Origin of the sequence: Cryobacterium sp. M96 (assembly GCF_002929845.1) — a bacterium.
GTDB classification, from domain to species: Bacteria; Actinomycetota; Actinomycetes; order Actinomycetales; family Microbacteriaceae; genus Cryobacterium; species Cryobacterium sandaracinum.
This window is the reverse complement of the sequence record NZ_PJJS01000041.1, coordinates 55,663-97,660: the sequence shown is the minus strand read 5'-3', so window position 1 is coordinate 97,660 and position 41,998 is coordinate 55,663. Positions and strand designations below refer to the sequence as shown.

The following is a 41,998-nucleotide window of genomic DNA, read 5'->3' as shown; positions in this document are numbered from 1 at the left end:
GCCCGCGGTAGCCGCCCCGGGCGGCTCCCCGGTCGCCTCGCCGGCGCTGCGCGCGTGCTGCGCCGCTCCGCGCACGGCACGCCACGCGCGGAGCGGCGCATGACCGGCGCGCCGAATCCGAGCCACCCATCTCCGACTTCGAGAAGCTCGAGGGCTGCGTCACCTGCCTGAGCGTACGGGTGCGCTGAATCCCGATCCCCGAATTCGGCGCTTGCGCCCGAGGCCCCGGAACCGTAGTCTGAAAAGCTGCCTGATCAGGGGGGCACAGCTCAGACACCACGCGCTCAGGAGGCCGACATGACCAAGACAGCACCGTTCACGATCGCAACGTGTGCGAACGACGGCGCGCGCCTTGGCGCAGCCACCTCGTTCCCGCGCGCCGCTTAGCCTGCCCCCTCCCGCGATCTCCCGCCCCGCCTCGGGCCTGACTCCGGGCCGCTGACACCCAGCGACCGGCTCCGCCCCGCAGGCCGGCAGCCATGCTGCCCCCGGAAGCTACGGCTTCCACCCCCGCCGACCGACGTGCTCGTCGTCGGCCTCCCGGCGCCGCGCGCCGCCGTTCACTGGAACCAGACTCGTTCAGGACTCACTCGTGACCACGCTCACCGACCACAGCCATCCGCCCGACCCCGACCCCGCAGCGGGAACCGACCCCGTTGCCCTGCCCCGGAGGAACACCCTCCAGGTGCTGCTGCGCCTCTACCCCTTCGCCCGGCCGGCCCTGCCGCGGCTGGCCCTCGGCATGCTCGCCGCCCTGCTGGCGGCGCTTGTGGCGCTCACCATCCCGCAGGTGCTGCAGCGCCTCGTCGACGGTGCCCTGACTCAGCAGGACGCCGCCCAGATCTGGCCGGCCGTCATCGTGGTACTCGCCCTCGGCGTGATCGAGGCGGTGCTGATCGCACTGCGCCGCTGGTTCGTTCTCGGCCCCGGCACCCACATCGAGGCGCGGATGCGCAACGCGCTCTACGCCCGGCTGCAGGACCTCCCGGTCACATTCCACGACAAGTGGCCGAGCGGCCAACTGCTCTCCCGCGCCGTCAGCGACCTCAACCTGATCCGCCGCTGGATCTCGTTCGGCCTCGTGCTGCTCATCGTGAACGTCGTCACCGTTGTGATCGGCGCCGCCATCCTGGTGTCGATGAACTGGATCCTCGGCCTCATCTTCCTCGTCTGCTCCGTGCCGCTGTGGATCGTCGGCTACCTGTTCGAGGAGAAATACTCCGTCGTTGCGCGGCGCAGCCAGGACCAGGCCGGCGACCTCGCGACGGCCGTCGAGGAGTCGGTGCACGGCATCCGGGTGCTCAAGGCCTTCGGGCGCGGCAAGTTCGCGTTGAAGAATTTCTCCGACCAGGCCGAGAGCCTGCGCGGCACCGAGATTGAGAAGGCGCGCGCCATCGCCGGCATCTGGCTGTGGCTGCTGATGATCCCGGATGTGGCCTTCGCCCTCTGCCTCGTCGCCGGTGTCTGGCTGGCCGGCCAGGGCGAGTTCAGCGTGGGCGGGCTCGTGGCCTTCTTCGCCACGGCCACCGTGCTGCGCTGGCCGATCGAGTCGGTCGGGTTCCTGCTGTCGATGACCTTCGATGCCCGCACCGCGACCGACCGGTTCTTCGACGTGCTCGACGCGCCGAACGCCATCACCGACCCCGAGCATCCCGTCACCGTCGACCGGCCCCGCGGCCGCCTCGCGTTCGAGAACGTGCACTTCCGCTACCCCGACTCGCCGAGCCGCTTCCCGGACCTGCTCGACGGCGTGGACCTGGTGCTCGAACCGGGGGAGACCATGGCGCTCGTTGGTCTGACCGGCTCCGGCAAGTCCACCCTGACGGCGCTCACCACCCGCCTCTACGACGTGACGGAGGGGGCGGTGACCCTCGACGGGGTCGACGTGCGCTCCCTCGGCCGCGAGGAACTGCGTCGCCACCTGTCGATGGCGTTCGAGGATGCGACGCTGTTCTCGGCATCCGTGCGCGACAACGTGCTGCTCGGCCGTCCGGAGTGGGCCGAGCGCTCGCCCGAAGCGGATGCCGCACTCGAGGAGGCGCTCATGGTTGCCCAGGCCGGCTTCGCCCACGACCTCCCGGAGGGCGTGGACACGCTCGTCGGAGAGGAAGGGATGAGCCTCTCCGGCGGCCAGCGGCAGCGGATCGCGCTCGCGCGGGCGGTGGCGGCGAAACCCGCCGTGCTCGTGCTCGACGACCCGTTGTCGGCGCTCGACGTGAACACCGAGTCCCTTGTCGAAGCCGCGCTGCGCGAGGTGCTCTCCGCGACCACGGCGCTGATCGTGGCGCACCGGCCGTCCACCGTGATGCTCGCCGACCGGGTGGCGCTGCTCCAGAACGGGCGTGTCACCGCGATCGGACGGCACTCCGATCTACTCCGCGAGAGCGAACACTACAAGTTCGTCATCTCGAGCCTGGAAGACGAAGAACGACGAGAGTCCGCACGAGAGGAGGCGGCGCGATGACCGTCACCGGTGTCGAGGGCGAAGACCGCAGCAACTTCACCGCCGCGGAGAGCAAGCAGATCCGGGGCCGGTCGCTGCGCCTGCTCGGGTCGCTGCTGCACCCGGTGCGCTTTTCGGTCCTCGCGGCAATGCTGATCGTGGTCGTGTCCACGGCCGCGCAGGTGGCCGGCCCGGCCCTGATCGCGTTCGGGATCGACCGCGGTCTGCCCGCGCTGATGGAGCAGGACTGGGTGCCGCTGGCCGCCACGGGGGTGGTCTACCTCGCCACGGGTGTGGTCGGGGCCATCCTGATCGCCTGGTACACGATCATGTCGGCGCGGATCAGCCAGGCCGTGCTGATCGACCTGCGCAAGAGGGTCTTCCTGCACACGCAGCGGCTGAGCCTCGAATTCCACGAGTCGTACACCTCGGGGCGCATCATCTCCCGGCAGACCAGCGACCTCGACGCCATCCGGGAACTGCTGGATTCGGGCATCAACCAGCTCGTGCAGGGGCTGCTGTACATGGTGTTCACGGCGATCGCCCTGTTCCTGCTCGACGGTACGAGCGGGCTTGTCCTGCTCGCGTCGATCGTGCCGTTGGCGCTGCTCACCCGCTGGTTCCAGGTGCGCTCGCAAACGCTCTTCCGCCGGTCGAGAACGGCGTCGGCGAGCCTGATCGTGCAGTTCGTGGAGACCATGACCGGCATCCGTGCGGTCAAAGCCTTCCGGGCGGAGAAACGCAACGAGAAGGTGTTCGGCGAACTGGTCGAGGACTACCGCAAGGTGAATGAGCGGGTCATCCAGCTGTTCGGCATCTTCGATCCGGGTCTCGTGTTGATCGGGAACGTGGCCGTCGCGGTCGTTCTCCTGGTCGGCGGGTTCCGCGTCGTCGACGGCCAGCTCTATATCGGCGCGCTGCTCGCGGCCCTGCTCTACACCCGCCGGTTCTTCGACCCGATGGAGGAGATGGCGATGTTCTACAACTCCTACCAGTCGGCCGCCGCGGCGCTGGAGAAGATCTCCGGGGTGCTCGAGGAGCATCCCGGAGTGCCGGACCCGGTGACGCCGGTCGACCTCTGGGCGGCAAAGGGTGCGGTCTCGTTCGAGAACGTGCAATTCGAATACCAGAGCGACCGGGTCATCCTGCCGCAGTTCGACCTGACGATCCCGGCCGGGCAGACCATCGCCCTGGTTGGGTCGACCGGGGCCGGCAAGTCCACCCTGGCCAAGCTGATGGCGCGTTTCTACGACCCGTCGGTGGGTCAGGTGACCCTCGACGGCGTCGACCTGCGCGACCTGCACCCCAAGGACCTGCGCCGAGCGATCGTCATGGTCACCCAGGAGGCCTACCTGTTCAGCGGTTCGGTCGCCGACAACATTTCGATCGGCAAACCGGATGCGACGCCCGCCGAGATCGTGGCGGCGGCCCGAGCGGTCGGCGCGCACGACTTCATCGCGGGGCTGCCGAACGGGTACGACACCGACGTGAACAAGCGCGGCGGGCGCGTCTCCGCCGGGCAGAGGCAGCTGATCTCGTTCGCTCGGGCGTTCCTGGCCGACCCGGCGGTGCTCATCCTCGACGAGGCCACCTCGAGTCTGGACATCCCGAGTGAACGCCTCGTGCAGCAGGCGCTGCAGACACTGCTCGGGGGACGCACCGCCGTGATCATCGCGCATCGCCTATCGACTGTGGCGATCGCCGACCGGGTGCTCGTGATGGAGCACGGGCGCATCGTGGAGGACGGCACGCCCGACCACTTGATCGCCGGCACCGGCCGGTTCGCGCAGCTGCACGCCGCCTGGCGCGACTCGCTGGTGTGATCGGCGACGCGACTCGCGGCGCGAGCGGTTAGGCGAACCCCCAGGCCTTCTCCTCGTCGCTCGAGTCGTCGGAGAGCGGCGTGCCCGTCAGGGGGCGGTTGGAGGCGACCGGTCCGAGCGGGTGGTAGCTGGGATCCCGCGGGATCGCGGGCGATTCCTTGAGTTCGACGAAGATCGCGTGCGTCGGCGTGCGGCCGATGTTCACGCCGGCGTGCTCCTGGGCCGGCAGCCAGCGGGTCTCGCCGGCGGGCAGCTCGACGTCGATTTCGCGGCCCTCCGACGACAGGCGCCGGGCGTAGGCGCTGAGCGTGATCATGACGCTGTCGGGATGCTCGTGGGGATTGGTCTCATCGCCGGGAGCGTCGAGGAACTCGAGCACGCGAACGCGGTCGTTCTCAAGCAGTACTCGGTAGGCGCCCGGGTCGGTGACGACGGGATCGAGGGCGGTGTGTGCGGCTGTGCTTTCGCTGTCCATGAAAAACGGTAGCATCCGGCGCAGCCTCGAACCAAGCATTGCGGGCAACCCCGGGCGGTGATCGCTATGCGGGGCTCCAGCGCGCCGCCGCGTAATCGATGCGGTAGCCGTATGCCCCGGCCTTCAACGGGGTGCCCTCCGCGGTGTAGTGGGGGAGCGCGCGCTCCTCGTGCCCGATCGGCGGGCGTCCGCCGGCCCGGATCACACGCCACCAGGGCAGCGCGGTGCCGTGGCGCGCCATGATCTGCCCGACCAGGCGGGCCCCACGGGAGCCGAGCACGGCCGCGACATCACCGTAGGTCATCACGCGACCGGCCGGGATCGACTCCACGATTCCGAGAACGTGCGTGACGAAGGCAGGTTCCCGGGTGCCGGCATCCGTCATCGGCTGCGAGTCAGAGCTGCAATGCGCCGATAATCTCGCCGTAGACGGTTTGGCCGATGTCGCTGAAGCCCAGGCGGTGGAAGAACGACTCCGGCCCCTCTTCGCCGGGTTCCCAGATCACGGTGATGTGGTCGAAGCCGCGCTTGCGGGCCTCGGCGGCGAGTGCGTCTGCGGCGAACTTGCCGACACCCTTGCCCTGGGCCTCCGCGTCCACGTTGATGCGCCAGATGCAGGCACGGAATTCTTCGTGCGGTGAGTCGGGGTCAAAGTTTCCGTGAATGAAGCCGGCAACCTCGCCGTCCAGCAGAACGACGCGCTGCCAGGCGGTAGCAGGGTTGATGACGGACGCCGCGACCGCGTAGGAGACGGGGGCGATGAACTGCTCCTGACCCGGTTTCAGGCTCAGGCTGTTCGCCGCGACGATGTTGCGCGCGGACAGTTCTTCCAGTCGTAGTTCACCCATGCGAACAGGCTAACGTGCACCGGAGCCGGCCGGTAGTCGGGTTTTCGGACGACAGGGCGTGGGGGGTGGCCCCATCCGGAAGATCCGGAAACTGTCTCGATGTCAAGATAGTTACGTCGCTCCACTAGAATCGGTGTGGCTATTCTTGCCCCCCGATATTCTGAGGAGATTTCCATTGGCGAAGATCAAGGTTGAAGGCACTGTCGTCGAGCTCGACGGGGACGAGATGACCCGCATCATCTGGCACGCGATCAAGGAGACCTTGATCCACCCGTACCTCGACATCGACCTCGAGTATTACGACCTGTCGATCCAAAAGCGCGACGAGACCGACGACCAGATCACGATCGACTCGGCCCGCGCCATCCAGAAGCACGGCGTCGGCGTCAAGTGCGCGACCATCACGCCCGACGAGGCGCGCGTCGAGGAATTCGGCCTGAAGAAGATGTGGGCGTCGCCCAACGGCACCATCCGCAACATCCTCGGCGGCACCATCTTCCGCGAACCCATCATCATCTCGAACATCCCGCGCCTCGTGCCGGGCTGGAATAAGCCGATCATCATCGGCCGCCACGCGTTCGGCGACCAGTACAAGGCCACCAACTTCCGCTTCGAGGGCGAGGGCACGCTCAGCATGACCTTCACCCCGAAGGACGGCTCGGCCCCGCAAGAGTTCGAGGTATTCCAGGCCCCCGGCAGCGGCGTCGCGATGGGGATGTACAACCTCGACGACTCCATCCGCGACTTCGCCCGCGCGTCGTTGAACTACGGCCTCGAGCGCAAGTACCCGGTCTACCTGTCGACGAAGAACACGATCCTCAAGGCTTATGACGGCCGCTTCAAGGACATCTTCCAGGAAATCTTCGACGCCGAGTTCAAGGCCCGCTACGACGCGGCCGGCCTCAGCTACGAGCACCGCCTGATCGACGACATGGTCGCCTCTGCCATGAAGTGGGAGGGCGGTTACGTCTGGGCCTGCAAGAACTACGACGGCGACGTGCAGTCGGACACCGTCGCGCAGGGCTTCGGCTCGCTCGGCCTGATGACCAGCGTGCTCTCCACGCCTGACGGCAAGGTCGTCGAGGCCGAGGCCGCGCACGGCACCGTGACGCGCCACTACCGCCAGCACCAGCAGGGCAAGGCCACCTCGACCAACCCGATCGCCTCGATCTATGCCTGGACCCGCGGCCTCGCGCACCGCGCCAAGCTTGACGGGAACCCGGCGCTCGCCGAGTTCGCCAACACGCTCGAAGACGTGGTCATCAAGACCGTCGAGAGCGGCAAGATGACCAAGGACCTCGCGCTTCTCGTGGGCCCGGAGCAGGCCTTCCAGACGACCGAGGAGTTCCTCGCGGCCATCGCGGAGAACCTCCAGGCCCGCATGGCCTAACCCGCAGCGACAGGGCGGCAGTCTCACCCCCGGGGTGAGGCTGCCGCCCTTTTTTGGCGTTTTTCCGGGTTTTCCCGGCCCTGAGGGGAGGCTTTCCTTGCTGGCGGTGGCCGGCGAGTGAGGCAAGAATATGACCATGTCGTCTCTGGTCGCCGCCGTTCGTCGTTACCCGCTCGTCGCCACGACCGTGCTGCTCGGGCTCATCGGCGCGGTGCTCGCCCTGGGCGGTCAGACGGATGCCGTGCGCTGGCTGTTCAGTGGATTCGGCCTGCTGGTCGCCGGTTACGAAACGATCGGCATGGTACGACGGCTGCTGCGCGGCACCCTCGGTGTCGACGTGCTCGCTATCACGGCCATCGTCGCCACGGTGCTGGTGGGCGAATACGTGGCCACCCTGATCATCGTGCTGATGCTCACCGGAGGCGCGGCCCTCGAAGACTTCGCCGTGAACCGGGCCAAGCGGGAGCTCGACGCCCTGCTCCGGCGGGCCCCGCAGATCGCGCACCGGCTCGGCGCCGGCGCCGGCACCGATACCGACACCGGCACCGATACCGATACCGATACCGATACCGACACCGGAAACGGCGAGGTCGAGGACGTGCCGGCCACCGACGTGCGGCCGGGCGACCTGCTTCTCGTTCGCCCTGCCGAGATCGTGCCGGTCGACGGCGCTCTGGTCTCAGTCAGCGCAGTCTTCGACGAGTCCTCGCTCACCGGGGAGAGCCTCCCGGTCGAGCGCGAAGCCGGCGACGCCGTGCTCAGCGGGTCGATCAACGGCCAGGCTGCCGCCACCATCCGAGCCACCGCGACCGCCGCGGACAGCCAGTACCAGCAGATCATCGCGCTGGTCGAAGAGGCATCGGCCAGCAAGGCCCCCGTGGTGCGCCTGGCGGACCGCTACGCCGTGCCGTTCACTGCGGTCTCGCTCTCGATCGCCGCCCTGGCCTGGATCGTCAGCGGCGACCCGGCCCGGTTTGCCGAGGTGCTGGTGGTGGCGACCCCCTGCCCACTCCTGATCTCCGCACCGGTCGCCTTCATGGGCGGCATGAGCCGGGCCGCCCGCAACGGCATCATCGTTAAGGGCGGTGGGGTGCTCGAAATGCTCTCTCGGGCCAAAACCGTGGTCTTCGACAAGACCGGCACGCTCACCCACGGCAGCCCCACCATCGCCCGCGTGCTTCCCGAGCCCGGCTTCGACGAGGACGAGTTGCTCGTACTCGCCGCGTCCGCGGAGCAGTACTCGTCGCACGTGCTCGCGGCATCCGTGATCGCGGCGGCCCGGACCCGCGGGCTGGAGCTGATCGGGTCGGAGACCGCGAACGAGGTTCCCGCGCACGGCGTCGTGGCCCGGCTGGGCGCCCGCGAGGTCACCGTGGGCAAGCTGTCGTTCATCCGGGAACGGGCGACGGATGCCGTGGCCGCCCCGATCGAGGGCGGCGAACTGGCCATCTACATCGCCGTCGACGGGCGCTTCGCCGGCAGCATCGTCGCCAGTGACACGCTGCGGGAGAACGCACCGCAGACTCTGGCGGATCTGCGGGCGCTCGGCCTGCGGGACACCGTGATGCTCACCGGCGACGCTCGGCCCACCGCCGAGCACATCGCGGCGCTGGTGGGGATCGAGCAGGTGCAGGCGGACTGCCTGCCCGCCGACAAGGTCAACGCCGTGCGTGGCCTGGCCCACCGCCCGGTGATCATGGTCGGCGACGGGGTGAACGACGCACCCGTGCTGGCCGTCGCCGACGTCGGTATCGCCATGGGAGCCCGCGGGGCCACGGCCGCGAGCGAATCGGCCGACGTCGTCATCCTGATCGACGACCTGACCCGCGCGGCCCGCGCGGTCGCGATCGGCCAGGACACCATCCGGATCGCGCTGCAGAGCATCTGGCTCGGCATCGCTCTGAGCCTCGGCCTGATGGTCCTGGCCGCGTTCGGCTTCATTCCCGCCACCGCGGGAGCACTATTGCAGGAATTCGTCGACCTGGCCACGATCCTGAACGCGTTGCGGGCGATCGGCGGCCGCCGGGACGCCTCGGTGCAGGCCCAGATCGCCGCTCGCAAGCCGGCGGCGGCCGGCGCGCTGAGTCGCTGAGTCGCGTCACCCTACTGTGCTGGATGCCCCCAGTTCAGGTGTCAACGCGTGCAAGTTGCACAGTCTGAGGTCGAATTCAGCTAGCTTCAAGTTCATGTGCCTCCGTTGGGGGTCAACCTTTCGTCGTTGAACGGATTGGATGATGCACGTGAACTCACGAAATCGGCATTTCTCACCCTGGGACCTCGACCCCCGGCCGCCGCGCGCACTGTGCAGGGCCACCGCGGTGGCCCTGACCGTCGGGCTGGTGGCTACCGCGGCCCTCGTCGGCGGCACCGTCGCAGCCGGCGCCGCACCGCAGCAGGCTCCGCGGTTGGCCATTGAAAAACCGGCCACCGCCTTCGAGGCCGGCCGCTACGTCGTCACGCTGGCCGCCAGCGCGGTCGCCGCCTACTCCGGCGGCGTCGCCGGTTTCGACGCCACCAAGCCGGCCCCGGGCCGGCAGCTCGACGCGAGCTCGAAGAACGCGACCGCTTACGCCGCGCACCTCGCAACCGAGCAGAGAAGGGTCGCCGCGGCCGCCGGGGTGAGCGTCAGCGTCTCCTACACGACCGCACTCAACGGATTCGCCGCCGAACTCACCGCGGTCCAGGCCGCCGCGCTCTCCGCGAACCGAGAGGTTCTCGCCGTCGAGAAGGACGCGATCCGCCGGGTCACGGCGCAGTCCTCGACCGACTTCCTCGGGCTCGGTGACGCCGCCGGCGTCGGCGGGGTCTGGGACGCGGTCGGCGGCATTGACGCGGCCGGCGCCGGCGTCGTCGTCGGTATCATCGACACCGGCATCGCCCCGGAGAACGGGTCCTTCGCCGGCGACCCCCTCGGCACCGATCTCGGCGACGCTCCGTTTCGCACGGCCGACGGCGGCATCCGCTTCGGCAAGTCCGACGGCGGCACCTTCACCGGCGCCTGCGTCGTGGGTGTGCAGTTCACCGCAGACGACTGCAGCACCAAAATCGTCGGTGCCCGGTACTACGTCGACGGGTTCGGCGCCTCCCGGATCGGTGCCGAAAGCGTCGGCGAGTACCTTTCGCCGCGCGACGGCGACGGCCACGGCTCACACACCGGCGGCACCGCAGCCGGCAACCACGCCGTCGGCGCGTCGGTCGGTGGCATCGACTTCGGCACCATCTCGGGCGTTGCGCCCGCGGCGAAGATCGCCGCGTACAAGGTCTGCTGGTCCGGCCCCGACCCGGTCGGCCAGGACGACGACGGATGCGCCACCAGCGACCTCCTCTCGGCGATCGACCAGGCCACGGCCGACGGTGTCGACGTGATCAACTTCTCGATCGGCGGCGGTGCGGCCCAGACCACGGTCTCCGCCACCGACGTCGCCTTCCTGGGCGCGGCATCCGCCGGCATCTTCGTGGCGGCGTCGGCCGGTAACGCCGGTCCCGACGCCTCCACGCTCGATAACGCGTCGCCGTGGATCACCACCGTGGCGGCCAGCACCATTCCGAGCTACGAGGCCACCGCCACCCTCGGCAGCGGCCCTGCCTATGGCGGCGGCTCGATCACGGTCCCCGCCGTCGGCGTGACCGGTGCGCTGGTGCGCGGTGACCTCGTCGCCGCCCGGCGCGGAACAGACCCCTTGCTCTGCGGGCCTAACTCGCTCGACCCGGCCAAGGTGACCGGCACGATCGTGTTCTGTCAGCGCGGCGTCTATGACCGGGTCGCCAAGTCCGTCGAGGTGAAGCGTGCCGGGGGTATCGGCATGGTGCTGGTGAACAAGACGGCCAGCTCGCTCGACCTCGACCAGCACGCGGTGCCGACGGTGCACCTCAACGCCGAAGCGTTCGCCACGGCCTTCGCCTACGCAGGCACCACCGGGGCGACCGTGACCCTCACGCCGGGCAATGCGCTCGGGACCACTCCGCCCACCCCGCAGGTCGCCGGATTCTCCTCGCGCGGACCGGTACTTGCCGACGGCAGTGACATCATCAAGCCGGACGTCTCGGCGCCCGGGGTTGCGATTCTCGCCGGCGGTGCCAACGCTGCGGGCGCGGCAGGCACGTACCAGTTCCTGTCCGGAACGTCTATGTCGTCGCCGCACGTGGCGGGCCTTGCCGCCCTCTACCTGGGCCAGACGCCGAGCGCGAGCCCGGCCGAGGTGAAATCGGCCTTCATGACCACCGCCTACGACACGGTCACCGGCTCCGGCGCTGCCGTGACCGACCCGTTTCTGCAGGGCGCCGGCCACGTCGACCCGACGAAGTTCTTCAGGCCGGGACTCGTCTACCTGAACGGGGAGAGCGACTGGATGTCCTACATCAAGGGCGCCGGCTACACCGGAGGCGGCCTGGACGCCGTCACCGCGGTCGACCCGTCGAACCTCAACCTGGCCTCGATCGGCATCGGTTCGCTCACCCGGCCGGAAACGATCACCCGCACGGTGACGTCGACCCAGGCGGGCACCTTCGACGCCTCGGTGTCCGGCCTCGCCGGCATCGACGTGACGATCGAGCCGTCCACGCTGACCTTCGGCGCGGCAGGGGAGACTCAGTCCTACACGGCGACGTTCTCCCGAACGGATGCGCCCGTCGACACGTTCGCGACCGGCTCGCTCAGCTGGACCAGCGGCGCGACCGTCGTGCACAGCCCGGTGGCGGTCAAGCCCGTCACCCTCGAGTCGCCGATCACCGCCGACGGAACCGGTCTGGCCGGCTCCGTCGGCATCCGCGTGACGCCCGGCACGACCGCCGACATCCCCCTGGCGACCGACGGCCTCGCGGCCGGCGTGCTGCTCAGAGAGAAGAAGGGCGGCCCGGGCAAGGCCTACACCGGAACGGGGCTCCCCGGAACGGAGATCGTCTTCACCGTGCAGGTTCCGGCGGGAACGGTGTTGCAGCGCTTCGACCTTGATTCACTAACCGACGCTGCCGACCTTGACCTGGTGGTCAACCGATTGAGCGGCAAGGGCGGCACGCCGATCGAAGGCTGGCAGTCGGCCACGGCGGCGACGGACGAACACGTCGACCTGCTGAACCCGACGGCCGGGTACTACCAGGTTGTCGCGTCGGTCTTCAGTGGCACCGACCGGTACGACCTGACCACCTTCACGGTCGCACCGGGTGCCGGCGCCGGAGCGTTCACCGTTGCCCCGAACCCTCTCCCGGGAGTGCAGGGCGTTGAAGCGACCTACACGGCCTCGTGGAGTGGTCTGGCCGCGGGCACGGATTACCTCGGGCTGGTGCGCTACGGCGACACTGGCTTCTCGACGGTCGTGGCGGTGGAGAACTAGCGGCCGCCAGGTTCGTCAGCGGGGTCGGACTCGCCCGCTGCGTCCGGCGTCGAACCAATTCGACGGAGATTTTGCGACACGAGGCCGCTTGCGAGCTGTTTCGAACCCGTTTTGGGCAAAATCTCCGTCGAATTCGTCAGGGTTCGGTTCTGGGCGGGCGGCGGACGGATACCGAGCGACGGCTTACCCTGAGGTAATGCGATTCGCACGAATGCGCCGAGGCGGCGAGAACCTCGGCGTGAGCCGGCCGCGGCTGTCCCGAGAGGTCTACGTGCTCGGCGTGATCGCGTTCTTCGTGATGGTGGGCTTCGGCGTCGTCGTGCCGGTGCTGCCCGTCTACGTGCGCAGCTTCGGGGTCGGCTACCTGGAAATCGGCGCCGTCGTCTCCGCGTTCGCGCTGATGCGCTTCGTCTCCAGCCCGTTCACCGGGCGCCTGATCGACTGGGCCGGCGAACGCGTGATCCTGGCCTCCGGCATCGGGATCGTCGCCGTTTCCAGCGGGCTGGTCGGCGTGGCCCAGAACTATCCGCAGCTGCTGCTCCTGCGCGGAGCCGGCGGCGTCGGTTCGGCCCTGTTCACGGTGGCGGCCATGACTCTCCTGCTCGGCTCCACGGCACCGGGATTCCGGGCCAGGGCCATCGGGTTCTACCAGGGTGGGTTCCTGCTCGGCGGGATGGCCGGCCCCGCGCTCGGCGGGCTCCTCGCCACGATCTCGCTCACCGCGCCGTTCTTCTTCTACGCCGCGACGCTCGCCGTTGCCGGCATCCTCGGGCTCGTGCTGCTGCGTCCGGTGCGGGGTGGGGTCGTCGCCGCGGCCGGCCCGGCGCCCGAGCGCATCCCGTTCCGAACGGTGCTGCGGGACACCCGGTTCCGCGCGGCGTGCATCGCCAACTTCTCCACCGGCTGGAACTCGTTCGGCGTGCGCAACGCGCTGATCCCCGTGCTGGTCGTCGAGGTGCTGCGGGGTCCGACCGCCTGGACCGGCATCGCCTTCGCCTTCGCGGCCGTCGCCCAGACGGTGGCACTCGCGCCGGCCGCGCGGTTCGTCGACACTGTGGGCCGTCGCCCGGCCATCATCGGAGCGTTCCTGGTTGCCGGGCTCACCATCCTCGCGGTCCCGTTCGCGCCGAACATCATCGTGCTCACGGCCCTGCTTTGCCTCTACGGCGTGGCCTCGGCGTTCATGGGCACCGCCCCGGCCGCATCCGTCGGCGACGCGGCCGGCGCCGGTGGCGGTCGACCCGTGTCGGTCTTCTCGATGTTCTCCGACCTGGGTGCCATCGTCGGCCCGCTCGCGGCCGGGTTTCTCGTTGACAGCGCCTCCTATCCGGTAGCCTTCGGCGTCGGCGCCTTGCTGTTCTTCGCGACCTCTGTCTACGCGCTGCGGATGCCGCGGCAGGCCCGTCCGGCGTAGTCCCGCCCCGAGAGAGATCGAATACAGCTACGAAACTGTTACCAATAAATAGAGACGGAGACTCGACTTCATGTGCGCAATGAGGTATCCTCGTAGCATGACGAACCTCGCAGAAGACCTCAGGCAGGCGGCCGACGCCGTCGCGCTGTTGCGTTCCTCGCGCGCCGACCTCGCAGCCCTTCCCGACGCCGAGGCGCTGGCCGGCCAGAAGCGAATCGCATGCGCCCGCCGTCTGCTCGACACCTATGCCGCGTTGATGGCCGCAACCATTGCTGACCGTTCGCGGCCGGAGCTCGGCCATTCGGGGTTGGCGGCGCAGCAGGGGTATTTGTCCCCGGAAGCCCTGATCCAGAACTGGACAGGCTCGTCCAAGGGTGACGCCTAAAAACTGGTCGCAGTCGGCACGATGATGGCCGACACCGAGGCGGCCGAGAAGCTGGTCAAGGAGGCGCTCTCGTCGCCCGACACGGATGCCGCCGAGGTTGCCGAATTCGTCGCGAAGGTGCCGTGGCACGCGCCGATCGCCCGGGCCGTCACCGCCGGCACGCTCTCGGTCGACGCGGCCGAGTCGATCCGCGCCGGCCTCGGCCAGATCGACGCCGCCGTCACCGCCGAGAAGCTCGGAGCGGCGCTGGAGTCCCTGCTGGCCGAGGTGTCAACGTTGAACGCCGACGAGGTCTTCAAACGCGCAAGACGGATGCGTAACCACCTTGACGAGGCCGGCATCGCCGCCCGGGAGAAGCAGGCCCACGACGACCGCTACCTGAAGGTCTACCGGCTCAGCACGGGAACGTGCGCCTGAACGGCCTCTTCGCCCCCGAAGACGGCGAGTTCGTGCTTTCGACCTTTGACTCCATCACCGGCCCGCGCCGCGGCGGGGTGCGATTCGTCGATAAGGAGCGGGCCGCCTGGGCCGAGAAGATGCAGGACGACCCGCGCAGCAACGAGCAGATCAACGCGGACTCGCTCGTGCAGCTGCTCACGATCGCCGGCGAGGCCGACCCCGGCCGCGTGTTCGGCGGACGACGCCCCTCGGTGCGCGTGATCGTGACCGAAAAGGCGCTCAAGACGGGGCAGACTGTGCAGGCCGGGCAGACCGGGCAGGCCGGGCCGGATCAGGCGGCCGAACCCGCCGCGCACGGGCAGATCGAGGGCAACCCCGTCCCGATCTCGCAGGACACCATCGACCGGTTGCTCTGCGACACCGGCACCCGTGGCATCAAATTCGACGAAGACGGTCAGATCATCAACGTCGGCCGTGACGAACGACTCTTCACCGAGGCACAGCGCGCCGCGATGGCAGTGCGTGACGGCGGGTGCCTTTGGGTCGGCTGCGACCGATCACCGGCCTGGAGCGAGGCCCACCACATCAGTGAGTGGCTTACGGACAATGGGTACACCGACCTCGCCAACGGAGTGCTGCTGTGCCACCCGCACCATTTGCTGCTGCATAATCAGCACTGGAAGATAACCCGCACCAAAAGCCAGTACTGGCTGCGTCCACCGGCGGAAGTCGACCCGGAGCAGACGCGTATTGTGTTGCAGAGCAAGAGGACAGGGCTGTAGGGCGGGAGTCTGGCTTTTGGTCTCGACAGGCTCGATCAGCGTCGCGGGAACCTCCGGAGGACCGGTCGCCGGTCTTGACAAGCTCGACCAGCGTCGGGGGAACCTTGGGAGGGTTCGTCACCTGGTCTGACAAGCTCGGCCGGCGTCAGGGGAACCTTGGGGCCGGGATCCTCCCGGCTCAACCCGGCTCAACCGGGCTCAACCCGGTTCTGCACGGTTCTGCACGGTTCTGCCCGATGCGGCCGCCAGCGCCAGCGCACCGACTCTTCCCGAGCAGTTCCCGGTGCAGCGTCGCGGTTGCCACGTTATCCTTCGGGGACCTCATCTCGGCCGCGGCGCCGAGCACGACCAGAGAGACTCCGATCCCCTCGGCAAGCAGGATGGTGCCCAGCGGGAGGGCGGCGAACTTCGCCAGGAGCAACTGGCAGCGCCCGATCGGGTTAGAGACCAGGAGGTCAATGGTGCCTCGGGCATCGGCGCCTGCCCGGACGTCGGCCACGGCATGCCCAACAGCAACCGGATGGTCGTCGTCTTTCCGGCGCCGTTCGAGCCAAGGCAGCCTGACTGTGCGGCGGCCGCCCTCAGTGCAGTTCTGCGCGGCCCGAGATGACGCCGCTGACCGTGGCCACCAGGGCGAAGATCACGGCGACCAGCGGCAGGCCGAGGTCCCACCAGGCCAGCGCGGCGGCCCCGAAGACGCTGATCTCGACGATGGCCTTGCCGAACGGGTCGAGGCGGAAGACCGCCTTGGGCGAGCGGAACAGCGCCCAGAGCACAATGGCGAAGGCAGGGGCCAGGATGCCCATGAGCATGCCCGGCCACGGCAGCGGCCACGCGGTGAAGCCCCAGATGCCCAGGCTGATGAACGCGAACAATTCGAGCAGGAAGCGCACGATGTCGTTGGGGCTGGTACTGGTCGTCGCGCTCGTATCGGTCACTCGCCCCATCCTACCGAGAGGCGGGAGGCTACCTGAAGATGATGGTGCGGGCGCCGTCGAGCAGGACCCGGTGCTCGGCGAACCAGGTGACCGCCTGGGTCAGGGTGCGGCTCTCCTCGTCCTGTCCGATAGCGACGAGTTCGGCCGGGCTGCGCGAGTGGTCCACCCGCACGACGTTCTGCTCGATGATCGGACCCTCGTCGAGGTCGCCCGTGACGAAGTGGGCCGTCGCCCCGATCAATTTCACCCCGCGGGCGTGCGCCTGCTTGTAGGGGTTGGCGCCCTTGAACCCGGGCAGGAAGGAGTGGTGGATGTTGATGGCGCGGCCTTCCAGCAGCGTGCAGAGTGCGGGGGAGAGGATCTGCATATACCGGGCGAGCACCACGAGCTCGATGTCGTGCTCGGTGATGGCATCGACGACGCGAGCCTCGAAGGCCGCCTTGCCGGCGGCATCCGTCACCGGACGCGACTCGAACGGCACCCCGTAGAAGCCGACCAGGTCGCGCAGCGTGCCGTGGTTGCTCAGCACCAGCGGAACCTCGATAGGCAGCTGGCCCCCGCGCTGGCGGAAGAGCATGTCGTTGACGCAGTTTCCGGCGGTCGAGGCCAGGATCAGGGTGCGCTTGGGACGCCCGACGACGTCGATGACGGATTCCATGGCGTATCTGCGCACGACCGGGGCGAGCTCGTCCTCGAGATCAGCCTGGCTCGCCGCGGATTCCACCTGCAGCCGCATGAAGAACCGGCCGGTGTCGGCGCTGGTGAACTGCTGGCTCTCGGTGATGTTGCCGCGCGCCCGCACGATCGCGCCGCTGACCGCGTGCACGATACCCGGCTGGTCGACGCAGACGAGAGTGATCACCCAATGGTGGCGCGGGTGCGGTGCGAGGGAAGAGGTCATCGGACTAGGTTACCGGCCCCCTGCCGCACACTCGGCCCGTCGGCTAGGCTGGAAAGCGGTCGGCGCAGCACGCCGGCCCCGGGCGCGCACGTCGGCGCGCAGCCGATCCGGACCGGCCCGCGGCACACCCGCGCTGCCCCTGTTCCCGTCTGTGAGCCACAGAGCCATGTCATTCACCGCACCCATCAACCTGCCCTCGCTGGAAGCGCCGGAAGCGCCGCACGCGCCGGAGAGCATCGCGGCCGCCGCCCGACCCTTCCCCTGGGTGGGCCTGCTCGCCCTGGCCGCCGCCGTCTTCCTCTCCGTCACCTCCGAGATGCTTCCGACGGGCCTTCTACCCGACATGAGCCGGGCGCTCGGGGTCACCGAGGGACAGGTCGGCCTGCTCGTTTCCTGGTTCGCGTTCACCGTGGTGCTCACGAGCACCTCGCTCGCCCACCTCACCCGCCGCCTGCCGCGGCACGGCCTGATTGTGCTCGTGCTCGTGGTGCTGGCGATCAGCAATGTGCTCACCGCCATCGCCCCCAACTACGCCTTCATGGTCGGCGGGCGCATCATCGGCGGAATGGCCCATGGCCTGTTCTGGGCCGTCGTCGGCGCCTACGCCGCGCACCTCGTGCCGCGGGAACAGATCGGCCGTGCCGTGGCCATCACCGTCTCGGGCGGCACGCTCGCCTTCGTGTTCGGGGTGCCCATCGCCACCGCCGCCGGGCACCTGCTCGGCTGGCGGCTGTCGTTTCTGGCCCTCGCCGCCCTCATGCTGATCGGCGCGGTCGTCGTCTGGCGGTTCCTGCCGCCGGTGTCGCACTATGGTGCTCGCGTGACGGATGCCACGGCAAGCGATCCGACCGCGGCCGGCAACGCGGGGGCCGCCGCCGCACATGCCGCCACTGCTATCGCTGAACCGCGTCGCGACCCGACCATGCGCGCCGTGATCCTGCTTTCCGTGATCACCGGCCTGACCATGGTCGGGCATTACACGTTCTACACGTACATCGCCCCGTTCCTGATCGACGAGATGGGCGTGGACTCCGGCGCGGTCGCCCCGCTCCTGTTCGCCTATGGGATTGCCGGCGCGGTCGGCCTGGTGCTCTCCGGCACGGTCTTCGGCCCCCGGCCGCAGCTCGGACTCGTCATCGGCATCGCCGTGTCGGCGCTGAGCGTGACCGTGCTGGCCCTCTTTGCGGCGACGCTGCCGGTTGCCATCACCGCCTTCGTGCTCTGGGGTCTGGCCTTCGGCATGCTGCCGCCGCTGCTGCAGACGCGGCTGCTGCGTACGGCCTCGCTCCGCATCCGTGACACCGCCAGCGCCATCTACACGACCGCGTTCAACGCCGGGATCGGCGGTGGCGCCCTTCTCGGCGCCGCGCTGCTCGGCTCGGCCGGAATGCAGGCCGTGCCGCTGGTCTACGTCGGAATCCTGGTGCTGGCCTTCGTGCTGGTGATCGTCAGCGACGTCGTCGTGCGCCGCCGGGCGGCCTGACCGGCGGCGTGTCGACCTGAAACGGCTGAGACGACACGATTGCGGGGCGCGGAAGCATCCGCACCCCTCAATCGTGTCGGTTCACCGGCCGCCGGTGTACGGGACCGCTGCGAGGATCTCGATCTGAATGCTGACGTTGGTCGGCGTCGTGTACGCGACGGTGTCGCCGACGTGGGTTCCAATGATGGCCTGGCCGATCGGTGACGAGGGGGAGTACACGTCTACCTTCACCTCAGGGTCGAGGGAGACAAGTTCACGCTCGCCAAGGAGGAACACGGTCGCCCGGGTGTCGCCGGAGAGCATCGCGGTGATCCTCATCCCGGGCTCGACCAGGCCGTCGTCCGGTTTGACCGAGGCCTCGGCCTGGCGGAGGGTCGTGCGCAGCTCCCGGATTCGCTCGGACGTGGCCGCGTTCGGGGTGGGGTCGCTGCCCAGCACAGCGAGTTCCTCGATCAGGAGGGCGAGCGAGCGGGGTGGCAGCCACACCGATTCGGTGGTCATAGAGTTCTCCGTAAATCGCGAGGCAATCTGCCGCGCAGTGATCAATCGGCCATGCTAGCCGCCCCGGCTCCACGCATGGGGGAATCGACGATCGGTGGCGTGGCGGCTACTCCTCGCGGTCGGTGTCCTTCCGGTCGGCGCCCCGCAGCTGGTCCGACAGCGGGCGGCTGGGAAGGATCGGCACCTGGCCGGTGAACCCCTCGCGGGCGCTCGCGATCTCGAGAATGCGGCCGCGGCAGGCGTACCAGCCCACGATCAGCAGCGGGATGATGATCACGAGCGAGCTGATCGTGAGCGTGCCGACCGGCCAGTCGAAGGCCATCAGCACGAGCACGGCGACGAGGAAGACCAGGCTGGCGTACCCCGAATACGGTGCTCCGAACATCCGGAACGCCGGTCGCCGCAGGATGCCGAGCTTCGACCAGGCGTGCAGGCGCAGCTGGCAGAGCACGATCATGCCCCAGGCGCTGATGATGCCGATGGCGGCCATGTTCAGCACGATCTCGAAGGCCTTGTCGGGCACGACGGCGTTCAGGGCGACGCCCAGCAGGGTGACCACGCCGGTGAGCAGGATGCCGCCGAACGGCACACCCGTGCGGCTCACCTTGCCGGCGAAGCGCGGCGCCGATCCCGCCAGCGCCATCGACCGCAGGATGCGCCCGGTCGAGTACAGGCCCGCGTTGAGCGAGGACAGGGCCGCGGTGAGCACAACCAGGTTCATGATCACGTCGACGCCGCCGACGCCGATCGTGCCGAAGAACGTCACGAACGGGCTCTCGCCGGCCTTGTACGCGGTGTAGGGCAGCAGCAGGGAGAGCAGCAGGATCGAGCCCACGTAGAAGACGGCGATGCGGATGATGACGGTGTTGATCGCCTTCGGCATCACCTTCTCCGGGTTCTGGGTCTCCCCGGCGGTCGTGCCGACCAGCTCGATCGAGGCGTAGGCGAAGATGACGCCCTGCACCACGAGAACGGATGCGATCAGCCCGTTCGGCAGCCAGCCCCCGTTGTCCCCGATCAGGCTGAAGCCCGTCTCCTGGCCGGGGATCGGCGTGCCGAAAATGACCATCCAGGTGCCGACCAGCAGGAAGGCCACGATGGCGAGCACCTTGATCAGCGCGAACCAGAACTCGAGTTCGCCGAACACGCTCACTGACAGAAGGTTCAGGGAGAGAACGACGGCGAGGGCGGCGAGCGCGTACAGCCACTGCGGCACATCACCGAAAGGTGCCCAGTACTTCGCGAAGAAGTTCATGTACAGCGCCACGGCCGTGACGTCGACGATGGCGGTCATCACCCAGTTCAGCCAGTACAGCCAACCGGTGACGAACGCCGTCTTCTCGCCGAAGAACTCGCGGGCGTAGGAGACGAACGAGCCCGACGAGGGGCGGTGCAGCACGAGTTCGCCGAGCGCGCGCAGGATCAGGAACGCAAAGAAACCGCAGATCGCGTACACGAAGACGAGGGAGGGCCCGGCGATGGCCAGGCGTCCGCCTGCCCCGAGGAACAGACCGGTGCCAATGGCCCCGCCGATGGCGATCATCTGCACCTGGCGGGCCTTGAGGCCCTTGTGCAGCCCCTCATCCTCGTGCACATTGAGGGCGTCCGAGATGTGCTCGAACGGCGTCTCCACGCCACGACCGTGGTACTCGGGATGGTCAGGTTTAAGGGGGAGTTGTGGTCCCCGGCTTGCACGCGTCATGGGGCTCTTCCGATAGATCCGGTTTTGGCCAACCCTAGCCGCCCGCGCACGGGGCCGGCGTCCACGGCCTCCGGTAGACTGAATTCGACATTCTGACTTCACGAGAGCCGGGAGGCCGCATGGCGACAATCCTCCTGACGTTTGCTGCCCTGTCCGCGCTCACCCCGATCCTCACGCGGTGGCTCTCGCTGCGTGTTTTCTACGTCATCGCATTGCTCCCCGCGACCGTCTTCGGCTATACCCTCACCCAGACCCGGGCCGTGTCGACCGGCGGAGCGATCACCGAGAGCGTCCCGTGGATTCCCGCGTTGGGTATCTCGCTCTCGTTCCGCGTCGACACCCTCGCCTGGCTGCTCGCCCTCGTCGTGACCGGGGTCGGCGCGCTCGTGCTGGTCTACTGCGCCCGCTACTTCAGCGCCGACGAGCCGGCGCTCGGGCGCTTCGCCGCGGTCCTGCTGGCGTTCGCCGGCGCGATGTACGGCCTGGTGACATCCGACGACATCGTCGTCATGTTCATCTTCTGGGAGATCACGAGCGTGCTCTCCTACATTTTGATCGGGCATTACACGTTCAAACGGGCGAGCCGCGGCGCCGCCCTGCAGGCGTTGCTGGTGACCACCTTCGGCGGGTTGATCATGCTGATCGGGGTCGTCATCCTCGCGGTGGAGGCCGGAACCACGTCGCTCGCAGCGATCGTCGCCGACCCCGTCACCGGCCCGGCTACCACCTGGTCGGTGCTGCTCATCCTGGTCGGCGCGCTGTCTAAGTCCGCGCTCGTGCCCTTCCACTTCTGGCTGCCGGCCGCGATGGCGGCGCCCACCCCGGTGAGCGCCTACCTGCACGCGGCCGCGATGGTCAAGGCCGGCATCTACCTGGTGGCGCGCCTCGCCCCTGGCTATGCCGACACGCCGGGCTGGATGCCGGTGCTCGTCACCCTCGGCGTCGTCACCATGCTGGTCGGCGCGTGGCGTTCGCTGCGCCAGTACGACCTCAAGCTGGTGCTCGCCTACGGCACGGTCAGCCAGCTCGGGTTCCTGATGGTCGTCGTCGGCTTCGGCACCCGGGACGCCGCGCTCGCCGGGGTGGCATTGCTCCTCGCCCACGCCCTCTACAAGTCGGCGCTGTTCCTGACCGTCGGCATCATCGACCACCGGGCCGGCACCCGCGACTGGCGACAGCTCTCCGGCGTGGGGCGCAACGCGCCCGTGCTGGCCGTGATCGCCCTGCTATCGGTCGCATCTATGGCCGGTATCCCGCCGCTGCTCGGCTTCGTCGCCAAGGAGTCCGTGTTCACGGCATTCCTCGAGGCAGGCCTGGCCGGCGACGGATGGGGCTGGGTGGCCCTGGTCGGCACCGTGGTCGGCTCCGTGCTGACGGTCGCCTACAGCGCCCGCTTCTTCTGGGGTGCCTTCGGCACCCGGGTCAGCCTCGCAGACACCGCCCTGCACCCCGCCCGCTGGGACTTCCAGCTGGCGCCGGGACTGCTCGCCGTGGCCACCCTCCTGCTCGGCCCCCTCGTCTTCCTGCTCGACCCGGTGCTGGTCTCCTACGCCGACACCGTTCCCGGCGGCGGCGACTACCACCTCGCGCTCTGGCACGGCTTCGAACCGGCGCTCGCCCTGAGTGCCGTTGTTCTCCTGCTCGGCGCCGTGCTGTTCTGGAAGCGGCCGGGCGTGGCCCGGCTGCAGGGCACGGTGCCGGCCTACATCGACGCCGGTCAGGGCTACGGCTCCACCGTGCGCGGCATCGACCGGGCCGCGGCGCGCATCACCCACTTCGCCCAGCAGGGCGGGTTGCCGCAGTACCTGTCCACCATCCTCGTCGTCTTCGTGCTGGCCCTGGGCTGCGCGGCCTTCGTCAACCGCAGCTGGCCTGAGGAGGTCGTGCTCTGGGACTACCCGGGCCAGGTCGTGATCGCCCTCATCATGGGCGTCGCGGCGGTGATGGCGGCTCGCGTCGGTGAGCGCATCACTGCCGTGCTGCTGGCCGGCGTCACGGGCTACGGCCTCGTCGCGTTCTTCGCCTTCCACGGCGCTCCCGACCTGGCCCTGACGCAGGCCCTGGTCGAGACGATGACCATCGTCGTCTTCGTGCTGGTGCTGCGCCGGCTGCCGCAGAAGATCGCCCAGCACAGCCGGCCGATGCACCGGCGGCGGCGCGTGCTGATCGGCGTGCTGGTGGGCGCCGTGATGGGCACCATCGGCGTGATCGCGCTCGGTGCACGGGAGGCCCCAAGCATCGCGGCGGAGCTTCCGCGCCTCGCGGTCGAGGAGGGGCACGGACGCAACATCGTGAACGTGATGCTCGTGGACATCCGTGCCTGGGACACGATGGGTGAGATCTCTGTGCTGATCGTGGTGGCCACCGGCGTCGCCAGCCTCCTCTTCGTCTCGGGCCGCAACGCGGTCGTGCCCCGGCTGCGCGATTCCCGCAAACGCCGGTCGCTGCCGCACCGTCGCAAGGTCGTCGCCGACCCGGCCGCGTCCTCCGAGGGGCATGCGGTCACTCGCCAGTCCTGGCTCCTGGCCGGCCGTACGGTTGCCGAGAAGGACCGGTCGATCATGCTCGAGGTGCTCGTGCGGCTGCTGTTCTACCCGGCCATGATCGTCTCCGTCTACCTGCTCATCGCCGGCCACAACGCTCCCGGCGGCGGCTTCGCCGGTGGCCTGATCGCCGGGCTGGCGCTCGTCTCCCGCTACCTCGCGGGAGGCCGCTACGAGCTGGGCGAGGCGGTACCCGTCGATCCGGGCAAGATCCTCGGGCTCGGCATCGTGCTGGCGGTCGGGATGGCCGTGGTCTCGCTCTTCTTCAGCGGCATCCCGCTGGAATCCGCCTACTTCGAAACCACGGTACCCGTGCTCGGCCCCCTCTCTTTCGGCACCTCCACCATCTTCGACATCGGCGTGTACCTGGTCGTGGTCGGTCTCGTGTTGGACATCCTGCGCAGCCTCGGCAGCGAAGTCGATCGACAGCAGGAAGCCGGCGAGACCGAGCCGCACCCGCAGTCCGAGCAGGGCGCGGTGGTAGCCGGATGAGCGCCTCCCTCACCCTCGTGATCGTGATGGCGGTCCTGTACGCCGCCGGCGTCTACGTGATGCTGGAGCGCAGTCTCACCCGGGTGCTGATCGGATTCCTGCTGGTGGGCAACGCCACGAACCTGCTGATCTTCATCATGAGCGGCCGCCCCGGCAACGCGCCCATCGTCACCGGCACGGCCGCCGACGCTGCGATGGTCGACCCGGTGCCCCAGGTGCTCATGCTCACCGCCATCGTGATCAACTTCGGCATCACGGCGCTCATCCTCGCGCTGATCTACCGGTCCTGGTGGCTGGCCCGGCTGGGCGACGAGGGGGACACGGTCACCGACGAGCATGCGGCCGAGACTGTGGCAAGCACGGAGGAGTCCTTCCGCTCGGTCACCGAGGACGAGGCAGCCAGCCAGGAAGACCTCGACGCGAGCGAGCGCGAGAGCGAGCTCGGTGCCCCTGCCAACGCGCCGGACAAGGGGATGAAGCTATGAATCTCCTCGTGCCTCTGGTCGTCACCATCCCGCTGCTCGGAAGCGCTCTGACCCTCGCCCTCGGCCGCCGTCGCCCCCAGCAGATCGTGGTCAGCGTGATCGCCCTGACGCTGGTGGCGTTTATCGGCGCGGTCCTGCTGGTGCAGGTCGATCAGACCGGCCCCGCCGTCGTGCACGTGGGCGGCTGGGATGCGCCGTGGGGCATCGTGCTCGTCGTCGACCGGCTCTCGGCGATCATGCTTCTGGTCTCCGCGCTGATGCTGCTCGGCGTGCTCCTGTTCGCCGTGGGGCAGGGCATCGTCGACGGAGACCGGGAAACCCCGGTTTCGATCTTCCATCCCACCTATCTCGTGCTGGCGGCCGGGCTGTTCAACGCGTTCATCGCGGGGGACCTGTTCAACCTCTACGTTGGTTTCGAGATGCTGCTCTCGGCTAGTTACGTGCTGCTGACGCTCGGCGGAACGGGTGCGCGCATCCGTGTCGGTGTCACCTACATCGTGGTGAGCCTGGTCTCCTCCATCCTGTTCCTCAGCGCGATCGCCCTGATCTATGGGGCCACGGGCACCGTCACCATGGCGCTCATCTCCGAGCGGGTGGCGGACCTCCCGCCGGACGTGCAGCTGATCCTCAACCTGCTGCTCCTGCTGGCCTTCTGCGTGAAGGCCGCCGTGTTTCCGCTGTCGTTCTGGTTGCCTGACTCCTATCCCACGGCCCCGGCGCCGGTCACTGCGGTGTTCGCGGGGCTGCTCACGAAGGTCGGAATCTACGCGATCATCCGCACCCAGACCCTGCTCTTCCCCGAGAGCCCGCTGTCGGTGCCGCTGATGGTGGTGGCGTTGCTGACCCTGATCGTGGGCATCCTCGGGGCGCTCGCGCAGGCGGACATCAAGCGGCTGCTGTCGTTCACGCTGGTGAGCCACATCGGCTACATGATCTTCGGCATCGCGATGGGCACGCCGCTGGCGATCGCGGCCACCATCTTCTACGTCGTGCACCACATCACGGTGCAGACGACCCTCTTCCTCTGCGCGGGGCTGATCGAGCGGGTGGGCGGCACCACCTCGCTGGCCCGGCTCGGCGGACTGTTGACGGCGGCGCCGTTCGTGGCCTTCCTGTTCTTCGTTGGGGCGCTCAACCTCGGCGGCATCCCGCCGTTCTCGGGCTTCCTCGGCAAGATCGCCCTCTTCCAGGCCGGCGCGGACATCGCCGAACCGGTGACCTACATCCTGATGGGCGCCGGCGCCGCCACCTCGCTGCTCACGCTCTACGCCCTGGCCCGCGTCTGGAACATCGCGTTCTGGCGGGGGGCCGGCGAGGTCGAGGACTACGAGTCGCCGATGCTCGATGCGCTCCTGGACGACCCGGACGACGAGGGCACGGTCACGACGCGCACCATCTCGCCGCTGATGACCGGCGCGACGACGGCGCTGCTGCTGCTGACCGTCTCACTCACCGTGTTCGCCGGGCCGGTGTTCGCGTTCACCACCCGCGCGGCGGCCAACATCGAGAACCCGGCCACGTACATCGACGCCGTCTTCCCGAACGGCACGCCATGAGCACCCCGAAGCAGCGCCTCGTCGCCATCGCCAACCAGGCGCCGCTGTTCCTGGGGCTCGTGCTGCTGTGGATGCTGCTCTGGGGCTCGTTCTCCTGGCTCAACCTGCTCACCGGCACGCTGCTGGCCACCCTCGTCTCCGTGGGCTTCTACCTACCGGCCGTGGAGCTGGGTTTGCGCCTTAACCCGTGGTACACCGTGCTCTACCTGATCCGGCTCGGGTTCGACATCGTCCGGGGCTCGCTGCAGGTGGCCGTCCTCGCGCTCTCCCCGCGCTACACACCCAGCAACGCGATCGTGGCGGTGCACCTGCGCACCCGCAGCGACTTCATCCTGACGCTGACCGGGGTGTCGACGTCCATCGTTCCCGGGGCGATCGTGGTCGATGTGGACCGGGTGCAGTCCACCCTCTATCTGCACGTGCTGAACGTGGCGCATCCGGAACAGGTGGAGCGGTTCCGGAACGGCGTGCTGGCCGAGGAGCGCCGGATCGTGATGGCCCTCGGGTCCCGGGAAGACGTGGAACGGCTCCACCGGGTGAGCGGCGAGGACCGGAGTGAGAAAGACCAGCGCGCACGCGACCAGCATGCGAATGAGAAACTGAAGCGGGGAGGAACCGCCTGATGCACATCGTTGCCGTCATTGCCGGGGTGCTGTTCGGGGCCGGTGCCCTGTGCGCCCTCTATCGAATCGTGCGGGGACCGACCGTGCTGGACCGGGTGATCGCCTCGGATGTCCTGGTCGCGACCGTGATCTGCGCCATGGGCGCGGAGATGGCATTCAACCGGCACACCGACACGCTGCCGGTGCTGCTGGTCCTCGCCCTCTTCGCGGTGCTCGGCTCGCTGAGCGTCGCCCGCTTCCTGCCCGTGCGGGACACCGAATGACCGACGAACTGCGCGACGTGATCTCGGCTGTCCTGGTGCTCGCCGGGGCCGTGATGTGCTTCGCGGCCGGAATCGGCGTCATCCGTTTCCCCGACGTACTATCGCGGCTGCACGCCGCCACCAAACCGCAGATCTTCGGCCTCATGGCGATCACGGCCGACGTCGCTCTGAACAACTTTACCGTGGGCACCGTCACCCTCGTCATGGCCATCGTCGTGTTCCAGGCGTTGACCGCCCCGGTCGCAGCGCACATGGTGGGCCGGGCCGCCTATGACACCCACCATGTGCGTGTCGATGTGCTCATAATCGATGAGCTCGGTACCCGGCCCGAATGATAAGATCGTCTCTGTCGCGACTGGCGTAGCACGAAAGATGGGTCACCATCGGGGAGCGACTGACACGGTTAGTGACCGCACGCCTGGGCCACGACGATTGATCATCACGTCGTTAAACAAGAAGTCTGAGGAGACCCCGTGCCCGAATCCGTGCCATCCACCGTTCTGCGGTCCACATTCAACGAGCCCCTTGAGGTCGTCGACCCCGAGATCGCCGCCGTTCTCGAGCAGGAGCTCGGACGCCAGCGCGACTACCTCGAGATGATCGCCAGCGAGAACTTCGTGCCGCGCGCTGTGCTGCAGTCGCAGGGCTCCGTGCTCACCAACAAGTACGCCGAGGGTTACCCGGGACGCCGCTACTACGGCGGCTGCGAGTACGTGGACGTCGCCGAACAGCTCGCCATCGACCGGGCCAAGTCCCTCTTCGGCGCCGCGTACGCCAACGTGCAGCCGCACTCCGGCGCCACCGCGAACGCCGCCGTGCTCTCGGCCATCGCGACGCCCGGCGACACCATCCTCGGTCTGGAACTTGCCCACGGCGGCCATCTCACCCACGGCATGAAGCTCAACTTCTCCGGCAAGCTCTACAATCCCGTCGCCTACGGCGTCGACCCGACCACCTTCCTGGTCGACATGGACGTCGTGCGCGAGACGGCACTCGAGACCAAGCCCAAGGTCATCATCGCCGGCTGGTCCGCCTACCCGCGCCACCTCGACTTCGAGGCCTTTCGCAGCATCGCCGACGAGGTCGGCGCCCTGCTCTGGGTCGACATGGCCCACTTCGCCGGACTCGTCGCCGCCGGCCTGCACCCGTCGCCGGTTCCCTACGCGGATGTCGTGTCCACCACCGTGCACAAGACCCTCGCCGGTCCCCGCTCCGGTCTGATCCTCTCGCGCGACATGGCGCTGGCGAAGAAGCTCAACTCCAACGTGTTCCCCGGCCAGCAGGGCGGCCCGCTGATGCACGTGATCGCCGCCAAGGCGACCGCGTTCAAGCTCGCGGCCGAGCCCGAGTTCAAGGAACGTCAGGAGCGCACCCTGCGCGGTGCCAGCATCCTCGCCGACCGTCTGATGGCGGATGATTCGCGCGCCGGCGGCGTCGACGTGCTCACCGGCGGCACCGACGTGCACCTCGTGCTCGCGGACCTCCGCAACTCGCCGATCAACGGACAGCAGGCCGAGGACGCCCTGCACGCGGTCGGCATCACGGTCAACCGCAACTCGGTGCCGTTCGACCCGCGCCCGCCGATGGTCACCAGCGGCCTGCGCATCGGAACCCCTGCCCTGGCCACCCGTGGCTTCGGCGATGAGGAGTTCACGGTCGTCGCCGACGTCATCGCCGAGGCGCTCAAGCCCGACGCCGACATCGAGGGCCTCCGCGCCCGCGTCAAGGTGCTTACCGAGGCCTTCCCGCTGTACCCCGGTCTGCAGCAGTAACGTCCGCCGCGCACCCGGCCGCCCTCGACCCGGGTGTCAACGCCGCAGGCTCCGCACCCTGGCGTACGGCCTGTGAACGATTTCGACGGAGATTTTGCTGCGAAAGCCCGCTGAAGGCATCCGTCACCGGCGTGTTGCCCAAAATCCCCGTCGGATTCGCACGCGCCTTCGGCACCTGCGCACCTGCAAACGTCAGAATGACCGACTGAATGGATCCACAATGACGGCAATAACCCTCGACGGAGTCACGACCGCCTCCGTGGTCAAGACCGAGCTCATCGACCGGATCGCGGAGCTGCGCGCGCACGGGATCGTGCCCGGGCTCGGCACGCTCCTGGTCGGCGATGACCCGGGCTCGCGCTCGTATGTCGCGGGCAAGCACCGCGACTGCGCCGAGGTCGGCATTGAATCGATCCGGGTCGACCTGCCCGCGTCGGCGACCAGCGCCGATGTGCGCGCCGCAATCGCCGACCTGAACTCCGCCCGCGAGGTGACCGGCTACATTATTCAGCTGCCGCTGCCGGTCGGCCACAACGACAACGCCATGCTCGAACTGATCGACCCGTCGAAGGATGCCGACGGCCTGCATCCGACGAACCTCGGCCGCTTGGTGCTCGGCATCGAGGGCGAGCTGGACTCGCCGCTGCCCTGCACTCCGGCCGGCATCGTCGAGCTGCTGCGCCGCTACGACGTGCCGATCGTCGGCCAGCGCGTCGTCGTCGTCGGGCGCGGCCTCACCGTCGGGCGCCCGCTCGGACTGCTGTTCACCCGCAAGGGTCTGGATGCCACCGTCACCCTGACGCACTCCCGCACGGTAGACCTGCCCGGCGAGGTGCGGCGCGCCGACATCGTCGTGGCCGCCGTCGGCGTGCCGCACCTGATCCAGGCGGACTGGGTGAAGCCCGGCGCCGCCGTGCTCGACGTGGGCATCACCCGGGTGACCGACCCGATCACCGGCAAGGGCACCCTGACCGGTGATGTGCACCCGGGTGTCGCGAACGTCGCCGGCTTCCTGTCCCCGAATCCGCGCGGCGTCGGCCCGATGACCCGTGCCATGCTGCTGTGCAACGTGGTGAAGGCAGCCGAGCTGTCGCTCAGCAGGTAGTCGGGCGCCACGGGCGGTCGCCTCGTAACGGTCGCCTCTCGGGGCTCGCGCAGGTGGCCGTGCGGGCGAGGCTCGGTGGTACCGCCGTCGCGGCGCACGCTGTGGAAGCCGGCGCACGGTATTCCCTGCGCCGTGAGCCGTAGCCCGCGCCGCGACCGTGAGGCAGACCGGCTCAGCGCTGCGGCAGCGCCGTCACCGAGGCGTGCAGGGCGCAGTGACGCAGATACTCCGCTGCGTTGTGGCCGAGGCCGGCCACCTCCTCATCCGTCAGGGGCCGCCGCACCTTGGCGGGAACGCCGGCGACCAGCGATCTGGGCGGGATGACGGTGCCCTCGAGCACGACGGCTCCGGCGGCGACGAGGGACCCGGAACCGACGACGGCGCCGTTCAGCACCGTCGCCATCATGCCGATCAGCGAGCCGTCCTCGACCGTGCAGCCGTGCAGCACTGCCCCGTGCCCGACGGACACATTCCGGCCGACGATCAGCGGGAATCCGTGGTCCACGTGGCAGGAGACGTTGTCCTGCAGGTTGGAGCCGGGGCCGATCCGGATGGGTTCCGCCTCGGCGCGCAGCACGGCGTTGTACCAGACGCTGGCGTGTTCGGCCAGGGTGACGTTGCCGACGACCACGGCGCCCGGGGCGACGTAGGCGGTCTCGGCCACGACCGGTCCGGGTCGGTCGGGCAGGGTGATGATGCGGGCGGCGCTGTCGGCAGTCATACGCGTCAGCCTATCGGGCTGCCTCGCGTGCAGGCTCTAGGATTTCGGCATGGTCAATTCCGCGCATCCGTCCGTCGATCGGGTTCGGGAGGCTCTCCGCGCCCACGGCCTGGACCCGGAAATTCGCTGGTTCGACGATGCGGCCACAACCGCCGCCGCCGCCGCGGAGGCGCTCGGTATTTCGCGCGGCGCCATCGCGAATTCGCTCGTCTTCACCCTCGATGGTGAGCCGTTGCTCGTGCTCACCTCGGGGGCTCACCGGGTCGATGCGGCGTGGCTGGGGGACAGACTGGGCGGCACGATCGGACGTGCCTCGAAGGATGTCGTCAGGCAGGCCACCGGTCAGGTGATCGGCGGGGTCGCGCCGCTGGGACATCCGTCGCCACTGCGCACCCTGGTCGACGTCGCCCTCGCCGAATTCCCGGTCGTCTGGGCGGCTGCGGGCCACGCGCACACCGTGTTCCCGACCACGTTCGACGAACTCGTGCGAATCACCGGCGGCGAGCCCACCGCCGTCTCGCCCTAGATCCCGACGGCCTGATCTCCGCCACTCGCGCACCGCCGGGCCGGGAGAATGGCTCCCTCGCCGGTGGGCAAAGTCACAGTTCGGCGGCGTACGGCGACGGATGCCCGGCACGTCCCGGGCGCGACCGGCACTGAACATAGACTCGGCAGAGTTGCACCTCTGATCACTTCGATGGCGAAAAATTCACAAAGGATGCTCAATGCGCGCTCGACATGCTCTCCCGGCCCTGGCCGCCGTGGCCGCCCTCCTGCTTACCGCCTGCGTGGACAACTCCACTCCGACGACTGGCGTCACGGAGGGATCCGCGGCCGAGGTGGTGACCACCGACGAGGAGGCCGCCGCGCTCCTCCCGGAAACGACCGCGACCCCGGGCAAGCTCGTCTTCGGCACCAGCCCGAATTACGCGCCGAACGAGTTCAAAAACGACGCCGGTGAACCGATCGGCTGGGCGATCGACCTGAGTGATGCGATCGCCGCCAAGCTCGGGCTCGAGGCCCAGTACACGGTGGCCAAATTCGAGAACATCATCCCGAATGTCGTCGGCGGCAAGATCGACGTCGGCATGTCGTCCTTCACCGACACGGCGGAGCGTGAAAAGCAAGTCGATTTCGTGAACTACTACCTCGCAGGCATCCAGTGGGCCTCGCCCGCGGGCACGACCGTCGACCCCGACGATGCGTGCGGACTCAAGGTCGCCGTGCAGTCCACGACCTACCAGGACACCGTCGAGATCCCGGCGAAGAGTGACGCCTGCGTCGCCGCCGGCAAACCGCCGATCCAGAAGATCCCCCTCGACACGCAGGATGCCGCGGCGAATGCCGTCGCGCTGGGCCAGGCCGACGCTTTCAGCGCCGACTCCCCGGTCACCCTCTACGGGATCGCACAGTTGACGGGCAAGCTGCAGACCGCGGGAGAGACGTTTGAGGCGGCACCATACGGTATGGCCGTGCAGAAGGATTCCGGGATGGCCGAGGCCGTGCAGGCTGCGCTGCAGTCGCTGGTCGACGACGGCACCTACGAGGCGATTCTGGACGACTGGGGGGTCGTCGACGGCGGCCTCGACACGATCACACTCAACGCCGGCGCGAGGGGCTAGGCACGTCGCCGCCGCTGGGCGCCGCCTCGACCCCGGGCACCGGTTTCGGCCGTCGCGTGCGTGGCTAACTCAGGAGATCCCCGCCGAACCTCGTTCGCACCCGCACAGGTCTGTGGATGCGCACGGGCGGCGGCACGACTTCTCCTGAATTAGCCACGTGGGGCGAGTTCCCGCTGTGTTATTGCTCCCGCGCCGCCCCGTCGGCCGCGCGCACCACGAACAGGTCCGGGGCCGCGAAGCCCCGGGCTGCGAACGCGGCCGTGACCGCCGCCGTAACCGCGGGGATCAGGGCGCGCGGGGTAAGGGCGATGGCGGCGCCGCCGAAGCCGCCGCCGGTCATCCGGGCGCCGATTGCCCCGGTGCCGCGCGCGGTCTCCACGGCGAGGTCGAGTTCGGGCACGGAAATCTCGAAGTCGTCCCGCATTGACAGGTGCGAGGCGTCCAGGAGGGCGCCGATCGCGGTCGGTCCCTGCTCGCGCAGGGTGCGCACGGTGTCCTGCACGCGCTGGTTCTCGGTGACCACGTGCCGCACCCGGCGGAACGTCTCGTCGTCGAGCACGTCGGCGGCCCGGCCGAGGTCGTCCACGGTGAGGTCGCGCAGGGAGGGGACCCCCAGCATCCGTGCACCCAGTTCGCAGGATGCCCGGCGCGAGGCATACCCGCCGGTCGAGTGCGCGTGGCTTACCCGCGTGTCGATGATCAGCAGGTCGAGGCCGGCCCCGTCGAAGCCGAGCGGGATCACCTCGGCCTCGAGGGTGCGGCAGTCCAGGAAGACGGCGGAGTCGGCCTCGCCCAGCAGGGACGCGGACTGGTCCATGATGCCGGTGGGAGCCCCGACGGCCCGGTTCTCGGCCAGCTGGCCCACCCGGGCGAGCATGCGCCGGTCGAGTCCGAGCTGCCAGAGGTCGTTCAGGGCCACGGCAACCGCACTCTCGATCGCGGCGGAGGACGACAGTCCGGCCCCGATCGGCACGTCAGAGTCGATGAACACGTCAAATCCGGGCCGGGTGGCCAGGTCGGCGCCGAACTGGCCGAGGGCCCAGGCCACGCCGAGCGGGTACGCCGACCAGCCGGCCAGGTTCTCCGGAGTCAGGTCGTCAAGGGAGAGCTCCACCGTTTCCGCGGCGAACGAGCTCGCCACCCGCAGCTGGCGGTCGCCGCGCAGGCCGAGCCCGACGAGCGTGCGCCGGTTGATCGCGAAGGGAAACACGAACCCGTCGTTGTAGTCGGTGTGCTCGCCGATCAGGTTGACGCGGCCGGGGGCCGACCAGAGTCCGGCCGGGGCCGCGTCGAAGCGGCTCGTGAAGCCATCCGTCACGGTCTGGATGAGATCGGTCATGCGTGGGCCTGCCTTTCGAGTGTGGTGCTGCTAGCGGGAACGGATGCCGCGGCGCCGGCCGCCGCTTCGGTCGCGTCCGTCCCGGCGGAGCGTTCGACCGCGCGGCGAATGTTGTCGGCCGCCTGCTCGGGCGTGACGTCTCCGATCCAGGCGCCCATGGCGGCCTCCGACCCGGCCAGGAACTTCAGTCTGTCTGCGGCCCGGCGAGGACTCGTCACCTGCAGCATCAGCCGGATCTCGTCGCGGCGCACCGAGACCGGGGCCTGGTGCCAGGCCGCGATATACGGCGTCGGGGTGTCGTAGAGGGCATCGATGCCGCGCAACAGCCGCCGGAAGAGCACGGCGAGCTCATCGCGCTCAGCCAGGCTGGTCGCCGCGAAGTCGGGCACGTGCCGGTGCGGCAGCATGTGCACCTCGATGGGCCAGCGCGCGGCGAACGGCACGAAGGCGGTCCAGTGCTCGCCGGTCAGAATGACCCGGCCCCCGGCCTGCTCGCTGGCGAGGATGTCCGCGAACAGGTTTGGTCCGTACTGGTCGAGGGAGGCGATCACGCGCTGGGTGCGCGGCGTGACGTAGGGGTAGGAGTAGATCTGGCCGTGCGGGTGGTGCAGCGTGACGCCGATCGCCTCGCCGCAGTTTTCAAACGGGAAGACCTGTTCCACGCCGGGTAGCTGTGACAGGGCGTACGTGCGCTCGGCCCAGGCCTCGATCACCGTGCGGGAGCGCACGACCGACAGGCTCGCGAACGAGCCCTCGTTCTCGGGGCTGAAGCAGACGACCTCGCAGCGGCCGACCGAGGTGCGGACGCGGTTCAGTCCGATGGTGTTCAGGTCGTCGAGCCCGGCGGGGGCGTCGGCGTCGGTGAGGAGGGGCCCGAACGAGGGCGACTTGTTCTCGAACACGGCCACGTCGTAGTTGCTGGGCACCTCTGACGGGTTCCCCGGCGTCGACGGGGCGAGCGGGTCCAAGTGTGCGGGCGGCAGGAACACGCGGTTCTGGCGGGCGGCGGCGATCGAGACCCATTCGCCGCTGAGCGGGTCCTGGCGCATCCGGGCGGTGGCCGGGCGCGGGTCGAGTTCGCGCAGGTCGGCCGCCCGATCCGGCGGCAGGCTGGACTGCGGGTCATCGAAGTAGATGAGGTCCCGGCCATCGGCGAGGGTGTGGCGGTGACGGATGATGCCGGTGTCGGCTACGAAGTCTGGTGTGTTCATGGCGAAAACAACGTTATCTGATTTGCACATGTGAAACCAGGTCTTTCAGGTTGATAACCAAAGTAAACTAAGTGAAGATTGGGTATGGCTTCTCGCGAATCGACCGAATCGACCGAATCGACCGAATCGACCGAATCGACCGAATCGACCGCCACGGCCGACCTCATCGACGTGAGCGACCGGCCCGGCGACCGCGACACGCTCCCGGCCCACCAGCGGCGGGAGCAGATCCAGCGCCTCGTCGGGGAGCGCGGTTTCGTACGAGTGCGCGAGTTGCGCGAGGCGTTCGGAGTGTCCGGCGTCACGGCGCGGGCCGACCTCGACGTGCTTGAGTCCGCCGGGACGGTGCAGCGCGTGCACGGCGGGGCGGTTCCGGCCGCGCCACTCAGCGGCCGCCCGCTGCGGGAGTTCTCCTTCGAGGAGGCCCTCGCGTCATCCGTGCTGCCCAAGCAGCAGATCGGCGTGCTCGCCGCGGCCCTCGTCACGAGCGGGCAGAGCATCCTCCTCGACGTCGGCACGACCACCCTCTCTATCGCCCACGCGCTGCTGGCCCGCACCGATCTGACCGACGTCGTCATCATCACGAACGGGCTCAGCATCGCCCTCGCCCTCGAGCCGGCCATCCCTCGGTTCACCGTGATCGTCACGGGCGGTTCGCTCCGCCCGCTGCAGCACTCCCTGGTCGAGCCACTCGCACGGACGGTGCTCAGCCAGGTTCACGCCGATTTGGCTTTCATCGGCTGCAACGGCGTCGATGCCGGCTACGGGGTCACGAACATCAACCTCCCCGAGGCTGGGGTCAAAACGCTCATGCTGGCCGCCGCGACCCGGGCGGTCGTCGTGGCCGACGCCTCCAAGCTCGGCCAGGTACACCTCGGGCAGGTCGGCCCGCTGCGCGCGTTCGACACCCTGGTGACGGATGCCGCGGCCGACGAGGTCATGCTCGCGCCCCTCCGCGAGGCCGGCCTGACCGTTCTGCAGCCGGAGTAGGTTGACACTATGCGCGCTGCAACGGGTTTCCAGTATGAGTTGAGGGTAGCCACGCCGAGTGGGCCTGCGCTGGCGATCGTCACCGAGGTGGCCGCCGGCCTCCGGCTGTATTCCGTGGACGGCATAGACCTCGTCGAGCCGTTCGCGGCCGAGGCCACCCCGCCGTGGGGCGCCGGCATCGTGCTGATGCCGTGGCCCAACCGCATCCGGGACGGCCTCTGGCGGCACCAGGGCGTCATGCAGCGGCTGCCGCTCACCGAGCCGGAACAGCAAAACGCGATCCACGGCCTGCTTCGGTATTCGTCCTATCGCATGCTCGACCGCAGCCCGAGTTCGGTCACTCTGGCCGCCACGGTCTTTCCGCAGGCCGGATACCCGTTCCTGCTCGACACGACCGTGCGGTATGCGCTCACCGACAACGGTCTTGCGGTCACCCACACGGTGCGGAACGTAGGCCGGGACGCGGCCCCGGTAGCGCTCGGCGCGCATCCGTACCCGAAGATCGGCGGCGTTCCCACCGAGGACCTCGTGCTCACGATCGCGGCGCGCACCCATATCGACGTCGACGACCGGCAAAACCCCGTCGGGGAATCTTCCGTCGTCGGCACCAGGTTCGACCTGCGCACGGGGTGCCGGGTGGGCGACGTCGATCTCGACGACGGCTTCGGCGGGGTGGGGCCTGAGGCTCCCGAGGTGCGGTCCGACGTGACCGGCGAGGAGTCCGGCACCGCCAGCGTGGCCTCCTTGACCGCGCCTGACGGCCGCAGCGTCACGATCTGGGGCGACCGGAACATCCGCAACGTTCAGGTCTTCACGCCGCGCAACTTCCCCTTCCCGGGGCCGGGCGGCCCGTTCCTGGGCCTGGCGGTGGCGATCGAGCCGATGACGGCCCCTGCGAATGCCTTCAATTCGGGCGCGGGGCTGCGCTGGGTCGAACCAGGGGAGTCGTGGTCTGTGCGCTGGGGCATCCGCCACCAGGGATTCCGCCTCTGACCCGGCATCACCGCGCCCATCACGGTCCGACGGGCAGAGAGACGGGGTGTCCGCCTCGCGGCGGTCACCCCGTTTCACGGCTTGCCGGCTACGAGAGGACGTCCTTGACCAGGGCCTCGTTCTCGGTGTGCGACCAGAGGGAGTGCAGGTAGCCGACGAGCAGGAGCACGAAGGGCAGGGACACGAGCACCCAGCCGATCGGGCTCAGGCACCACGATGACATCGTCGGGTCCACGCCCTTGGCCACCGTGCCGGAGAGGAGCCCGAAGCGGCTCATCAGCAGGTACTCGCCGAGGATCAGACCGATGGTGGCCAGCACCGGGGCGATGATGGTCTGGACCACGTTCTCGCTGCCCGCATTGCGGTGGAAGAACGCGATCACCGCGATGCAGACGAGGATCTCGATCAGCACGATCGCCACCACGGCGAGACCGCTGAACCAGTAGAACATGTTGAGCACCGGGTCGAGCCGGAAGACGGCGAAGGTGACGATGACGAGATCCGTGAGGACCGACGTGGCGAGGGAGGCGGTGCTCGGGGCGCCGCGACCGTTGACGTGGCTGAGCGGCGCGGGCAGCGCGCCGCCGCGGCCGAGGGCGAAGAGGTACCGGCTGGCCGCGTTCTGAAAGGCCAGCGGTCCGGCGAACAGGCTCGAGATCACCAGGACGCCCATCACGGTGGCCATCCACGGTGCCACGTACTGGGTCGCGAGGGAGAAGAGCACCGCGGCCGGGTCGGCCAGGGGAACCCCGTCGAGACTCGACAGCTCCACGGTCTTCTCGACGACCGAGGATGCACCCATTCCCGTGACCATGGCGAACGCCGTCAGGGCGAACAGCGCCGTGATCACTCCGACCGCCAGGTAGGTGGCGCGGGGGACCACCGTCTTCGGGTCCTTGGATTCCTCGCCGTAGATTGCGGTGGCCTCGAAGCTGATGAAGGACGCGAACGCGAAGGCGAACGCGATGCCCGCCGAGCCGGCCAGCCCGCCGGCGAGGATCGCGGCCGGGTCGAACGAGGCCCAGAAGTTCAGGCCCTCCGGCCCGCCGTCGGCCAGGATGGCGACCGAGGTGACGACCAGTGCCAGGAGTTCGAGCAGCATCAGCACGCCGAGCACCTTGGCGCCGACGTCCACTCTCACCAGGGGAGCAGGCCGACCTGGGCGCCGAGCAGTCCGCCGAAGAACCCGTAGATCGCGAGCTGGATGGCGAGGTAGGCGAGGATCGAGACGAAGGCCGACGCGCTGCCGAGCTGGTGGCCGAGGCCTCGGCCGATATAGGCGAAGAAGGCTCCGGCATTGGTGACGCGCTGGCTCATCGCGGCATAGCCGACGCTGAACAGCAGCAGGGTGACGCCCACCACGAGGTAGGCGCCCGGGGCGGCCGCGCCGTTACCGAGAACGATCGCGACCGGGACCGCACCGGTCATGCCCACGAGCGGTGCGGCCACCGCGACCACGAAGAAGACGATGCCGATCACACCGAGGCGTCCCGTGCGTAGGGTGGTCCGGAAGTCGGACTGAGGGGTACTGCGAGTGGTCGTCATGGGTTTACTCCTCATTGAGTTGACGAGTGAGTGAAAACGAACGGATGCCGCGAAAAACCCGTGCGGCTAGCTGCCGTAGTGCATCCAGACGCCCTTGACCTGCGTGTACGCGTCGATCGAATCCGGACCCATCTCGTTGCCCCAGCCGCCGGTCTCGAACCCGCCCCACGGCGCGGCCATATCCGGCACCGGTGGCATGTTCACGAAGTTCGCACCGGCACGGATGCCGTTGGCCAGGCGGTGTGCCTTCTCGAGGTCCTTCGTCCAGACCGTGGCGGCGTGCCCATAGTCGGTGTCGTTGGCCCGGTTGATGAGCTCCTGCAGGTCGTCGTCATTGTCTAGGACATGATCGAGAGCACCGGCCCGAAGACCTCGTCGGTCGCGATGGCCATGTCGTCGCGCACACCGGCGAACATCGTCGGCTGGAAGAAGAAGCCGACCTCGCCGGCCCGGGCGCCACCGGTCACGAGTTCCGCGCCCTCGGCACGGCCGACCGTGACCATCCGTTCGACGTGGTCGAGGTGTTTTTGAGAGACCAGAGGACCCAGCTGGGTGCTGGGGTCCATCCTGGCGCCAAGCTTCATGCCGGAGACCCCGGCCGCCATTTTCTCAACGAATTCGGCCTCGCGCTTCTTGTTGACATAGAACCGCGTGTAGGCCGCGCAGACCTGCCCGGAATTGAGCGTGCCGCCCGCCAGGTTGCCGCCGACGGCCGCGTCGATGTCGGCGTCCGCAGTGATGATGGAGGGGGCCTTGCCCCCGAGTTTGAGAGTGATCTTCTTGAGGTTCGAGGCGGCGGAGCCGGCCTGCATGCCTACATCGAAGCCGACCGCGACATCGACGGCCAGGACATCGTGCTCTGGCACACGTTCGGCCTCACCCACTATCCGCGCATCGAGGCCTGGCCGATCTTGCCCGTGAACACCGCTGGTTTTAAGCTGAAGCCCGGTGGCTTCTTCGACCGCAGCCCGGTGCTCGATGTGCCGCCGTCGACGCCCGTCGAAGAGGGACACTGCCACTGCTGAGTGTGCAGCGCGCCGGGGTCGAGGGAAGACGGGTTTCCCTCCCCGGCCCCGATCCGGCAGTCTGGGAGGATGGCCGAGAAGATGAGGCAGAAAGACCAGACCGAGACCGGTCCACGTGCAGCACGGGCGGCGGCCGCCGCCCGGCCGCCGCTGAGCCTGCCGGACGCCGTGCGCCTGACGGCCCTGATCCGCATGAAGCGGCTCGCCATCGGCCTGCTTCTCCTGATGGCGGTAGTGTTCGCCACCTCGTTCGCGCTGCAGGAGAGCTACCCGTGGCTGCAGTACGTGCGCGCCGCGGCCGAGGGCGGCATGGTCGGCGCCGTAGCGGACTGGTTCGCCGTGACGGCCCTGTTCCGGTACCCGCTGGGCCTGCGCATCCCGCACACGAACATCATCGCCAGCCGCAAGGACGAGATCGGGGCCAGCCTAGGTGAATTCGTCGAGACGAATTTCCTCTCCGAGGCGGTCATCCGTGGCAAGCTCGAATCGCTGGGTGCGTCCCGTCGGCTCGGCGCGTGGCTCTCCCAGGAGGAGAACGCGCGTCGGCTCACCGACGAGGTCGCGGTGGCGGGCGCCGGTCTGCTCAACCTGCTCAGCGACGACGCGATCCAGGAGCTGATCGAAACCGTGGCCCGCGAGAACCTGCTGAAGCCGGAGTGGGGTCCGACAATCGGGCACGTGGGGGCGCGGCTGGTCGAGTCGGGGCAGCAGCACGCCGCCGTCGACCTGCTGCTGGAACGGGCCGAGGGCTGGCTGTTGGAGCATCCGGAGGCCTTCGGGCGGGCCGTGTCCCAGCGCCTGCCGACCTGGCTCCCCGGTTTCGTCGACAAGCTGGTCGACGACAAGGCGCACCGGGAGGTGCTCGCCTTCGTGGCCACCGCGCGTGCGGATGCCGTGCATCCGCTCCGCCAGGCCATCGATCGTTACCTCGTCGAGGTGATCGACGACCTGCAGCACGAGCCGGCGATGATCGAACGGGTGGAGGCGCTCAAGCTCGAACTGCTCGACAGCGCCCGGCTGCGCGATTTCGCGAGCAAAACCTGGGAGGCCGTGAAGTTCTCCCTGACGGCGGCGCTGAACGACCCCTCGAGCGGGTTGCGCACGGGCATCCGCTCGACCGTCATGGAGGTCGGCGGGAGACTGTCGACCGACCCGGCCCTCGGCGCCCGCGTCGACCGGTGGCTGGCCGACAGTGCAAGCTACATCGTGCGCCGGTACCGGCACGAGATCGCCGAGGTGATCACCGAAACCGTCGCGCGGTGGGACGCGGCCGAGACGGCCGAGAAGATCGAACTGCAGATCGGAAAGGACCTCCAGTTCATCCGCATCAACGGCACCGTGGTGGGCGCGCTCGCCGGCCTGGTCATTTTCGCGCTCGCCCAGGCCGTTGTGGCACTGGTGTGACGCGGCCCTGGACCCTCGCCCCGAATGGGGGATACTTGAAATTCGGTCTTGGATACACCCTTGTGTCTTAGCAACAAAGGGGCATCTGTGCGGGAACTCATACGATGGGCGCTGGCTCCCGCCATGCGCACCTGGGCCGCCGCGTCCGAGCGCGGCTTCGGCGATGTCCCCATGCCCACGGATGCTCCGCAAGCGCACTCCGCGGGCATTGATCCCGACCGGATCCTCATCCTCGGTTCGGGGCTGGCGGTCGGCCGCGGGGTCGTGAGCCACAACCTGGCCCTGCCCGGCTCGCTCGCCCGCGCCCTGTCCGCGCAGACCGGCCGCGGGGTCGACGTCGACCTCATCGCGAATCCCCGCATGACCGTCGCCACGGCCCTCCTCGAGCTGACCGGGGTGCGGCTCACCCGTTTCGAAGCGATCGTGCTGGTCCTGGGCGTGAACGAGGCCGTGAACTTGGTCTCCGCCCGGGCCTGGCGGCGCGATCTGGCGAATCTGCTCCGGTTCCTCACGGCGTCATCGCCCCGCAGCACCAGCATCATCGTGGCGGGAATCCAGCCCATCCGGTCGATCCCGGTGTTCGATTCCAGGCTCGGAAATCTGGCGGACCACCACGGCCGGCTCCTGAACCGGGTGACGGTACGGCTCGTCGCCGACAGCAGCGACGGGGTCGCGTTCGTACCGTCCAGTGCGGCGCCGACGCCGCCGCCGGGCCGATACCGGTCCACGGATACGTATGCGCACTGGGCCGACGTTCTCGCCTCCCGGATGGCGCCGCTCCTCGGCGCCGACCGGGTCGCGACCCCTGACGCCGAACCGGTGCCCTCCGACGACCAGGCGAGGGCGAAGGAGGCGCGGCGCCAGCTCGCGGTCGACCAGCTCGGGATCGTCGACACCCCGCCCGAGGAGCGCTTCGACCGCATCGCGGCACTGGCGCGCACCCTGTTCGGCACCCAGTCCGCGGCGCTCACGGTGATCGATGGCGATCGCCAGTGGCATAAGGCCCGCATCTGCGTGGCCGATGCCGAGTCGCCGCGGTCCAATTCGTTCTGCGAGGTAACCATCACGGGCACCGCGGCTATGGTGATACCGGATGCCCTCCTCGACGACCGCTTCCGAGACAATCCACTCGTGGTGGGCGAGCCGAAGATCAGGTTCTACGCCGGATTCCCGATCGAGTCGCCGTCGGGGGAGCTCATCGGGGCTCTCTGCGTGTTCGACTCGGAGCCGAGGGCGGCAGGAACCATCGACCTCGTGCTGTTGCGCGAGTTGGCGCTGATGGTGCAGCGAGAACTCGCAAGCCCGTTCACCGCCGAGTAGCGGACGCGCCCGTAGACGCGCCCGTAGACGCACCCGTAGACGCACCCCTAGGCGGCGTGGGCGACACCGGCGGGTGCCGATCCGGGCGACAGGCGCGTGCGCGGGGCCGCGCCGATCACGGCGTTGTCCGGAACCCGCAGATCGCGTTCGACGACCGCTCCGGGGCTGAGCCGTG

Annotated in this window: 40 protein-coding genes, 1 pseudogene and 1 riboswitch (1 of these 42 cut by a window edge); of the genes and pseudogenes, 25 read left to right on the top strand and 16 right to left on the bottom strand. The window is 68.8% G+C overall.

Going from position 1 to position 41,998, the window contains the following annotated elements:
- Positions 1 to 742 precede the first annotated feature (742 nt).
- Complete coding sequence (locus CXY79_RS05790) at positions 743 to 2,464, top strand: ABC transporter ATP-binding protein (RefSeq protein WP_104100201.1); 1,722 nt, start codon at positions 743 to 745, stop codon at positions 2,462 to 2,464.
- A complete protein-coding gene (locus CXY79_RS05785) occupies positions 2,461 to 4,266 on the top strand; it encodes an ABC transporter ATP-binding protein (protein WP_104100193.1) in 1,806 nt (601 codons plus the stop codon). The genes CXY79_RS05790 and CXY79_RS05785 overlap by 4 nt, the downstream gene beginning before the upstream one ends.
- Before the next feature lie 28 nt (positions 4,267 to 4,294).
- Here CXY79_RS05785 and CXY79_RS05780 read toward each other — a convergent pair whose 3' ends face one another.
- From CXY79_RS05780 to CXY79_RS05770, 3 genes are all read right to left on the bottom strand, one after another.
- Positions 4,295 to 4,741: a cupin domain-containing protein gene (locus CXY79_RS05780; RefSeq protein WP_198411461.1), complete on the bottom strand. Its 447-nt coding sequence runs from the start codon at positions 4,739 to 4,741 to the stop codon at positions 4,295 to 4,297.
- Positions 4,742 to 4,805: 64 nt separating this feature from the next.
- Positions 4,806 to 5,126 carry an MGMT family protein gene (locus tag CXY79_RS05775; protein ID WP_104100192.1) on the bottom strand — a complete coding sequence of 107 codons (321 nt, stop codon included), beginning with the start codon at positions 5,124 to 5,126 and terminating at the stop codon, positions 4,806 to 4,808.
- A gap of 10 nt (positions 5,127 to 5,136) precedes the next feature.
- Positions 5,137 to 5,589 carry a GNAT family N-acetyltransferase gene (locus CXY79_RS05770; protein WP_104100191.1) on the bottom strand — a complete coding sequence of 151 codons (453 nt, stop codon included), beginning with the start codon at positions 5,587 to 5,589 and terminating at the stop codon, positions 5,137 to 5,139.
- Positions 5,590 to 5,764: 175 nt separating this feature from the next.
- On the opposite strand from CXY79_RS05770, the gene CXY79_RS05765 reads away from it, so the two are divergent.
- The 7 genes from CXY79_RS05765 (at position 5,765) to CXY79_RS05735 (ending at position 15,289) form a co-directional block, all read left to right on the top strand.
- Positions 5,765 to 6,979, top strand: coding sequence for an NADP-dependent isocitrate dehydrogenase (locus CXY79_RS05765; RefSeq protein WP_104100190.1), 1,215 nt, complete (start codon positions 5,765 to 5,767; stop codon positions 6,977 to 6,979).
- 136 nt (positions 6,980 to 7,115) lie between these two features.
- Positions 7,116 to 9,071, top strand: coding sequence for a heavy metal translocating P-type ATPase (locus CXY79_RS05760; protein ID WP_104100189.1), 1,956 nt, complete (start codon positions 7,116 to 7,118; stop codon positions 9,069 to 9,071).
- 148 nt (positions 9,072 to 9,219) lie between these two features.
- A complete protein-coding gene (locus tag CXY79_RS05755; RefSeq protein ID WP_233191288.1) occupies positions 9,220 to 12,309 on the top strand; it encodes a S8 family peptidase in 3,090 nt (1,029 codons plus the stop codon).
- A 196-nt stretch (positions 12,310 to 12,505) separates the two neighbouring features.
- Positions 12,506 to 13,723 (top strand): MFS transporter, encoded by a 1,218-nt coding sequence (locus CXY79_RS05750; RefSeq protein WP_233191286.1) that lies wholly within the window; start codon positions 12,506 to 12,508, stop codon positions 13,721 to 13,723.
- Between the two features lie 97 nt (positions 13,724 to 13,820).
- Entirely contained in the window at positions 13,821 to 14,108 is a 288-nt protein-coding gene (locus CXY79_RS05745; protein ID WP_104100187.1) for a hypothetical protein, read from the top strand.
- Between the two features lie 21 nt (positions 14,109 to 14,129).
- Positions 14,130 to 14,525: a DUF222 domain-containing protein gene (locus tag CXY79_RS05740; RefSeq protein WP_104100186.1), complete on the top strand. Its 396-nt coding sequence runs from the start codon at positions 14,130 to 14,132 to the stop codon at positions 14,523 to 14,525.
- Positions 14,516 to 15,289 carry a DUF222 domain-containing protein gene (locus CXY79_RS05735; RefSeq protein WP_104100185.1) on the top strand — a complete coding sequence of 258 codons (774 nt, stop codon included), beginning with the start codon at positions 14,516 to 14,518 and terminating at the stop codon, positions 15,287 to 15,289. The genes CXY79_RS05740 and CXY79_RS05735 overlap by 10 nt, the downstream gene beginning before the upstream one ends.
- Positions 15,290 to 15,467: 178 nt before the next feature.
- Here CXY79_RS05735 and CXY79_RS16175 read toward each other — a convergent pair whose 3' ends face one another.
- The 3 genes from CXY79_RS16175 to CXY79_RS05720 all read right to left on the bottom strand — a co-directional run bounded on the left by CXY79_RS16175 (position 15,468) and on the right by CXY79_RS05720 (position 17,128).
- The gene (locus CXY79_RS16175; RefSeq protein ID WP_104100184.1) at positions 15,468 to 15,788 is read right to left on the bottom strand and encodes a hypothetical protein; all 321 of its coding nucleotides are present in this window, start codon (positions 15,786 to 15,788) and stop codon (positions 15,468 to 15,470) included.
- Between the two features lie 82 nt (positions 15,789 to 15,870).
- On the bottom strand, positions 15,871 to 16,227 hold the full coding sequence (locus CXY79_RS05725; RefSeq protein ID WP_233191284.1) for a YrdB family protein: 357 nt from the start codon (positions 16,225 to 16,227) through the stop codon (positions 15,871 to 15,873).
- A gap of 28 nt (positions 16,228 to 16,255) precedes the next feature.
- Complete coding sequence (locus tag CXY79_RS05720; RefSeq protein WP_104100182.1) at positions 16,256 to 17,128, bottom strand: formyltetrahydrofolate deformylase; 873 nt, start codon at positions 17,126 to 17,128, stop codon at positions 16,256 to 16,258.
- A gap of 166 nt (positions 17,129 to 17,294) precedes the next feature.
- Here CXY79_RS05720 and CXY79_RS05715 point away from each other — a divergent pair, with 166 nt between their 5' ends.
- Positions 17,295 to 18,611, top strand: coding sequence for an MFS transporter (locus tag CXY79_RS05715; protein ID WP_104100181.1), 1,317 nt, complete (start codon positions 17,295 to 17,297; stop codon positions 18,609 to 18,611).
- A gap of 81 nt (positions 18,612 to 18,692) precedes the next feature.
- On the opposite strand, the gene CXY79_RS05710 is transcribed toward CXY79_RS05715, so the two are convergent.
- Entirely contained in the window at positions 18,693 to 19,112 is a 420-nt protein-coding gene (locus tag CXY79_RS05710) for a GreA/GreB family elongation factor (RefSeq protein WP_104100180.1), read from the bottom strand.
- 106 nt (positions 19,113 to 19,218) lie between these two features.
- Positions 19,219 to 20,814 (bottom strand): amino acid permease, encoded by a 1,596-nt coding sequence (locus CXY79_RS05705; protein ID WP_104100179.1) that lies wholly within the window; start codon positions 20,812 to 20,814, stop codon positions 19,219 to 19,221.
- Between the two features lie 119 nt (positions 20,815 to 20,933).
- Here CXY79_RS05705 and CXY79_RS05700 point away from each other — a divergent pair, with 119 nt between their 5' ends.
- The 8 genes from CXY79_RS05700 to CXY79_RS05665 all read left to right on the top strand — a co-directional run bounded on the left by CXY79_RS05700 (position 20,934) and on the right by CXY79_RS05665 (position 29,653).
- A complete protein-coding gene (locus tag CXY79_RS05700; protein WP_104100178.1) occupies positions 20,934 to 23,849 on the top strand; it encodes a Na+/H+ antiporter subunit A in 2,916 nt (971 codons plus the stop codon).
- Entirely contained in the window at positions 23,846 to 24,334 is a 489-nt protein-coding gene (locus CXY79_RS05695) for a sodium:proton antiporter (protein ID WP_104100177.1), read from the top strand. The genes CXY79_RS05700 and CXY79_RS05695 overlap by 4 nt, the downstream gene beginning before the upstream one ends.
- Positions 24,331 to 25,890, top strand: coding sequence for a Na+/H+ antiporter subunit D (locus CXY79_RS05690; protein WP_104100176.1), 1,560 nt, complete (start codon positions 24,331 to 24,333; stop codon positions 25,888 to 25,890). The genes CXY79_RS05695 and CXY79_RS05690 overlap by 4 nt, the downstream gene beginning before the upstream one ends.
- The gene (locus CXY79_RS05685; protein ID WP_104100175.1) at positions 25,887 to 26,513 is read left to right on the top strand and encodes a Na+/H+ antiporter subunit E; all 627 of its coding nucleotides are present in this window, start codon (positions 25,887 to 25,889) and stop codon (positions 26,511 to 26,513) included. The genes CXY79_RS05690 and CXY79_RS05685 overlap by 4 nt, the downstream gene beginning before the upstream one ends.
- Positions 26,513 to 26,776 (top strand): monovalent cation/H+ antiporter complex subunit F, encoded by a 264-nt coding sequence (locus CXY79_RS05680; protein ID WP_104100174.1) that lies wholly within the window; start codon positions 26,513 to 26,515, stop codon positions 26,774 to 26,776. Before CXY79_RS05685 ends, CXY79_RS05680 begins: the two co-directional genes overlap by 1 nt.
- Complete coding sequence (mnhG, locus tag CXY79_RS05675; protein WP_104100173.1) at positions 26,773 to 27,111, top strand: monovalent cation/H(+) antiporter subunit G; 339 nt, start codon at positions 26,773 to 26,775, stop codon at positions 27,109 to 27,111. The genes CXY79_RS05680 and mnhG overlap by 4 nt, the downstream gene beginning before the upstream one ends.
- A gap of 6 nt (positions 27,112 to 27,117) precedes the next feature.
- Positions 27,118 to 27,207: riboswitch (ZMP/ZTP riboswitch) on the top strand.
- A gap of 42 nt (positions 27,208 to 27,249) precedes the next feature.
- Complete coding sequence (gene glyA, locus CXY79_RS05670; RefSeq protein WP_104100172.1) at positions 27,250 to 28,548, top strand: serine hydroxymethyltransferase; 1,299 nt, start codon at positions 27,250 to 27,252, stop codon at positions 28,546 to 28,548.
- A gap of 220 nt (positions 28,549 to 28,768) precedes the next feature.
- Positions 28,769 to 29,653, top strand: coding sequence for a bifunctional methylenetetrahydrofolate dehydrogenase/methenyltetrahydrofolate cyclohydrolase (locus CXY79_RS05665; protein ID WP_104100171.1), 885 nt, complete (start codon positions 28,769 to 28,771; stop codon positions 29,651 to 29,653).
- A gap of 172 nt (positions 29,654 to 29,825) precedes the next feature.
- On the opposite strand, the gene CXY79_RS05660 is transcribed toward CXY79_RS05665, so the two are convergent.
- The gene (locus CXY79_RS05660) at positions 29,826 to 30,374 is read right to left on the bottom strand and encodes a gamma carbonic anhydrase family protein (protein WP_104100170.1); all 549 of its coding nucleotides are present in this window, start codon (positions 30,372 to 30,374) and stop codon (positions 29,826 to 29,828) included.
- Between the two features lie 49 nt (positions 30,375 to 30,423).
- Here CXY79_RS05660 and CXY79_RS05655 point away from each other — a divergent pair, with 49 nt between their 5' ends.
- Positions 30,424 to 30,900 (top strand): YbaK/EbsC family protein, encoded by a 477-nt coding sequence (locus CXY79_RS05655; RefSeq protein ID WP_104100169.1) that lies wholly within the window; start codon positions 30,424 to 30,426, stop codon positions 30,898 to 30,900.
- Positions 30,901 to 31,099: 199 nt separating this feature from the next.
- Positions 31,100 to 31,996, top strand: coding sequence for an ABC transporter substrate-binding protein (locus tag CXY79_RS05650; protein WP_104100168.1), 897 nt, complete (start codon positions 31,100 to 31,102; stop codon positions 31,994 to 31,996).
- Between the two features lie 178 nt (positions 31,997 to 32,174).
- On the opposite strand, the gene galK is transcribed toward CXY79_RS05650, so the two are convergent.
- A complete protein-coding gene (gene galK / locus CXY79_RS05645; RefSeq protein WP_104100167.1) occupies positions 32,175 to 33,335 on the bottom strand; it encodes a galactokinase in 1,161 nt (386 codons plus the stop codon).
- Entirely contained in the window at positions 33,332 to 34,546 is a 1,215-nt protein-coding gene (gene galT / locus CXY79_RS05640) for a galactose-1-phosphate uridylyltransferase (protein ID WP_104100199.1), read from the bottom strand. The genes galK and galT overlap by 4 nt, the downstream gene beginning before the upstream one ends.
- Positions 34,547 to 34,630: 84 nt before the next feature.
- Between galT and CXY79_RS05635 the strand changes: the two genes are divergently transcribed.
- Together CXY79_RS05635 and CXY79_RS05630 are read left to right on the top strand one after the other, a co-directional pair.
- Positions 34,631 to 35,536: a DeoR/GlpR family DNA-binding transcription regulator gene (locus tag CXY79_RS05635; protein WP_104100166.1), complete on the top strand. Its 906-nt coding sequence runs from the start codon at positions 34,631 to 34,633 to the stop codon at positions 35,534 to 35,536.
- A gap of 9 nt (positions 35,537 to 35,545) precedes the next feature.
- Positions 35,546 to 36,529, top strand: coding sequence for an aldose 1-epimerase family protein (locus tag CXY79_RS05630; protein ID WP_104100165.1), 984 nt, complete (start codon positions 35,546 to 35,548; stop codon positions 36,527 to 36,529).
- A gap of 88 nt (positions 36,530 to 36,617) precedes the next feature.
- Here CXY79_RS05630 and CXY79_RS05625 read toward each other — a convergent pair whose 3' ends face one another.
- From CXY79_RS05625 to CXY79_RS16720, 4 genes are all read right to left on the bottom strand, one after another.
- Positions 36,618 to 37,670 (bottom strand): APC family permease, encoded by a 1,053-nt coding sequence (locus CXY79_RS05625; protein ID WP_233191281.1) that lies wholly within the window; start codon positions 37,668 to 37,670, stop codon positions 36,618 to 36,620.
- The gene (locus CXY79_RS16415) at positions 37,667 to 38,074 is read right to left on the bottom strand and encodes a hypothetical protein (protein WP_233191279.1); all 408 of its coding nucleotides are present in this window, start codon (positions 38,072 to 38,074) and stop codon (positions 37,667 to 37,669) included. The genes CXY79_RS05625 and CXY79_RS16415 overlap by 4 nt, the downstream gene beginning before the upstream one ends.
- Positions 38,075 to 38,140: 66 nt before the next feature.
- On the bottom strand, positions 38,141 to 38,386 hold the full coding sequence (locus CXY79_RS16725) for an aldehyde dehydrogenase family protein (protein WP_304466189.1): 246 nt from the start codon (positions 38,384 to 38,386) through the stop codon (positions 38,141 to 38,143).
- Between the two features lie 26 nt (positions 38,387 to 38,412).
- Positions 38,413 to 38,886 (bottom strand): aldehyde dehydrogenase, encoded by a 474-nt coding sequence (locus CXY79_RS16720; RefSeq protein ID WP_255409019.1) that lies wholly within the window; start codon positions 38,884 to 38,886, stop codon positions 38,413 to 38,415.
- Between CXY79_RS16720 and CXY79_RS05615 the strand changes: the two are divergent.
- The 3 genes and pseudogenes from CXY79_RS05615 to CXY79_RS05605 all read left to right on the top strand — a co-directional run.
- Positions 38,866 to 39,099 (top strand): annotated as a pseudogene (locus CXY79_RS05615) (histamine oxidase); the annotation flags it as partial. The gene CXY79_RS16720 and the pseudogene CXY79_RS05615 overlap by 21 nt on opposite strands.
- Positions 39,100 to 39,180: 81 nt before the next feature.
- Positions 39,181 to 40,503 (top strand): DUF445 domain-containing protein, encoded by a 1,323-nt coding sequence (locus CXY79_RS05610; RefSeq protein WP_104100198.1) that lies wholly within the window; start codon positions 39,181 to 39,183, stop codon positions 40,501 to 40,503.
- Positions 40,504 to 40,626: 123 nt separating this feature from the next.
- The gene (locus CXY79_RS05605) at positions 40,627 to 41,823 is read left to right on the top strand and encodes a GAF domain-containing protein (protein ID WP_104100164.1); all 1,197 of its coding nucleotides are present in this window, start codon (positions 40,627 to 40,629) and stop codon (positions 41,821 to 41,823) included.
- A gap of 47 nt (positions 41,824 to 41,870) precedes the next feature.
- Here CXY79_RS05605 and CXY79_RS05600 read toward each other — a convergent pair whose 3' ends face one another.
- Positions 41,871 to 41,998, bottom strand: the 3' portion of a protein-coding gene (locus CXY79_RS05600) for a hypothetical protein (RefSeq protein ID WP_104100163.1). 310 nt of this gene lie beyond the right edge of the window; the window shows 128 of its 438 coding nt (coding positions 311–438); its start codon lies off the right edge, out of view; its stop codon occupies positions 41,871 to 41,873.

What these genes read in the sequence shown, in the direction of transcription:
- CXY79_RS05680 (WP_104100174.1), top strand. Translation starts at nt 26,513, where the DNA reads ATGCACATCGTTGCCGTCATTGCCGGGGTGCTGTTCGGGGCCGGTGCC.
- CXY79_RS05610 (WP_104100198.1), top strand. Translation starts at nt 39,181, where the DNA reads ATGAGGCAGAAAGACCAGACCGAGACCGGTCCACGTGCAGCACGGGCG.
- mnhG (WP_104100173.1), top strand. Translation starts at nt 26,773, where the DNA reads ATGACCGACGAACTGCGCGACGTGATCTCGGCTGTCCTGGTGCTCGCC.
- CXY79_RS05635 (WP_104100166.1), top strand. Translation starts at nt 34,631, where the DNA reads ATGGCTTCTCGCGAATCGACCGAATCGACCGAATCGACCGAATCGACC.
- CXY79_RS05630 (WP_104100165.1), top strand. Translation starts at nt 35,546, where the DNA reads ATGCGCGCTGCAACGGGTTTCCAGTATGAGTTGAGGGTAGCCACGCCG.
- CXY79_RS05780 (WP_198411461.1), bottom strand. Translation starts at nt 4,741, where the DNA reads ATGGACAGCGAAAGCACAGCCGCACACACCGCCCTCGATCCCGTCGTC.
- CXY79_RS05750 (WP_233191286.1), top strand. Translation starts at nt 12,506, where the DNA reads ATGCGATTCGCACGAATGCGCCGAGGCGGCGAGAACCTCGGCGTGAGC.
- CXY79_RS05760 (WP_104100189.1), top strand. Translation starts at nt 7,116, where the DNA reads ATGTCGTCTCTGGTCGCCGCCGTTCGTCGTTACCCGCTCGTCGCCACG.
- CXY79_RS16720 (WP_255409019.1), bottom strand. Translation starts at nt 38,886, where the DNA reads ATGCAGGCCGGCTCCGCCGCCTCGAACCTCAAGAAGATCACTCTCAAA.
- galK (WP_104100167.1), bottom strand. Translation starts at nt 33,335, where the DNA reads ATGACCGATCTCATCCAGACCGTGACGGATGGCTTCACGAGCCGCTTC.
- CXY79_RS05705 (WP_104100179.1), bottom strand. Translation starts at nt 20,814, where the DNA reads ATGACGCGTGCAAGCCGGGGACCACAACTCCCCCTTAAACCTGACCAT.
- CXY79_RS05700 (WP_104100178.1), top strand. Translation starts at nt 20,934, where the DNA reads ATGGCGACAATCCTCCTGACGTTTGCTGCCCTGTCCGCGCTCACCCCG.
- CXY79_RS05710 (WP_104100180.1), bottom strand. Translation starts at nt 19,112, where the DNA reads ATGACCACCGAATCGGTGTGGCTGCCACCCCGCTCGCTCGCCCTCCTG.
- CXY79_RS05605 (WP_104100164.1), top strand. Translation starts at nt 40,627, where the DNA reads ATGCGCACCTGGGCCGCCGCGTCCGAGCGCGGCTTCGGCGATGTCCCC.
- CXY79_RS05790 (WP_104100201.1), top strand. Translation starts at nt 743, where the DNA reads ATGCTCGCCGCCCTGCTGGCGGCGCTTGTGGCGCTCACCATCCCGCAG.
- CXY79_RS05770 (WP_104100191.1), bottom strand. Translation starts at nt 5,589, where the DNA reads ATGGGTGAACTACGACTGGAAGAACTGTCCGCGCGCAACATCGTCGCG.
- CXY79_RS05650 (WP_104100168.1), top strand. Translation starts at nt 31,100, where the DNA reads ATGCGCGCTCGACATGCTCTCCCGGCCCTGGCCGCCGTGGCCGCCCTC.
- CXY79_RS05715 (WP_104100181.1), top strand. Translation starts at nt 17,295, where the DNA reads ATGTCATTCACCGCACCCATCAACCTGCCCTCGCTGGAAGCGCCGGAA.
- CXY79_RS05785 (WP_104100193.1), top strand. Translation starts at nt 2,461, where the DNA reads ATGACCGTCACCGGTGTCGAGGGCGAAGACCGCAGCAACTTCACCGCC.
- CXY79_RS05655 (WP_104100169.1), top strand. Translation starts at nt 30,424, where the DNA reads ATGGTCAATTCCGCGCATCCGTCCGTCGATCGGGTTCGGGAGGCTCTC.
- CXY79_RS05740 (WP_104100186.1), top strand. Translation starts at nt 14,130, where the DNA reads ATGATGGCCGACACCGAGGCGGCCGAGAAGCTGGTCAAGGAGGCGCTC.
- CXY79_RS05745 (WP_104100187.1), top strand. Translation starts at nt 13,821, where the DNA reads ATGACGAACCTCGCAGAAGACCTCAGGCAGGCGGCCGACGCCGTCGCG.
- galT (WP_104100199.1), bottom strand. Translation starts at nt 34,546, where the DNA reads ATGAACACACCAGACTTCGTAGCCGACACCGGCATCATCCGTCACCGC.
- CXY79_RS05775 (WP_104100192.1), bottom strand. Translation starts at nt 5,126, where the DNA reads ATGACGGATGCCGGCACCCGGGAACCTGCCTTCGTCACGCACGTTCTC.
- CXY79_RS05665 (WP_104100171.1), top strand. Translation starts at nt 28,769, where the DNA reads ATGACGGCAATAACCCTCGACGGAGTCACGACCGCCTCCGTGGTCAAG.
- CXY79_RS05685 (WP_104100175.1), top strand. Translation starts at nt 25,887, where the DNA reads ATGAGCACCCCGAAGCAGCGCCTCGTCGCCATCGCCAACCAGGCGCCG.
- CXY79_RS05720 (WP_104100182.1), bottom strand. Translation starts at nt 17,128, where the DNA reads ATGACCTCTTCCCTCGCACCGCACCCGCGCCACCATTGGGTGATCACT.
- CXY79_RS05660 (WP_104100170.1), bottom strand. Translation starts at nt 30,374, where the DNA reads ATGACTGCCGACAGCGCCGCCCGCATCATCACCCTGCCCGACCGACCC.
- CXY79_RS16415 (WP_233191279.1), bottom strand. Translation starts at nt 38,074, where the DNA reads ATGACGACCACTCGCAGTACCCCTCAGTCCGACTTCCGGACCACCCTA.
- CXY79_RS05690 (WP_104100176.1), top strand. Translation starts at nt 24,331, where the DNA reads ATGAATCTCCTCGTGCCTCTGGTCGTCACCATCCCGCTGCTCGGAAGC.
- CXY79_RS05695 (WP_104100177.1), top strand. Translation starts at nt 23,846, where the DNA reads ATGAGCGCCTCCCTCACCCTCGTGATCGTGATGGCGGTCCTGTACGCC.